The following is a 57671-nucleotide window of genomic DNA, read 5'->3' as shown; positions in this document are numbered from 1 at the left end:
GAAGACGGCAGCCTGGGCGAGCGCAATGGTGTTTCGGTCGGCAAGATCGAAGAAAAGATGGGCATCCACGGCAACTCGACCTGCGTAATGAACTATGACGGCGCAACCGGTTACCTGCTGGGTCAGGAACACAAGGGCATGCGCGCCATGTTCACCATGATGAACGAAGCGCGTCTGGGTGTCGGCATGCAAGGTCTGGCTCAAGCCGAGGCCGCCTATCAGAACGCGCTGGAATACGCCAAGGACCGTCTGCAAGGCCGCGACGTGACCGGCGTCAAGAATCCCGACGGCCCGGCCGATCCGCTGATCGTACACCCCGACATCCGCCGCAGCCTGATGGACCAGAAAAGCTTTGTGGAAGGCGCGCGGGCCTTCATCCTGTGGGGCGCGACCCTGATCGACAAGGCGCACCGTTCGGGTGACAAGGATGCCGACGGGCTGATCTCGCTGATGACCCCGGTCATCAAGGGCTTCCTGACCGACGAAGGTTACGACATGACCGTTCAGGCCCAGCAGGTCTATGGCGGCCATGGCTACATCGAGGAATGGGGCATGTCGCAATACACCCGCGACGCCCGCATCGCCATGATCTACGAAGGCGCCAACGGCGTTCAGGCGCTGGACCTGGTCGGCCGCAAGCTGGCGCAGGACGGCGGCAAGCATGTCATGGCCTTCTTCGACATGGTCAAAACCTTCTGCAAGGAAAACAGCGGCAAGGACGAAGCCTATGACAAGGCCTTCATCGAACCGCTGAAGGCCGCCTCGAAAGACCTGCAGGCCGCCGGCATGTATTTCATGCAGAACGGCATGACCAACCCGAACAACGCTCTGTCGGGCTCGTATGACTTCATGCACATGTTCGGTCATGTCTGCCTGGGCCTGATGTGGGCGCAGATGGCCAAGGCCGCGCAGGAAGCACTGGATGCCGGTGCGTCCGACAAGGACTTCTACGAGACCAAGATCGCCACCGGCCGCTACTACATGGCGCGCCGTCTGCCGGCCACGGGCATGCACCTGGCGCGGATCCAGACCGGCGCCGACACGGTGATGGCACTGGACGCGGCGAACTTCTGATCCCAGTCTGGTTCCGGGCGACCCCGCCCGGAACCAGCGCTCATGGAGGAGATGACATGCCCAAACGCTTTCGCCTGACCCGCCGCTTTCCCGTCGCCATGACTGAGGACGGGTATCGAAAACTCAAGGGGTTTGCCCGCGAGGCCGGGCTGGACGAAGGAGAGGCGCTGTCATTCCTGTTCGAGAACTTCAACAGCGTGATCGACGAGGAGAACCTGACCCACCGGCTGCGCATCTTCAATTCCGAGCTTGAGGCGCGCAAACGCTAGACGACCCCAATGCCTGGCCCAGGCCCGGCGTGTTTTCAGCAAGACAAGTCCGAACGCAGCTGCGGCCCGCGGTCAGGTCTTTCTCGAAACACGTGCGTGACGAAACCGTACAAACCGCCTTGGGAGGGGTGAGTGCATGACGATAAAACTGCATTGCTTCGGAGAAAGCGGAAACTCGTACAAGGCCGCCCTTGCGCTCGAGATGTCGGGGTTGGAATGGGAGCCGGTCTTTGTCGATTTCTTCAACGGCCAGACCCGAACCCCCGAATACCGCGCCGAAGTCAACGAAATGGGCGAAGCGCCGGTGCTGATCGACGGAGATTTCCGGACCAGCCAGTCGGGCGCGATTCAGGCCTATGTCACCGAAAAATCAGGGAAATTCGGCGGCAAGACGCGGGAAGAGAACTATAACATCCTGCGCTGGGTGCTGTGGGACAACCACAAACTCAGTTCGATGGCGGGCCTGACCCGGTTCCTGATCAACTTTCTGCCTGAACAGCACCGCAACCCGGATGTGATCGCCTTCAACCAGGGCCGACTGAAAGCCGCCTATCAGGTGCTGAACGCGCATCTTGAGGGCCGCGACTGGATCGTCGGCGACGGCGTGACCAACGCCGATCTCAGCTGCTGCGGCTACCTCTATTACCCCGAACCGTTCGGCTTTGACCGTGCCGAATGGCCCCATATCGACGCCTGGCTGACCCGCCTGTCCGAGCAGCCCAGCTGGAAACACCCCTATGACCTGATGCCCGGCAACCCGTCGGATCGAGCTTGAGGAGAGAAGTATGACCGAAGCTTACATTTATGATGCCCTGCGCACCCCGCGCGGCAAGGGCCGCAAGGACGGCAGCCTGCACGAGGTGACCTCGGTGCGCCTGTCGGCGGTGGCCCTGAACGCCATCAAGGAACGCAACAACTTGGAAGGCCACGCCGTCGAGGACGTGATCTGGGGCAACGTCACCCAGGTGATGGAACAGGGTGGCTGCCTGGCGCGGTCCGCGGTTCTGGCCTCGGACTTGGATGAATCGATCCCCGGTCTAGCCATCAACCGGTTCTGCGCATCCGGCATGGAGGCCGTGAACCTGGCCGCCAACCAGGTCAAGGGCGGCGCGGGCGAGGCCTATATCGCCGGTGGCGTCGAGATGATGGGCCGCGTGCCCATGGGCAGCGACGGCGCCGCCATCGCCGTCGATCCGTCGCTGGCGATGGAGACCTATTTCGTCCCGCAGGGCATCTCGGCCGACATCATCGCCACCGAATACGGTTTCAGCCGCGACGATGCCGACGCGCTGGCCGTCGAGTCTCAGAAACGCGCGGCCAAGGCGTGGGAAGAGAACCGCTTTGCCAAGTCAGTGATCTCGGTGAAGGACCGCAACGGCCTGACAATCCTGGACCGCGACGAATACATGCGCCCCGGCACCGACATGCAGAGCCTCGGCGCGCTGAACCCGTCCTTCCAGATGATGGGCGAGCAGATGCCCGGTTTTGACAAGGTGGCGATGCTGAAATACCCGCATCTGGAAAAGATCAACCACATCCACCACGCTGGCAACAGCTCGGGCATCGTGGATGGCGCGGCGGCCGTTCTGATCGGCAACAAGGAATTCGGCGAGAAATACGGTCTGAAGCCGCGCGCCCGCATCAAGGCCACCGCCAAGATCGGCACCGACCCGACCATCATGCTGACCGGCCCGGTTCCGGTGACCGAAAAGATCCTGGCCGAAACCGGCATGAAGATCAGCGATCTGGACCTGTTCGAGGTCAACGAGGCCTTTGCCTCGGTCGTGCTGCGGTTCCAGCAGGCGTTTGACGTCGATCCGTCGCTGGTCAACGTCAATGGCGGTTCGATCGCCATGGGCCACCCGCTGGGCGCCACAGGCGCGATCATCATCGGCACCCTGCTGGACGAGTTGGAGCGCCAGGACAAGGAAACCGGTCTGGCCACCTTGTGCATCGCATCCGGCATGGGCGCGGCAACCATCATCGAACGTGTGTAACGGCGGGGATCAGGAGAAGAAAAATGGCTGATTTTATACTGACCAAAGACGCCGACGGCGTTGGCATCATCACCTGGGACGTCCCCGGCAAGACCATGAACGTGATGTCGTTCGACGGTCTGTCCGAACTGAACGACTGCATCGATCAGGCCCTGGCCGATGACGAGATCAAGGGAATCGTGATCACCAGCGGCAAGGAAGGCTCGTTCGCTGGCGGCATGGACCTGAACCTGCTGGCGGTGATGAAGGAACAGGCGGGTGACGACCCGGCCAAGGGCCTGTTCGAAGGCACGATGAAAATGCACGCCCTGCTGCGCAAGATCGAGCTGGCCGGCATGGACCCCAAGACCAAGAAAGGTGGCAAACCGATCGCGGCCGCCCTGCCCGGCACCGCCGCCGGCATCGGCATGGAGCTGCCGCTGGCGACCCATCGCATCTTTGCCGCCGAAAACCCCAAGGCCAAATACGGCCTGCCGGAAATCATGGTCGGCATCTTCCCCGGCGCGGGCGGCACCACCCGGATGGTCCGCAAGGTGGGCGCCATCGCGGCGGCTCCGCTGCTGCTGGAAGGCAAGATGCTGGACGTGAAAAAGGCCAAGGGCGCAGGCTACATCGACGAGATCGCAGCCGATCCGCTGGCAGCGGCCAAGGAATGGGTGCTGAACGCCAAGGATGCCGATCTGGTCAAGCCGTGGGACGCCAAGGGCTACAAGATGCCCGGCGGCGCGCCCTATCACCCGGCGGGCTTCATGAACTTCGTGGGTGCCTCGGCAATGGTGAACGGCAAGACCCAGGGCGCCTTCCCGGCGGCCAAGGCCCTTCTTAGCGCGGTCTATGAGGGCGCACTGGTCGATTTCGACACCGCGCTGAAGATCGAGGCGCGCTGGTTCACCTCGGTGCTGATGAACCCGTCCTCGGGCGCGATGATCCGTTCGCTGTTCCTGAACAAGGAAGCGCTGGAAAAAGGCGCCGTTCGTCCGCAAGGCATTCCGGATCAGTCGGTCAAGAAGATCGGCGTTCTGGGTGCAGGCATGATGGGCGCGGGCATCGCGCTGGTCTCGGCGCAGGCCGGGATGGAGGTCGTGCTGATCGACCGCGATCAAGCTGCTGCCGACAAAGGCAAGGCCTATACCGAAGCCTATCTGGACAAGGGCATGAAGCGTGGCAAGGTCACGGCCGAGAAGAAAGAGGCCATGCTGGCCCGCATCACTGCCACGCCGGACCTCGAAAAGCTGGCGGGCTGCGATCTGATCATCGAAGCCGTGTTCGAAGACCCCAAGGTCAAGGCCGAGATGACCCAGAAGGTCGAGGCGATCATCCCCGAGGACTGCATCTTTGCCTCGAACACCTCGACCCTGCCGATCACCGAACTGGCCAAGGCCAGCAAGCGGCCCGATCAGTTCATCGGTATCCACTTCTTCTCGCCGGTCGAGAAGATGTTCCTGGTCGAGATCATCAAGGGCAAGGAAACCGGTGACCGGGCCGTGGCCAAGGCGCTGGACTATGTCCGCCAGATCCGCAAGACACCGATCGTGGTCAATGACGCGCGGTTCTTCTACTGCAACCGCTGCATCATCCCCTACATCAACGAAGGGGCGCGGATGATCACCGAAGGCGTCAGCCCGGTTCTGGTCGACAACGCCGCCCGTCAACTGGGCTTCCCGGTGGGTCCGGTTCAGCTAACCGACGAAACTTCGATCGACCTGGGCGCCAAGATTGCCCGGGCGACCAAGGCGGCAATGGGCGACGCCTACCCGGAAAGCCCGGCGGACGATCTGATCTTCTGGATGGAAGAACAGGGTCGCCTGGGCCGCAAGTCCAAGGCCGGGTTCTTCGATTATGACGAAAACGGCAAGCGCATCGGCTACTGGAAAGGTCTGCAGGACAAGTATCCGCTGGCCGAGCAGCAGCCCGACTTGATCGAGGTGCAGGAGCGCCTGATGTTCGCACAGGTTCTTGAAGCCGTGCGCGCGCTTGAAGAAGGTGTTCTGGAAGACATCCGCGAAGGCGATGTCGGCGCCATCCTGGCCTGGGGCTTTGCGCCGTGGTCGGGTGGTCCGTTCAGCTGGCTTGATATCATCGGTGCGCCCTACGCGGCCGAGCGTTGTGACCAGTTGTCGGAAAAGTACGGTGACCGCTTCGCCTGCCCGCCGCTGCTGCGCGAGATGGCCGAAAAAGGTCAGACCTTCTACGGCCGCTTCGACCCCGAAGCCAAGGCTGCCTGAACAAGTGATGCTGGCGCATAATCCCATGCGCCAGCATCTTTCTTAGAGTGTTTGGTCAGGTCTGCCATTCAGGCCGCAGAAACAAGGCCGGCACGTTGGGCCGCCCCGGACGTCCCGGACGCCGCACCCCCGATGGGGGACGTATCGGAAAGATCGGTTCCTGCGGGATGGGTGCAGGCAGTGCACCCAACGGGTTTGCAAGGGCCGACAGTTCGCCGGCCTCTGCGATAGATGTGACGAGGCTCCGCGCCTCGGATTCTTCCAGCACCGCGTAGGATCGTCGGGACGGGCCAGACAGCGAACGGATGCGGCACGAGGAACAGAAGGCTTGAAAGCCACCCTCGATGAAGACCACTTCGTCCTGCTCAAAAAACAGCGATGTGACCTGGAATTCCTCTGCCGGTGACTGAGAGGAAAAGCTGAAGTGCCCGCTCAGCAGACGCGCCGGAATGATCGCCAGCCCCTCGTCTATGTTTCCATCAGAAGACAAGGCTACGGCCATTCCCTGCTCGGGCATCAGCCAGACCGCACGACCGTTGTATGCCGCGCGGGACGGCACGCGCACAGGCAGAAAATCAGGTCGAACCTCGCCAGCCGGTACGGCTATTCTGTCGTGGGACACGCGCTTCACTTCCTGGAACCCGTTGTCCATCGTTCTGACCAGATCCCCGGCGATCAATGCCTCGGCCAGCTTCCAGCCATTGGTGGTGGCAACCTTCGTTCCATGCAGCAATCCGCCACGCCTGACCGAAACGGCGTCACCCGGTACGGTCTGGATATTATTTTCGGAAAACCCCGAAACACTCACTACTTCCAACACGTGCCTACCCCCTTTTGGCACTTTCAAACTATCCCATTGGGCTAGCACGAAGTTTTCGGGAGTGACTTAGTTTTGCCATATTTGGGGCCAATTTGGGCCTTTTTCGCCCCATTAGTCGCGTTTCTTATAAACAAAAGCCTACATTTGTCAGCGTTTTGCACAATTTGGGAAATAATCGACCAGCCTTATTCGAACTGATATTCGAATCTTTCTGTGTCTTCGCGACAAACGTCAAACACCGCTTTTTTTGCCTGAACCGAGTAGTAGTTGGCGTATTCCGCCCGCCTGGCTGACCGGTTCTCGTGAGGAAGGTCCAAACGAAACCCCAGATGATCGAACAGTGGGGCCGCATCCCGCTGAAAGCTTTCGATCCGAATGTATGCGCGACAAAGATCGGTTCCGTTGGCGTCACTGACATAGGATGGGAACGGGTTTTCCCGAAAGGAGTGCTGGATTTCCGGGTGCAGAACAAAGGCCTCGAAATCTAGCCGCCCGGCCAGATGAACTGCTGGGTGATCAAAGGACTGATCCCTCAGCCAGTGGTAATAGCTGACCATCCGGTCCCACGGGTTCCGGATCAGCGTGAACACGAACATCTCTTGCATCTGCTGGTCGGGCAAAAGCCCCCGCAAGTCGGTCAGACGGGAGTGTTTCCACAGCCGGCCCGCCGTCTTCAGTGACCTGTTGCGTTTGTTTCTGCGCTGCGCCTTGGGGGTGTCGCCCACCAGGATATCATCCTTCATGGCCCGCTGCTCGAGCGCCAGCGCCAACGATGTTCCCCCGGTCTTGGGAATATGTATGAAGATGTAGGACCGCCCTGTTGACAGGATCATCGCACCGGTTCCCGTTGGGGAACCACGCTTGCCCGCCACGCCAGTACCGCACCGGCCGCGGCGATCAGGGCGATGCCCGCAATCTGCAGCGGCCCGATCCCCTGCCCCATCACCACCCAGGCAAAAAGCGGTCCGAAGATCATTACCGAATACTCGAACACCGCGACATATGACGGCTCGCCCAGTTGGTAGGCCTTGATCAACATGAATACCGCAGCCGTGGACCCAACCGCCTGCAATGCGATCCACGGCAGAGCGGCCTTCATCGGCCAGACCCAGCCCCGGGTCACAAAACCGGCTGGGCCGTCAGACTCGACCACCGGCAAAACCGAAAAAACGGCGAGACCAAGAGCGCCGGCCAGCCCAAGCGTGAAAATCATCGCGGCCAGCAAAGCGACGGTGCTTTCGTTTGCACAATGCGTTCGGGTCAGGATCGCACTGAGCGCATAGAAAAACCCGCCAGCCACCGGCAATAAGCTGGTCGCATCAAAGGCATTGGGGTCAGGCTGCAAAACACAGAGGATTCCGACAAACCCCATAAGCACAGCCAGGACCCGCCAGGGGCCGATCTTCTGATCCAGCAACAGCGCGGAAATCAACAGAACGAAGATCGGTGATGTGAACAGCCCTGCAAGGGCCTGGGCAATTGGCATCAAAGCCAGTGAGCTGAAATAGAACAACATCGCCAGGGTGATCAGGACACTGCGCAGCAGGACCGCCCAAAACCTCTGAGGTCGCAGCCCTCCAAACCCCAGAAACGACAGTCCAACGATAAGAGGCAGCATCATCACGGCCCGGCTAAGGTGGAATTGCCACAAACCAATTGTTTCGGCCAGCCGAATGACGAAATTGTCCACGACGCCGATGATTGCCATGGCCGAGACCATCAGAACCGATGCAAGAACCGGTGAAGAAGGATGTGCTGTCTGCATGTGGCCTTGGCCTCCGGGCCCTTTGGCCGAAACTGCGCGTCCCGGTTATCGAGCACATTTCCAAATCACCACGCAACAGGTTTGCGCGGATTAATCTCTCCGTGTTAGAAATCGACGAAAGATAAAACGAGCAGACCTCATCGAAATGACGGCACTGAAACAATACCAGCGGATCGAGGCTACCGGTCTGTGGCGCCCGTCGCCCGACGAGCAGCGCCGCGAAGTTGTTGTTTCGATCGGCGAGGCGACGTTGACCATCACCGATTTCAACGATCGCGCGCTGACGCACTGGTCGCTTGCCGCACTTGAAAGGCAGAACCCGGGCAAGTTCCCCGCGATATTCAATCCAGACGGCGACCCGGACGAGACACTGGAACTGGAGCAGTCCGAAACCACCATGATCGAGGCAATTGACCGCTTGCAACGCGCCATCGAACGGGCGCGCCCGCATCCCGGACGCCTGCGGTGGGCCAGCGTCGGCGGAGTGGTTGCGGCTGTCGCGGCGGTCTTGCTGTTCTGGCTGCCCGGCGCCCTGCAAAGCCATGTCGAAAAGGTCGTGCCTGAGATCAAACGGCAGGACATCGGGAACACGATCCTGCAACGGATTGAACGGGTCTCGGGCCGGGCCTGCGCCTCGGCGGACGCGCAGCCGGCGCTGCAGAAGCTGGCCCAGCGAACAGGTGTGCGACGGATCGTTGTGTTGCCGGCCGGGGTGCAGGAAAGCCTGTCACTTCCCGGAGGGATCGTGCTGCTGAACCGGGCGCTGGTTGAAGACAGTGAAGATCCCGCGGTTGCCGCCGGTTACGTGATAGCTGAACGCACGCGGGCCAGGCTGCATGATCCGTTGGACGATCTCCTGGACAAAACTGGGCCCACTGCAGCGTTTCGCCTGCTGACGACGGGCGAACTGACACCCCAGATCGTGGACACCTATACCGAACAGGTTCTGGCCGAACCCCGCCCCGCAGTTCCGGAAGACGACCTGCTGGAGGCGTTTGCGTCCGCCAATTTGCCCTCAACCCCATATGCCTATGCGGTTGACATAACCGGCGAAACGGTTCTGGGTTTGATCGAGGCCGACCCGATGGCGGGTCAGCCTTTGGATCAGGTTATGCCCGACCGGGACTGGGTACGGCTGCAGAACATCTGCAGCGACTAGGCGCGCCTATTTGGTGCCGAACATCCGGTCTCCAGCATCGCCCAGACCGGGCATGATGTAGCCTTTGGAATTCAGCTCGCGGTCCAGTGCGGCAGTAACGATCTTGACGTCGGGATGCGCCTCTTTCATGCGCGCCACACCTTCGGGGGCGGCCAGCAGGCACAGGAACCGGATGTCGGTGGCACCGGCCTGTTTCAGAAGGTCGATCGCAGCGGCCGAGCTGTTGCCGGTGGCCAGCATCGGGTCAACCGCAATAACCAGCCGATCTTTAAGGCCTTCGGGGGCCTTGAAGTAGTACTGCACCGGCTGCAGCGTTTCTTCATCGCGATACAGGCCCACGAATCCGACCCGGGCGGAGGGCACCAATTCCAGAACGCCGTCCAGCATCCCGTTGCCCGCGCGCAGGATCGACACCAGCGCCAATTTCTTGCCCGCCAGGATCGGCGCATCCATCTCCTCCATAGGGGTTTCGATGTGGCGCGTGGTCAGGGGCATCTCGCGCGTCACTTCATAGGCCAGCAGCAGCGTGATCTCGCGCAGCAATTGCCGGAACGAGGCGGTCGAGGTGCCCTTGTCCCGCATGAGCGTCAGTTTGTGCTGAACCAGCGGGTGGTCGACGACGGTCAGATGTTCGCTCATGTGTTCTCCAGTCTTTTTCTGGCCCTTGCGCGGGTCTCTTCATCGCAGAATGCGGCGTTCAGGGCGGTGTCGTTCAGCGCGGCGAAATCCTCGGCGTCCCAGCCGAAGGCCTGGGCCAGCATCTCATATTCGCGGCGCATGGTGGTATGAAAAAACGGCGGGTCATCGGTGGAAACCGTGACCTTCACGCCCGCCGCGCGCAGCCGCGCGATCGGGTGGGACGCGAAATCGGGGTACAGGCCCAGCACCACGTTCGAGCCCGGACAGACCTCGAGCGTGATACCCCGATCGGCCAGTTCATGCACCAGATCGGGGTCTTCGATGGCCCGCACGCCATGGCCCACCCGTTCGACCCCCAGCGCGCGCACCGCATCGCGCACGCTTTCGGGGCCGCCGAATTCGCCGGCATGGGTGGTCAGGCGCAATCCGGCCTCGCGCGCGCAGTCGAAGGCCCATTTGAAATCGGCCTGCTGGCCCATGGCCTCGTTCCCGCCCATGCCGAACCCAGTGATCCAGTCACCGGCGGTTTCGGCGGCGCACAGCGCGCTGCGTTTGGCCTTGTCGGGCCCGAAATGGCGCACGCAGGTCACCACCCCGCGCAGGGTGATTTCGAACTTGCCCTCGGCCTCGTCCGCGGCGTCCTGAATGGCGGCCAGATAGTCGCGCCAGGCATGCAGATCGCCCCCGCCGCAGAAATCGGGGCTGAGGAAGGTTTCGGAATAGACCACCCCGTTCGCAGCACTTTCTTCCAGAATCGCCAGCGTCAGGCGGCGGAAATCCTCGGGCGTTTTCAAGACTTCGCAGGCGGCCTCATAGACACTGAGGAAATGCGCGAAATCGCGGAAGTCATAGCTGCCGTCGGGCTTGAAGATGCCGCTCAGGTCAACCTTCTTTTCATGCGCCAGTTGGCGAATGAAGGCGGGCGGGGCCGCGCCTTCGTGATGCAGGTGCAGTTCGATCTTGGGCAGGTCTGCGACGGTCATAGAAAGGTCCTTCCCGGCCCTTGCGCCGGAATGCTCAGGTGATGGGCGATACTGGCGGCCACGTCGGCGAAATTGACCTGCCCGATCTGTCCGGCCCCCAGGCCGGCGATCAGCACCGGCACCTGTTCGCGAGTGTGGTCGGTGCCGACCCAGCTGGGGTCGTTGCCGTGATCGGCGGTCAGCAGAAACAGGTCGCCCGGGCGCAGCCGGGGCAGGATACGGCCGATCTCGGTGTCGAACCATTCCAACGCGCGGGCATAGCCCGAGATGTCGCGCCGGTGGCCGTACTGGCTGTCAAACTCGACGAAGTTGGCGAATGTCAGACTGCCGTCCTCGGCGCTGTCGACAAGGCGCGAGAGGTGACCCATCAGATCGGCGTCCGAGCCCTTGTCCAGCGTGTCGATCCCCTGCATCGAGAAGATGTCGCCGATCTTGCCCACGCCATGCACCGTGCGCCCGGCATCCTGCGCCCAGTTGGTCAGCACCGGCGCGGGCGGCGTGATGGCGAAATCCTTGCGGTTGGTGGTGCGGACAAACCCCTGTTCGGGCGAGCCGACGAAGGGGCGCGCGATCACCCGGCCCACCTTCATCTCGTGCAGCATCGGGGCGAGGGTCCGGCACATCTGGTACAGGCGCTCCAGGCCGAACGTCTCCTCGTGCGCGGCAATCTGGAACACGCTGTCGGCCGAGGTATAGCAGATCGGCCAACCGGTGCGCATATGTTCAGCACCCAGTTCGGCGATGATCGTGGTGCCCGAGGCGTGGCAATTGCCCAGAATGTCCTCGGTGCCGGCGGCCTGCGCGGCGGCGCGGGTCACATCATCAGGGAAGGCGGGGACCGTGTCGGGGAAATAGTGCCAGTCCCACGGCACCGGCAGACCGGCCAGCTCCCAATGGCCTGAAGGTGTGTCCTTGCCCGGCGAATGCTCGCGCGCGCAGCCCCACAGACCGGTCGGCTCGGCCTCCAATCCCGGCACATCCGCGCCCGAGGCCAGCCGCACCGCCGCCCCAAGCCCCAGCGCGTCGAGGTTGGGCAGGTGCAGCGGCCCGGACCGGCCATCCTCGGCCCGCCCTGCAGCGCAGGCCTGCGCGATATGGGCCACCGTGTTGGCGCCCGTGTCCGGCACCTCGCCGTTGAAAAACCGGTCGGCATCCGGCGCGCCGCCGATACCCACTGAATCCATCACCACAAGAAACGCGCGGCTCATGCGAGGATCCTTTCCTGTACCAGCTTCGGCACCGGAACGGGCGCCGGGCCGACGGTGATTGCGGCACGCACGGCTTGCGCGGCCCGCTGCGCGGCGTCCTCGCGCGCGGCATGAACCACGGCCAGCGGCGTTCCGGCCGAGACCTTGTCGCCCAGCCGCACCAGCCCCGACAGGCCCACCGCCGGGTCGATCACGTCGCTTTCCACCTGCCGGCCACCGCCCAGCGCCACGACGGCAAGGCCCAGCGCCTCGCCGTCCATCGCGGAGACATAGCCTTCGTCCTGCGCCGTCACCTCGAGGATCACGCTGGCCTCGGGCAGATAGCGCGCCCAGTCCTCGACCAGCCCCAGCGGTCCGCCCACCGCGGCCATCATCCGGCCGAACCTCTCGGCCGCGCGGCCATCGCGGATCACCTCGGCGATCATGTCCCGCCCGGCCTGCGCATCGCCGACCATACCGGCGTCAGACAGCAGAACGCCGCCCAGCTCGGCCGAAATCTCGGCCAGGGGCGAAGGCTGCCCACCGGTCAGCACCTTCGTCACTTCGGCGATTTCCAGGGCGTTGCCCAAGGCGGGCACCAACGGCTGATTCATGTCTGTGATCAGGGCCGAGGTCCGGCACCCTGCCGTATTGGCCGTTTCGGTCAAGGCCTGCGCCAGCTTGCGCGCCTCGTCCAGCGTTTTCATGAAGGCCCCGCTGCCCATCTTGACGTCCAGCACCAGCGCATCCGGGCTGGCCGCCAGTTTCTTGGACAGGATCGAGGCGGTGATCAGATCGAGGCTTTCGACCGTGGCGGTCACGTCGCGGATCGCATAGAGCCGCTTGTCCGCCGGGGCGATCTGTGCCGTTGCGCCAACGATTGCGGCGCCGGTCTCGGCCAGGATCTGGGCCAACCGGTCCTGGCTGATCTGGGTCGACACGCCGGGGATCGCCTCGAGCTTGTCGAGCGTCCCGCCGGTATGGCCCAGACCGCGGCCCGAGATCATCGGTACATAGGCCCCGCATTCCGCCAGCGCCGGGGCCAGCACAAGGCTGACGCAATCCCCCACCCCGCCGGTCGAATGCTTGTCGATCACCGGACCGTCCAGATCCCATGTCAGAACTTCGCCGCTGTCGCGCATCGCCAGCGTCAGCGCGGCGCGCCCCTCGGGACCCAGCCCGCCCATGCAGACGGCCATGGCAAAGGCGCCGGCCTGGGCGTCGCTGACGCCGCCATCGGCCAGGCCCTGGGCGAACCACGCCAGCTCGCCGGCATCCGGCACTTCGCGGCGGCGCAGTTTCGCGATGATCGAACGGGCGTCCATGGGCGCGGCCCTTACATGAACGAGGCGTCGAAGGCGCCAGGCAGCAGCTCGCCGATGGTCGTGCGGGTCTCAATCCCGTTCACCGTCGCCATGGTGACCACCACGTCCTTGTCCCCGAACTCGGCCAGTTTCTGCCGGCATCCGCCGCAGGGTGGCACCGGTTGCGGGCTGGAGGCCACCACATAGACCTCGGCCAGCTTGTTTTCTCCGGCAGCGACCATCGCGGCGATCGCCCCGGCCTCGGCGCATGTGCCTTCGGGATAGGCAACGTTTTCCACGTTGCAGCCCGCGAACACTTCGCCCGACGGGGTGCGGACCGCGGCGCCCACCTTGAAATTCGAATAGGGCGCATGGGCGTTTTCACGCACCTTGAGGGCTGCTTCTTTCAACGACATGGCGATTCCCCGATTTTTGATCATCTGGTCAGAATACCATACCCTACTGGAAATCCGCGGGGGAATTGAAGCCCCCTCGGCACGGGAATCTCGGCGCGCCCGCGCGTCAGCCCAGATCGGTCTTGAAATACCCCGGCAGAGTGACCTCGAGCAGTTCGACATCGTCGCTGGGGTCGGCCAGGCGCGTACGCATTCCGGGTGGGATGACAAAGGCGTCGCCCTGCTCCAGGCGAAACGGATCACGTCCTTCACCTTCCAGGGTGACTGCCCCGTTCATCACGAAGGTAAAGTGGATATCGGCATCATGGCTGGCCCAGACCGGATCGCCCTGCCCCCGGCGCACCACCTGAACGCCGGCCACGCCTTTGGTGTTTTCGGCAATCGTCGTGTCACGGCATTGATAGCCCGGCAGGCGGAACGGCTGCCACTCTGCCCCTTCAGCCCGGTTGTAGACGAACCGCTGGCCCTGCCATTCCCGCTCGGGGCGGTGATGCGGCGTGGGCAGCTGCATTTCGTGGTCGATCTCGGTGACATGTTCGGCCGGAACGCCGATTTCGATCACCTGCACGTTGTCCGACGCTTCGAGCACGCGGTGCCGGATTTCGGGCGGCTGAATGAAACAGTCGCCAGCGGTCAGGCGCATCTTGTCGCCCTGATCCTCATAGACCACATCCACCCAGCCGTGGATGCAGAAGATCAGCTGGAACCCGACCTTGTGGAAATGCACCATGTCCGGGACCGGGCCGCCGTCGGGAATGCGGATATGGCTGGCGATGATCGAACCGCCCAACCGGTCCGGCACCAGATCGCGGTAGTGCATGCCCGCGCGCCCGATGATCCAGGGCGCCTGATCCTTGAGCCTGCGGACGACGAAGGAATGAACCGTCTCGGGCATCACCAGGGGCGGGTTGCGCTCTTCGATCTCGATGCGGGTGCCGTTCGGGGCGACTAGGTTGCGCTGACCGCCGGCAAACCCGTCCGGGTCGTCGGTGAGGATACGCAAGGTGCCCGGCGCCTCGGGCGCGTCCTTTTCCACCCGCAGGCGCAGTCCATGCCCGGAAAACACCGCGACCCGAGGGTCATCCGCCGGATAGATCATGTCCATCCGCATGCCCAGAACCTTGGTGTAGAACGGAATGTCGTCTCGCAGTTCTTGGGTCGGAATGCGGAATTCGGCTATGGTGTCGGTCATGCTGGTCTCCTCTGCGCGGGACTGTGGGGGGGCGTTGGGGGATTTGCAAGTCGGGGTCGGATCCGCCTTCATGCGATTTCGAGGTTTCCCCTGCGTCAGAAATAGTTTAGCACTAAACTAAATTCCAAACGGGAAGTTTTGACATGTCCGACACACCCAGCCTGCGCCAGGCCGCACTTGATTACCACGCGCATCCGAAGCCTGGGAAACTGGAGATCAAGGCGACCAAACCCATGGCCAACGGGCGCGACCTTGCGCGCGCCTATTCGCCCGGCGTGGCCGAGGCGAGCCTTGAGATCAAGGCCGACCCGGCGACCGCCGAGATGTATACCGCGCGCGGCAATCTGGTGGCGGTGGTTTCGAATGGCACCGCGGTGCTGGGGTTGGGCAATATCGGCGCGCTGGCCTCCAAGCCGGTAATGGAGGGCAAGGCCGTTCTGTTCAAGAAATTCGCTGGCATCGACTGTTTCGACATCGAGCTGAACGAACCCGACCCCGAGAAGCTGGCCGATATCGTCTGCGCGCTGGAGCCCACCTTCGGCGCGATCAACCTCGAAGACATCAAAGCGCCCGACTGCTTTGTCGTCGAGAAACTATGCCGTGAGCGGATGAATATTCCGGTTTTCCACGACGACCAGCACGGCACCGCCATCGTGGTGGGGGCTGCTGCGCGTAACGCGCTGCACGTAGCCGGCAAGCGGTTCGAGGACATCAAGGTCGTGTCCACCGGCGGCGGCGCGGCTGGGATCGCCTGCCTGAACATGCTGGTCAAGCTGGGCGTCAAGCGCGAGAACATCTGGCTTTGCGACATTCACGGGCTGGTCTATGAGGGTCGCGTCGAAGACATGAACCCGCACAAGGACCAATTCGCCCAGAAAACCGACCTGCGCACGCTGGATCAGGTGATCGACGGGGCCGACCTGTTTCTGGGCCTCAGCGGGCCGAACGTGCTCAAGCCCGAGATGGTCGCGCGCATGGCCAAACAGCCGATCATCTTTGCGCTTGCGAACCCGACCCCGGAGATCCTGCCCGACGCCGCGCGTGAAGTGGCCCCCGACGCCATCATCGCCACCGGGCGCAGCGACTTTCCGAACCAGGTGAACAACGTCCTGTGTTTCCCGTTCATCTTCCGCGGTGCGCTGGACGTGGGTGCGACCGAGATCAACGATGCCATGCAGATCGCCTGCGTTGAAGGCATCGCCGAAATGGCCCGCGCCACCACCAGCGCCGAGGCCGCGGCCGCCTACAAGGGCGAACAGCTGACCTTCGGCCCAGACTACCTGATCCCCAAGCCGTTCGATCCGCGGCTGGTGGGTGTGGTATCCTCGGCCGTGGCCCGGGCCGCGATGGAAAGCGGCGTGGCCAGGCGCCCCATCGAGGACATCGAAGCCTACAAGGAAAAGCTGAACCAGACGGTCTTCAAGTCCGCCCTTCTGATGCGACCCGTCTTCGAGGCCGCCGCCGCCGCCTCGCGCCGCATCGTCTTTGCCGAGGGCGAAGACGAACGCGTACTGCGCGCCGCTCAGGCGATTCTTGAGGAAACCACCGAAACCCCGATCCTGATCGGCCGTCCCGAGGTGATCGAGGCGCGCTGCGAACGTCTGGGCCTGTCGGTCCGCCCCGGGCAGGACTTCCAGATCGTGAACCCGGAAAACGACCCGCGCTATTATGACTATTGGAACTCGTACCACCAAATCATGCAGCGCCGGGGGGTGACGCCTGATCTGGCCAAAGCGATCATGCGGACCAATTCCACCGCGATCGGCGCAATCATGGTTCACAGGGGTGAAGCCGACAGCATGATCTGCGGCACCTTCGGCGAGTATCGTTGGCACCTGAACTATGTTGAGCAGGTGCTGAATGACGGCGACCTTCGCCCCCATGGTGCATTGTCCCTCATGATCCTTGAAGACGGCCCGCTGTTCATCGCCGACACTCATGTCCGGCAATTGCCCAGCCCGGAAGAACTGGCTGAGATTACTGTGGGCGCCGCGCGCCATGTCCGGCGTTTCGGGCTGGCGCCAAAGATCGCGTTCTGCTCGCAATCGCAGTTCGGCAATCAGGCCGAGGGCTCGGGCAAGCGCCTGCGCGAAGCGATTGCCATTTTGGACAGCAAGCCCCGAGATTTTATCTATGAAGGCGAAATGAACTTGGATGTGGCCCTCGACCCCGAACTGCGCGAGCGGATTTTCCCCAATTCGCGCCTGGAGGGGGCGGCCAACGTGCTGATCTTTGCCCATGCGGACGCGGCCAGCGGTGTGCGCAACATACTGAAGATGAAGGCCGACGGCATCGAGGTCGGCCCCATCCTGATGGGCATGGGCAACAAGGCGCATATCGTGACACCCTCGATCACGGCGCGCGGGCTGCTGAATATGGCGGCAATTGCCGGAACGCCTGTCGCGCATTACGGTTGACCACGGCGGCCCGACCGGTCTGGCCGCCCTGCCGAGGGAGGTCATCATGAAAGGTCACTGCCACTGCGGCGCCGTGCGATGGGCCAGCGATGCCGAGATCGCCTGGAGCTGTTACTGCCACTGCGCGGATTGCAGGCGCAATTGCGCCGCCCCAGTCACGGCGTTCATCGGGCTGCCGCACGGCTCGGTGACATGGTCAGGGGATGCGCCACGCGTGTACAACTCGTCTAAGGATGTCGAACGCCTGTTCTGCGGAACCTGCGGCACGCCGATGGCATACCGCAATGCCCGCGACCGGGTGAACATTCACCTCTATACCGCCACGTTGGACAACCCCGAGGATGCCGCGCCCCGGTTTCACGTTTTTCACGCCGAGCATCTGCATTGGCTGAACATCGAGGACAGTCTGCCCCGATATGCGGGAACAACGACCTGATCCGAATCTGGCAACGCCACCTTTGCACCAGACGCTTCGCAAGTTTGCAAATTCCGCAAAAATTTCCCTCCCAGGCGCGAAAACAAGGATCATTTGCAAAACTTTGCAAGGCAAATGGGGCAGTTCTGCAAATATTTCGCGATAAACTGACGCGCCGTCACGCGCGCCGCTTGCTCGGTCAGCCGTCCGCGCCTAACACAATGCGAGCAATTTTTGGGAGGAGGACCCATGGCATACCAGGACGTTTACGAGAGCTGGCAAAAAGACCCAGAGGCTTTCTGGATGGACGCGGCCAAGGGGATCGACTGGTTCCAACCGCCAAGCAAGGCCCTGTTTGAGGACAACGCCCCTCTCTATGAATGGTTCTGTGATGCCAAGGTGAACACTTGCTGGAACGCGGTGGACCGCCACGTTGAAAACGGCCGAGGCGAGCAAACCGCCATCATCTATGACAGCCCGATCACCCACACCAAGCGCGAAATCTCGTATATGGAGCTGCGCAATCGCGTGGCGACCTTGGCCGGCGCGCTGCGCGCCAAGGGCATCGAAAAGGGCGACCGCGTCATTATCTACATGCCGATGATCCCAGAGGCTCTTGAGGCGATGCTGGCCTGCGCGCGGCTGGGTGCGGTGCATTCGGTGGTCTTTGGCGGGTTTGCCAGCAACGAATTGGCGGTGCGGATCGACGACGCCAAACCCAAGGCGATCATCGCCGCTTCCTGCGGGTTGGAGCCCGGCCGTGTGGTGCATTACAAGCCGCTGCTGGACGGTGCCATCGACATGGCCCAGCACAAGCCCGATTTCTGCGTGATCTTCCAGCGCGAACAGGAAGTGGCCAAGCTGGTCGAGGGGCGCGACTACAACTGGCACGGCTTCCAGTACGGCGTTGAGCCGGCCGAGTGTGTCCCGGTCGAAGGCAACGATCCGGCCTATATCCTCTACACCTCGGGCACCACGGGCGCGCCCAAGGGCGTCGTACGGCCCACGGCGGGGCACCTTGTGGCTCTGAACTGGACGATGAAGAACATCTACAACGTCGATCCCGGCGACGTGTTCTGGGCGGCCTCGGATGTGGGCTGGGTCGTGGGGCATTCCTACATCTGCTATGGTCCGCTGATCCACGGCAACACCACCCTCGTGTTCGAGGGCAAACCCGTCGGCACCCCCGACGCGGGCACCTTTTGGCGGGTGATATCCGAGCACAAGGTCAAAAGCTTTTTCACCGCCCCAACGGCGATCCGCGCGGTCAAGCGCGAGGACCCCAAGGGCGAAATGCTGGCGAAATACGACCTGTCCTGCCTCAAGGCCCTGTTCCTGGCCGGTGAACGCGCCGACCCGGACACGATCACTTGGGCACAGGACGCGCTGAAGGTTCCGGTCGTCGACCACTGGTGGCAGACCGAAACCGGCTGGACCATCGCTGGAAACCCGCTGGGGATCGAGGAACTGCCGATCAAGCTGGGCTCGCCCGCCAAGCCGATGCCCGGATATGACGTGCAGATCCTGGACGAAGGCGGTCACCCGATGAAACCGGGCGAACTGGGCGCGATCGCGGTCAAGCTGCCACTGCCCCCGGGAACGCTGCCGACCCTGTGGAATGCCGAGGAGCGGTTCAAGAAATCCTATCTCGAGCATTTCCCGGGCTACTATGAAACTGGCGATGCCGGGATGATCGACGAGGACGGGTACCTCTACATCATGGCCCGCACCGATGACGTGATCAACGTGGCCGGCCACCGCCTGTCCACCGGCGCGATGGAAGAGGTTCTGGCCGCCCACCCCGATGTGGCCGAATGCGCAGTCATCGGTGTATCGGACCAGTTGAAGGGTCAGGCCCCGGTTGGCTTCCTGTGCCTGAACGCGGGTTGCAATCGTGGCCATGCCGAGATCGCGAAAGAGGTCGTGCAGATGGTGCGCGACAAAATCGGGCCCGTTGCAGCATTCAAGCTGGCCGTCGTAGTGGATCGTCTGCCAAAGACACGGTCCGGCAAGATCCTGCGTGGAACGATGGTGTCGATCGCCGATGGCAAAGATTACAAAATGCCCGCCACGATCGACGATCCGGCCATTCTGGACGAGATTACCGAAGCCCTGAAATCAATCGGTTACGCCCAGTAACCGGGCATCGGGCGGCCCCGGGCCGCCCGCCCTGCCCTGCGGGGTTGCAACCATTGGCAGACCGCCTACTGTGCCCTTGACGGAGGGCACATGGCAAATGACGACATCTGGCGCCTGAGCGCCGCAGAACTCGCAAAACTGACCCGCTCCGGCGAATTGAGCGCGACCGAAGCCGTCCAAAGCGCAATCGACCGGATGCACGCGCTGAACCCGGCGCTGAATGCCGTCGTCGAAGACCTCAGCACCGAGGCGCAGGAGCGCGCCCGGACGCTGGACGCCGCGCGGGCGCGCGGCGAACCGACCGGCCCCCTGCACGGCGTTCCCGTCACAATCAAAGTCAATGTCGACCAGAAGGGCCATGCCACGACCAACGGTGTGACCGCTCTGAAAGACGTGATTGCCCCCGACGATGCGCCCGTCGTGTCGAACCTGCTGAAGGCTGGGGCGGTGGTGATTGGCCGGACCAACACGCCCGAGTTCTCATTCCGTGCCGACACTGACAACCCGCTGTATGGACGCACCCACAACCCTTGGGGCCGACATATTTCTCCCGGGGGCTCCTCGGGCGGGGCCGGTGTGGCGGTGATGACGGGCATGGGGGCGCTGGCGCATGGCAACGACATCGGCGGCAGCCTGCGGTTTCCGGCCGCGGCCCTTGGCGCGGTGACCGTGAAGCCGGGCTTGGGGCGCGTTCCCGCATGGAACCCCAGCCAAACCGCCGAACGTGGACTGCTTGCGCAATCCATGTCGGTGCAAGGCCTGATCACCCGCAGCGCGGCTGACCTGCACCTGGCCATGCCCAGCCTGATCGCGCCGGATCCGCGCGATCCGTTTCACGTTCCGCTGCCCTGGCGCGTGGCCGAGCCTGACCAGCAGCCGCGGGCGGCTTTCACCAAGAACACTTTCGGTTACGATCTCCACCCCGAAGTCGACAAGGCGCTGGACACAGCCCGTGATGCACTGGTTGATGCCGGGTACACCGTTGACGAGATCGACCCTCCGAACGTTTTTGAATGTGGACGGCTTGGTTATCGCGCATTGATGGGCGAGGTTCTGACCCTGATGAAAGCCGATGTCGAGGCGGCCGGGTCCGAGACAATCCAGCGCATCTTTGCCACTTACTTCCAGGAATTTCCCCCGATCACCGGGCCGGACCTGATCCGAGCACTGGCGCAGCGCAGCCACTATGCGCGGGAATGGTCCCTGTTCTTGGAGGACTACCCGTTGGTGCTGTCGCCTTTCCTGCCGCAGCCCTTTTTCAGACCCGACCGTGATACAGACGGCTCGGAAGGCGTACACGAAGTGCTGGGCTGCGCGGTCTATTCCTATGCGATGAACTTTCTGGGCCTGCCCGCCGCCTGCGTTCCGGCGCGTTTGGCCGAATTGCCGAGTGGGCGCCAGCCAATCAACGTTCAGATCGCAGCGCAGCGCTGGCGCGAGGACCTGGCGTTGGACGCCGCCATCGCGATTGAAGCCCGGGTTGGTCGTATGGCTGATCACCTGTGGGCCGATCTGGCACGCACGGGCTGAAACACCAACCGCTTTCAACTGCCCAAAATAATTGACCCCGGGACTGAGAGCCCGGGGTCCACGTGCTAAAATATGCCCGGATTGTGATGACGAGCGTAGCACCACCCACCCTCGCCAGCGCGAAAACTGCGCAATCATCCGAAAACACCATTTGGTGGCCACTCACTCCCACCGCGGCGTGTTCTCCGGGCAAGATCAGCATAGCTGAGAGGTGGTCAGCTTCCTGTGAACTGCTTCACATAAGTCCGAGAATCTCGGGAATTTATGTAAATTGTTCAATCGTTAGACGCTCTTCCAGGCCATGCCCGGGGTCAAACAGGATCCTGTGACGGATCTTGGGTTCCGACCGAATCTCGACCCAATCGATATCCGGAAAGGATATGGAATCAGCGTCCGCCATCACCGGGCGCTTGTCGGCCTCAAGCACGTCAAAGCGCACGTGCGCAGTGCTGGGCAGCAACGCACCGCGCCACCGCCGAGGACGAAAAGCCGCAATGGCCGTCAGCGCCAGAACGTCCGACCCAATGGGCAGAATCGGGCCATGTGCCGAATAGTTGTAGGCGGTCGACCCGGCGGGCGTGGACAACAGCGCCCCGTCACAGACCAGTTCAGCCAACCGCACGCGGCCATTCACGCTGATCTTCAGACGCGCGGCTTGCGGACCGGCGCGCAGCAACGAGACCTCGTTAATCGCAAGGGCTTCGTGCACCTGTCCCGATTGGTCCATGGCCTTCATCGTCAAAGGGTTGATGACCTCTTCCTCGGCGGCTTTCAAACGCTCCATCAGATCGGCTTCGTGGAACTCGTTCATCAGAAACCCGATGGTTCCGCGATTCATGCCGTAGACCGGCACATCCAGATGCTGCGTGTTGTGCAGCGTCCGCAACATGAACCCGTCGCCGCCCAGCGCCACGATGACATCCGCATCTCGGGGGGCCGCATTGCCATAGCGTGCAACCAGTTTGTTGCGGGCCGACTGCGCGACATCCACGTCGCTGGCGAGAAAAGCGATTCTCTTTGTCATGTTTTCCGGTTTCCGGTGCTACGCATTTGGTTCCGAAACAAACATACCTTTCCCCATTAGGCCAGACGTGACGCCGCAGCGGGCCATTTCGTCGCTTTACAGACTTTCTCACCCGAGCCGTTTCCTATAGGAAATCCGCCAAACCAACCTCAGCCATGCGGAGCGCCCATGAACGCCAACCTTCGTGATACCGGTTTCTTCACCCAGTCCCTCGCGGATCGTGACCCTGAACTTTTCGGGGCAATCACGTCCGAACTGGGACGTCAGCGCGACGAGATCGAGCTGATCGCTTCGGAAAACATCGTCAGCGCAGCCGTCATGGAGGCGCAGGGCTCGGTCATGACCAACAAATACGCCGAAGGTTATCCCGGGCGGCGTTACTATGGCGGTTGCCAGTTCGTCGACATCGCCGAGAACCTGGCCATCGACCGCGCCAAGCAACTGTTCGGTTGCGAATTCGCCAACGTGCAGCCGAATTCGGGATCACAAGCCAACCAGGGCGTGTTCCAGGCGCTGATCCAGCCGGGCGACACCATTCTGGGCATGAGCCTGGATGCCGGCGGCCACCTGACCCATGGCGCCAAGCCCAACCAGTCGGGCAAGTGGTTCAACGCGGTTCAGTATGGCGTGCGCAAGCAGGACAACATGCTGGACTACGATCAGGTCGAGGCGCTGGCCAAAGAACACCAGCCCAAGCTGATCATCGCCGGCGGCTCTGCCATTCCGCGTCAGATCGACTTTGCCCGCATGCGCGAGATCGCCGACATGGTGGGCGCCTATCTGCACGTGGACATGGCGCATTTTGCCGGTCTGGTCGCGGCGGGCGAGCATCCCAGCCCCTTCCCGCACGCGCATGTAGCCACGACCACCACGCACAAAACCCTGCGCGGCCCGCGTGGCGGCATGATCCTGACCAATGACGAGACGATCGCCAAAAAAGTGAATTCGGCCATCTTCCCCGGCATTCAGGGCGGCCCACTGATGCATGTGATCGCGGCAAAGGCCGTGGCATTTGGCGAGGCGCTGCAGCCTTCGTTCAAAGATTACATCAAACAGGTCGTCGTCAACGCTCAGGCGTTGTCGGATCAGCTGATCAAGGGCGGCCTGGACACGGTGACCCACGGCACCGACACCCATGTTGTTCTGGTCGACCTGCGCCCCAAGGGCGTCAAGGGCAACGCGACCGAAAAGGCGCTGGGCCGTGCGCACATCACCTGCAACAAGAACGGCGTGCCGTTCGATCCAGAAAAGCCGACCGTGACCAGCGGCATCCGTCTGGGTTCGCCCGCCGGCACGACCCGAGGCTTTGGAGAGCCCGAGTTCCGCCAGATTGCGGATTGGATCATCGAGGTGGTCGATGGACTGGCCGCCAATGGTGAAGACAACAACGGTGAGGTCGAGGCGCGGGTCAAAGCGCAGGTCGCGGATCTGTGCGCAAAGTTCCCGATCTACCCGAACCTCTGACGCCACAAGTTTAGAAACAACAAGATGGCGCCTTTTTCGGGCGCCATTTTTCCTTGCCGGCAGATGCCCTGATCAGATCAGACCGCGCCACCAAAGCACGACAAGGAACAGTGCGGCCAAGGCCAGAATGTTGAAGGCCAGCCCCCCGAGCATGCCCAGGAACCAACCCCAGCGGCGATCCGCCAAATTAATGGCGCGCAGATGCGACTGAACATCCTTCGCCGCCTTTTCCAGGGTCGGCGAGTCCAGGGTCAGCCGGAGCTTGGGATGCTCGACCAACGGCTCGGCACGGGCGAGTTCCATTGCCTGTTTGTAGACCTTGCGCGGCAAGCGACGCTTGGCACGGCGCACCGACTCGGCCAGGGTCTTGCCCTTTGCGCCCAGTTTTTTGCGCAACAGGATTATCGTCTGCGCGATCTGGGTCTGAATTTCTGTTTCCTGAGCCATGCGCCCCTCCTGATGGGGCAATCTAACGGTCTGCGCAGGCGGTCACAATGGGGCTGGTTGTCCGGGGCGCCGGAGGCTATCAGAAATACATGCTGAACACGATCACACATGGCGAACCGACGTCCCGCACACCGCTGTTGATTGTCCATGGGCTATACGGATCGGCCCGAAACTGGGGGGTGATCGCGCGTAGGCTGTCAGATGAACGTCAGGTGGTGGCGGTCGACATGCGCAACCACGCCCACAGCTTCTGGGACGACCGGCACGATTATCCGGCATTGGCGGACGATTTGGCTGAGGTCATCGAAAGCATGGGCGGCGCGGCTGACGTGATCGGGCATTCGATGGGTGGCAAGTCGGCAATGACATTGGCGCTCGAGCATGGCGAAATGGTCCACAGGCTGGTCGTGGCGGACATTGCTCCGGTTCGGTACAGTCACACGCAAATGCCATATATCGAGGCCATGCGCGCCGTGGACATGACACAGGTCGCGCGCCGCTCGGACGTGGAACAGCAACTGGCCGATCTTGGAGTCGAGAAGGCGTTGCAGAGCTTCTTCACTCAGTCGCTCGACGTTCCCGGCAAACGCTGGCGGCTGAACCTGGACGTATTGGCCAAAGAGATGCCGAATATCATGGGTTTTCCGAACTTTACCTCACACTGGGACGGCCCGGCGCTGTTTCTCGCCGGTGCGGAGTCGGACTATGTTCAGGCAAGTCACCGCGAAATCATCAAATCCCTGTTCCCGAACGCCCGTTTCGCCAAGATTCCGGGCGCAGGCCATTGGCTGCACGCCGAAAAACCGCGTGAGTTCGAAGCTGCCGTCCGGACATTTCTGAACGCCGCCTAAGCTCTCTATTGGTACAGGCGCCGGGCGACCAGCCAGGATGCGGGCAAAGCCGTGACCGCTCCGACGGCTGCGGCACCCACGATGGCCAGGGTCGAAACCATCCCTGCGGTCAGCACGGCGATAACGGCCGTCCCCGCGAAGGCGGTCGCGATCAGGGAATACAGTAGCGCTGCAAGTCTCATCATGGCCAGTCGTCCTTGTTGATGGCGTCTGACGCTCAGATTGCCGAAGCTGAATACAATCGGCTTTGATGCAGATCAGGCTGGGTCCCTACATCCCGGAGTCAACCGGGCCGACATAGTCGCCCCCGCCGTTTACCCAGTCCGAGAACCCACCCAGGTTGTAGACATGCTGATACCCCATGTCCTTGAGCAACTTGCCCGCAAGTGCCGCCCGTCCGCCCGAAGCGCAATGCAGAATGATCGGGCGATCCTTCCGCAGCTCGGGGTCATGCGACTGCAGCGCAGGATCGGCACGAAACTCGAGCATGCCGCGTGAGATATGGTGAGATCCGACGGCGCGACCGGTCTTTTCCAGTTCAGGCGCATCGCGAATATCCAGCAGCAGCGCACCCTGCTGCAATAGCTCCCTGGCTTGCGCGGCGCTGATACGTTGAACAACGGAATTCGCGGCCTCAAGCATCTCTTGAACGGTCAATGGCATTCGTGCGGTCCCTCCCGGATTTTCACGAATGCTAGCACGGGGCCCTTTGAATTTGTAAGCGATATGGTGAGCGCCTATTGCTCGCGAAAGGCCCGAGACATGCTGTCGACGATCGGCTTGGCGATATAGGCGGCAAAGGTGCGTTCCTCGGTCTGGATCATGATCTCGGCCGGCATGCCAGGGGTCGGAATGAAGCCCCGTACCCGGTCCATCTCGTCAGGCTCCAACGACACCCGGGCCAGATAGACCTCTTGAGGTATTCCGCTGGCTTCTTCCAGAACCGCGTCCGCCGAGACGTAAAAGACTTCGCCCGTCAGAACCGGTGTCGTGCGCTGATTCAAAGCTACCAACCGCACGGTCGCGGTCTGGCCGGTCACAACGCTGTCGATATCGGTGCGCGGGATCTGGGCCTCGATGATCAGCGGGGCATCAGCTGGCAGGATTTCGGCAATCGGCTTGCCGGTCTCGATGACGCCGCCCGGCGTGTAATAGTGCAGTCGCACAACCGTGCCATCGACCGGGGCGCGAACCACCGCGCGGGCAAGAACACTGCTGGCCTGGCGCGATTTTTCCCGCACGCTTTCCAGATCCGCCTCGATTACACCCAGTTCGTCCAGCGCTGCTTCGCGATAGGCAGACCGGGTCCGGGTGATCTGCTCTTCGTATTTCAGCAGCATCTGGCTGGTTTCCGAAGCCTCGGCCGCCAGTCGGGCCAACTGCCCGTCCGCTTCGGCCTGGACCCGCCGGATGGTGTTCAACTCACCCTTTCGGACAAGCCCTTTTTCGAACAACGCGTTCTTGGTTTCGTATTCTTCCTGAAGGATCGCCTTGCGGCGCTCCATGCTTTCCAATTGCGCCTCGAAGCCGCTGGCCCTGATCTTCAGCGCCTCGATATTACGTTCGAGAAGAGCAATGTCATTCAGCAGTGTCTTGCGCGAGACTTCGAAACTGAGCCGCTGGTTGTCGAGAATGGTCATCACTTCAACGTCGTCGGACGCCTCGATCAGGGCGGGTGAAAACTCCAAAGTGTCCTTTTCGGCGTATTCCGCCAGCAAGCGCTCGACCATCGCCTGAAGGCGGATCTTGCGGATGAACAATTCACGCTCATTTGCCTCGGCCGAGGTCTGGTCGAGTGTCATCAAGACCTGCCCCTCCTGCACGGTCTGACCTTCGGTGACCAGAATCTGTTCGATGATCCCTCCTTCAAGATGCTGGACGATCTTGTTGCGCCCAGTGGCTACAAAGCTGCCTTGCGCAATCACTGCGGCCGCGAGCGGCGCCTGAAACGACCACAGGCCGAACCCGCCGAAACAGGCGACCAGCAGCACGGTGCCCACGACTATGAATTTGGTTATCGATCTCGGAACCTCGGCGTACCAAAGGGCGGGATCGTCTACTTGGACCAATTCGTTCATCTTTACCCCCGTCTACCCTTTCAACTCGGGCTGCTGGCGCGGCCCGTTCAGTTGCTGCAGCACCTGCTCACGCTGACCGAACAGGGCGACCCGCCCGTCCGTCAGCAGCATGATCTTGTCCACCACGTTCAAAAGCGTCGGTTTCTGGGTGATCACGACCACGGTAATCTTGTTTTCCCTCGCCTGCTCGATTGCCCGGGCAAGCGCCTTGTCGCCCGCGACATCCAGGTTCGAGTTCGGCTCGTCCAGAACCACCATCCGCGGATTGCCAAAGAAGGCGCGCGCCAGCGCGATCCGCTGTTTCTGACCGCCAGACAGGGGCGAGCCATCGGCAGCGACCACGGTCTCATACCCCTGTGGCAAGGTGGCGATCATGTTGTGCACGTCGGCCAGAACTGCAGCATCATGAATTTGCTCATCGGTGGCATCGGCGCGCATTCGGCCGATATTGTCCTTGATCGTGCCCGGAAACAGCTGAACGTCCTGCGGCAGGTACCCGATGCTTTCGCCAAACTGGCGCGGATCCCAGTTTCGAATATCCATCAGGTCGAGCCGCACGCTGCCCGAGGTCGGCAGAATCGATCCTACCAGCGTTTTGCCCAGTGTGGTCTTACCCGCGCCCGAGTTTCCGATGATCGCCAGCGTCTCGCCCGGGTTGAGCGAAAAACTGATGCCATTGAGAACCACGCGTTTGGTACCCCCGGGTACAAACAGAAGGCGTTCAACATCCACTCGTCCCTCGGGGTGGGGCAAGCGCAGCTTCTCATACTGAAGCGCCGAATTGGACAGCAATGCCTTGATGCGGCTGTAGGCACCGCGGGTCAGCAGGAATGTATTCCAGCCCTCGATTGACCCTTCGATCGGCGCAAAAGCCCGCCCAGCGATGATCGAGGCCGCGATCACCATGCCGCCCGTGATTTCGCCTTGCAGGGCCAGATAGGCCCCCCATCCCAGAATGCCGACCTGCGTCAGCAGGCGCACGGTGCGTGAGATCGCCGCGAACACCACGTTTCTGTCCTGCGCCCGGACCTGCCAAGTCAGGGAGTTGGCGGTGTCGCGTCCCCAGATCCGAACCGCCTCGGGGATCATTGCAAGTGCGTTGATGATCTGGCTGTTCCGCGACATCGAATCCAGATGCTGGTTGGCCAGAGACTGGGCCATGTTGGCCTCGGCAAACGGTTTGGCCGTCATCCGCTGGTTGATCAGCGCGATAACCATCAGGATCACGGCCGTCACCACCACGATCATGCCCAACTCGGGGTGGACCAGGAAAATCATAAGGATGAACAACGGCGCAAACGGAACATCCAAAAAGGAGAGAAGGGTGCTTGAAACGAGAAAGCCGCGGATCTGCTGCAGATCTCCCAGCGTCTGATACTCGCGTCCCGTCCCGTGCAACGATGCATGCGCCGCGGCACTGAGGGTCGGAGCGCCCAGTCGCGCCGCCACTTCGACTCCGGTGCGCATCAACATGAAGCGCCGCACCGCATCGAAAGCCGATTGAAAGATGATTGCCCCGGCCACGATCGCCGTCAGCATGATCAGCGTGTCCAACGAGCGGCTGGTCAGCACCCGGTCACTGATCTGGAACAGATAGATCGGGATCGCCAGGATCAGCAGATTGGTCGCGCAGGTCAGAACCAGAACAAACGCAAGGTTCCGCCATATCGCTCGCATCGAGGTCCGAAGGGTGCGTTGAAAGTCTTCGGGCGGCGTGCGTTTGTGAAAAGTTTGGGGTGGCCCTTTGCCGCCGCCATCGCCTGAACCAGTGCGCAGCAGCGGCTTGTTCGCTTCGGCCTCGATAGTGGTGCCCATGCGATCCGTCCCACCCGACCGGGACGAGGGGGTCATGCGCGCGGTCGGGCTTTCGACGGTTTGCGGTTCCGAGTCCTCGGCATTGGCCACCCCTTCGCCGTCACCCGCACGCCCTTCCACGGCGACGGTCTCCGGCGTTTCGCGCCGTCGGGGAGAAGCGGCGCTGAATGTTGTTTCCAGTGTATTGTCGTCTGTTATTTTCTGATCGGTTTCGTCCCGGGCTTCCGGTGTCGGAGCCGCAGCATTGCGAGCAACCTCATGCTCTGTCTGCGCCGTGGCCGGGCCCTCCTGCGATGCCTTGTTCTGACTCTGCTCGGTCACGGGCACGCGCATCTCCTTGGTCAGCCTTAGCCGTGCGGTCAGCCGTTCCGTTGCAAATGACGAGCCAGACACCATGTCGCTGGGTCGCAAAGTCAGAGGCTGTCCGCTTCCCGACCGGTCCAGCGGGCTGGCATATCGGGTGCGGCGCGACGAAAAAACGATCGACATAAACAAACCTTCCGGTCACTCGTAAAAAAGGGAAAATCAGGTCAGGATGGATTGCATTCCTACATTGGCGTCCAAGTCTTCGGGGGTCAGGACAGGAGCGGTCGGGCCGCTGACTGTTTGCCCGGCGGTCATTGCCTCCTCCATCAGGATTGCGATGGCTTCGTTGGCAAATTCCGGGCTGATCTCATTCTCGGGCAAGTCGATGAGACTGGCCTGGTGCAGCAAAAGCTCGGAATATGCGCCCTGCCCGGCCATGACCACGGAGTCCACGCCCAGCTTGTTGATGTTGGCCGCATTCAGCATCGCGTTGCTGCCGGACACGACTTCAGTACTGGCCCCATGCGGACCGGACAGGAAAATGTCATCCTGATCGGCGAGCATCGTGACCTGCTCAAGAATATTCACCTGCAGCAGGTTTCCGTCGATTTTCAGAACACGCATCTGCTCCATACCCGCGAACATCGGATTGTTCAGCAATGCGTCCTCGAGCGCGGCCATGTTCATTTCATTCAGAGCCATGGCCTCGGCCATGTTCTCCTCAAGCGCCTCCTGCAGGTCCAAGCCGTTGGTCATCACCGAAGCCTGGTTCATCAGAAGGTTTTCGTTCGCACCTCCGGCAGGTCCGGCTAGGCCGCCTGACACCACGTCGTCATCCATCAGGACGAGCGTCTGGAACAACATGTCGACCGAGATCATGTCGCCGCCGATCATGATCAAGTCATAGTAACTGCCGAGTTGAACAATATTGGCCACGTTGACCATCTGGTTGCCACCCATCGCATACATGGTCGAAGATGCGGAAATCTCGGTCTGGATATGGTCGATATCGGTGGCGTTGATGACCTGCTTGAGGAAGTTGGCAACCACCAGATCGCCATGGATCCAATCGACGGTCAAAAAGGACGGCTGCCCGGCCCCACCAGCGACAGCCGAGGTTCCGGCAAGCCACGGCGCAGGATTCGCCTCGGTTTCAATCTGGGCGGATTGGACGACGTTGGTGCCCGCGCCGCTGCCGGTTTTTCCGACATCAACATCTGATACCAGCGCGACCTGGCTGATCATCGTCAGGCTGATCGCTTGTCCACCCACGGCGATGAAGGGGGCATCCACCCAACCGACGTTCAGCGCGACTTCGTTGATCGCAAGATTGCCGCCGGTGACAACGGTATGACCCTCGTGTGACTCCGGCCCCTCGGACTGGTTCCACTCGGCCGGATAGGACTGTGACACCAGATTTTCCTCAGCCTCCTCGGGCTGGTGGTAGGCCGGCAGAAGATCGCTCCAGACCGGAGCCTCCGACACGTGTTGACCGTTGACGATGATGCCTTCCGCGTCTTCACCTTGGAATTGGTGAACCGTGACACCTTGGACCGATCCGTTCATCGGTGTCGTTATCTGTTCGACCAGCGTATCCAGGTATTCTGGCGTCATGTAGTCCGGTATCGCCAGTGAAGGCACCGCCATCGCATGAAGCGAGTGCGCCACGTCCAACGCGGCTTCGGCCTGCGCTGTCAGCATCGCCGCATCGCGGAAGTCGCCCGCGCCCACGGTATCATTGTCGCGCAGGACCAATGTCTCGAATGTGTAAGTGACGGCAGACCCTATCAGGTCGCTGACGACCTGAGGCTGCAACATCAAGAATTGCGGCCCGACCGAGATGGGCAATTCGGACTGCGGAACGAATCCGCCCGGCGCCAACGGGTCACCGATCTGGATGTTCGACTCGAGCATTGGGCCGGCTGGTGGCAGCGGCAACTGCGGGTCCGCGGGCGGTTCGGGGAAACGGTAGGGAAGCGGGTCGTAGTCCTTGGGCTTCAGATCCAGATCGGCCTTGACGACAATCCTGATCGGATCCTCCAGGCCTTCAACTTCGGCCAGCCGTCGGAGCGCGGTAAACTCCTCGTATTGCTGCCGCAGGATGGCCTGTTCCATCGTGAGCTGAAAAGTACCGATAAAATGGGCGATCGTTTCCGTAATGCTGTCAAGTGACATCTGGACTATCCCTGTCACCCTTTCCGGCAGAAAATTTCCGGGTCTGGGTTAAGTTGGACCGAGGCCATGAAGCACGGCCCCGGTGTTTTCATCAAAGACCGGAGGCCGAAATCGTGGCCTCCGGGGTCAGGCATTATGCCTCGGTGTCGTCGCTCGCGTAGGTCGAGCTCATCGAACCGCCAACCATCGTGGTATCGACCGAGTTGCCAAGCACGTTGGCGCCCATGACGATTGTCTGGTTGAAGGCCGAGGTATCGACCACTGCTGCTGCCGACGCGTAGGATTCACCGGTGACGATACCGTCGCCACCATTGTTGGAACCCCAAGTGCCGCCATTGCCGCCGGCTCCGCCGTCACCTGAATAGGCGCCGGCCGCGCTGCCACCGGTGACTGCGCCACCCGTGGTATCGCCGGACATGGCGCTACCCATGGCGTAGCCGCTGGTACCACCATTGGCCGCAGACGCACCGCCTGCACCACCGGCTCCCGAGCTGGCCGCGCCAGTCGCGCTACCGGATCCGGTCGAGGTGGCATCGTTGTCGGTGTACGACGCGCCGCCGTATCCCGCGATGGCTTCGGCCAGACTGTCGGCGGAACCGTTTGTGTCAGCGTCAGCAAAGACTTCTGCCGCACCACCGGTACCGGCCGTGTTGACCGCATCCGCAGAACCCGCACCGTTACCGGACGAGGTGGACGTTGGCGTCGTGGTCCCACCGGCTCCGCCAGCGCCTTCTGCACTGGACGAACCCGAACCGGTTCCGTTTGCCGCGCCATTGGCCGCGTTCGAACCGCCGGCTCCGCCGGTTCCGGTCGACGTCTGCGGGTTGCTGGCTGCACCGTTCACGTCACCAGGCGACTGGCTGATATTCGGACCGCTTGCGGCCAGATCGCCGACGCCCTGTGCGCCAGAGTTGGCTGCCGAGCTGCCGCCCGTGCCGGCTCCGCCGGACCCTGGGCCACCGGTTCCGGCACCGCCGGTTCCTGCGCCGCCGGTTCCAGCACCACCGGTGCCCGCTCCGCCGGCACCCGGGTTGTTGCCCGTGGTTCCGCCGCCACCGGTCGCAGCGTCGGTATCAGCCGCATTCAAGGCCGGACCACCATCCGCGATTTCCTGGTTCAGCGCTGCAATGGCTGCTTCGACCATGGCCGAGAATCCGCCGGATCCCTCGCCACCAGAGCCTTCGCCACCAGCACCTTCACCACCCGAGCCCGAGCCGCCGGAACCCGTGCCACCGGAACCAGACCCGCCGGTGCCATTGGCGCCACTTTGCGCGCCGCTGCCAGCCATGCCCGCACCCGTGTTGCTTCCGGCCGTCGCTTCATTCGCTTCGGTCGTACCGGTGCTATTGTTCGATGCAGAACCCGAGTTCGATGACTCGCCGTTGCCGCCATTGGCGCCGTTCGCACCCGACTCGTTTCCGGCCAGGCCAAGGCCCGCGCCGATCGAACCGGTCGCGTTTTCACCACCGTTGGCATTGCCTTCCGAGTTGGCGCCGGACAGTCCCAGACCAAGGCCAAGACCGATCGAGCCGGCATTACCGCCTTCACCGCCAGTTCCCTGGCCGTTGGCATTCGAACTGCCGGTGTTGTTGGCGCTGGAGGTGCTGTTGGCGTTGCCGCCATTGCCAGCCGTGCTTTCGCCACTGGCTTCGGCGCCCGACAGACCAAGACCCAGGCTCGTGTTGTTGGCGCCGCCCGAAGCCGCACCGTTGCCGCCTTGCGAAGCCGCGCCGGCATTGCCGGTGTGGCCGCCCAGCGCGAATGCGTGGCTGCCATTGGTCTCGCCGCTTGCTGCACCGCCGTAGCTGGTTCCGCCGGAACCCGAGTTACCGCCGCCGGAGGAGGAACCGATGCCTTCTTCGGCATAGGCCGAACCGCCCGTCGCGCTGCCGTTCTGATAGAACGAGCCGTCATTCGACAGGCTGGGCGAATCCAGCGTGTCATCGTCACTCAGGCTGGCCAACTGGTTGTTGATCGACGACATGTCATTGCCGTCACCATTCATCGAGATGGACAGGTTCAGATCATCGCCGGGATCATAATTCACGTCGTTTCCAGCCGTGATGACATCACCGATAGATGCCGAGTCACCGATATCCAGATCGACCTGGTCATCGTCGCGCGGGATCCACTCACCTTCACCGAAATCGATGTTGATCGAGTTTGCGATACTGTTGCTGTCATCGCCGCCATTCACGTTCGATTGCTGCTGACCTTGCTGTTGGCCCTGCTGCTGTGCCTGGCCCTGATCCTGACCCTGGGCCTGTTCGTTTGCGACCTCGGTCGCCTGAGCCTGAGCCTGGTTCTGTTCGTCTTCGTTATTTGCAGCGTTTTGAACTTCCTGACCCTGCTGCTGTTGCTGCGCGGTCAGTTCGGCCTCGATATTTGCTTCTTCGACGGGAATTTCCACCGAGATCGGAGCTTCGAGATTTTCAACATTAACTTCGTCAACGGTCGTGACATTGGTATTGTTCACATTGCGTCGCATAACAATCTTCCATTTTTGAAGCGCCAGACCGCCATTCATCTACAAAGCGATATTCGGCGCGGTTGAAAAATATTATTGAGCATCCATTCGCGAAACTGCGCATGTCTGCGGCCTTGTCTTTCGAATGATGTGTTGTCACCCCCCTTTTCTCGGCCAAGCCGATTCCGTGACTGCTCAAAATCACGCGAAAATACGCGGGCCGCAGACACGCCAGGTACAAGTACACTTCGCAAATTGAAGCACGACACAGGGTACAGATGCCGTTCGGCCTGCCTAGCTGGCAGAAAGTATTAACATCACTAAAAGGCTGATTTGCTTGATGTATTACTCGAACACGCATTTCATGGCCGAGTTCGGAGCCGAATTGGCCAGCGACAAAGGTTGGTGAATTAAAGTTCTTTGTATCCAGATATTTAAGCGGTCCGACCGTCAAACGGCCTTAATCGAAAGTTCTAAACTCTGGTGATTCTCAAAGCCGTACAGTTGTCGAAAACTGAACTTTCTGGTATACTCAATACATAATTTTAATTGTTTTTATTCAGTTTCACCTCGGCCAATAACGGCCAATTCAGGACGTAATCCGGGGTATTTAGGGGGGCACAAGAATGAGCATTTCCGAATTAAGTAACAGTTCCTGCACGATCGACGAAAACGAAGATTTTATGATTGTTTTTATTGGGAAAGAGCTCTTCTACTCCAACCAAACCCTGCGAAGCGTTCAGCACGAATTCGGTGTGGCAGCCCATCGGTTTGAATCTCTCGCGGCATTCTTGTCCCAAGCCAGCAATGCTGAGGGTTCCGGCAAGATTGTTGTCGTGGATCAGATCATGATGGAGGATCTGCTGGCCCGTCCCTCCGATTATGTCCGATCGTCCATGCCGGGATGCCTTGCCTTCGCATACCGCAAAGAGGACGCAGCCCGTTTCGTTTTCGAGCGATGGGACCGATCCCGGTACGGATCAATCGGGTTTCTTCCGATGAACGTCGCTCCGGACGCATGGCGCGCGATCCTGCGGCTGCTGATGCATGAAGAGTTGTACCTGCCGGGATTTGTGGCCAATTGCGTTGCATCGAAGCCGTGCGCGACAGGTGCGACTACGGCCCGAGAAACTCCGAAATCCCCTGCGGCTGGCCCCCTGTTGTCAAAACTGACCCGGCGCGAGAAGCAGGTTCTGCAACTTGTCTCCGAAGGCAAAAGCAACAAGGCGATCGCTGCCCAGTTGGGTATCACCGAACACACGGTCAAGCTGCACATGCACAACGTGTCGGGCAAGATCGGTGTCAGCAACAGAACGGCAGCGGCGCATTTCTTCTTTGAGGCGGCGGCGCAGGACGCGCACCGAACCTCGGTTGACTGACGACTTCGAAGCCAGGTTCGATCGGTTGATCCTTTTGGTCGGCCGCCTGAACTATGTCTGGACGAACACCGAAAGCCTGCTGATTCATCTGATTGCCGGCCTCTCGGGGACCAGCAAAGACGTAGCCGTCATCATTTTCCTGACCCTGAACACAACCCGCGCCCGAATTGATCTGGTCGAGCGTCTGGCAAAGATGGACGGAAGGCCGGCCTCGGTTCGTGATCCGATCCTAGAGCACACGCAGCGGCTCAGCCGTCTGTCTGGCATCCGCAACAAGTTCAACCACTGCATCTATTCCTTCGACCAGGAAACCGGGAACCCCAAAACGATCCTGATGCGCATTGCCGATCGAAAAACCGACATCAAGCTGGGACGCGAAGATACGGTCGACGAACAGGCGATGCAGGAAATCGAGGATGTCGTCGCGCAGCTGTCGGCGGCGAACCAGGACATCTGGCGGCTGATCTCCAAGCTGGGTTATCCGGTCTGACGATCGCCCTCGGCCAAGTCGACCAGTGTGTTTGGTGCGGGCGGTGGGACTCGAACCCACACGGCGCTAGGGCCTTCGGATTTTAAGTCCGATATGTCTACCATTCCATCACGCCCGCATCCGGCCGGTCTGATGCACCGGCGCCGGATCACGTGCCGAACACTTACACGCACCCATACCGATTGCAAAGACCGCAAGCGGTCAATTCGCCAGCCAGATCAACGCCGTTTGGTTCAGGGCAGGTAGCCACTTTTCCCAGGGAACAGGAAGTGTGCATTTCTCGCATTTCACCCCTATGCCTTGACAGATTGACTGCATTTCTATGACGTCTGCCGGATCGTTGAGGGAGGCCGCGATGAAGTCCGTCACCAACCCGTATCGAGGCGAAGGCAAACTGTTTTCACAGGCCCCCTTCCCTTCAACCAATTCCAGCCGGTTGGCGCAGCTTTTGTCGCTGTGCCCTGCCTCCGGCGTGACACCACTGGCCGAAGCGCAGGGTTTGGCGCCCGTTTCCCGCCTTTGGATCAAAGATGAACGGACGCGGATGAATCTCGGGTCGTTCAAGGCATTGGGCGCGGCCTATGTCATCGCCTGCCAAGCGAGCGAAGCCACCGAGACACCCGACAACACATCCCTTTCCGGCCGTACTTATGTAACGGCCAGCGCCGGGAACCACGGCCTAAGCATGGCTGCGGGTGCGCGCGTTTTTGGTGCGAATGCCGTAGTGTTCATTTCTGAAACCGTGCCCGAGAGCTTTGCTCAGCGCCTTTCGGCGCAAGGTGCGCGAGTGGTGCGCGAAGGCGTCGATTACGCCGCAAGCATGAGCGCCGCAAGCCGCGCGGCGAACGACAACGACTGGACGCTTCTGTCAGACAGCTCTTGGGAAGGGTATTATGACCTGCCCCATCTCTTGATGGAGGGGTACGTTCAAATGGCTGTCGAGGCGGTTGATCAATGTCCCGAACCTCCGACATTGATCCTGCTGCAGGCCGGAGTGGGAGGCATGGCGGGCGCCGTTGCCGCATGTTTCCGAAAGGCTTGGGGAGACGACCCCAGGATCATCGTGGTCGAACCGGCCGCAGCCCCGGCGCTGATGGCCAGCATCCAAGCCGGCGCGCCGGTATTTGCAGACGGTCCGGACAGCATCATGGGACGGCTGGATTGCAAGGAGCCATCGCTGATTGCACTGAATGGGCTGGCGCGGGATGCCGATCAGTTTCTGACGCTGGAGGATGACACCGTGGCCGCTCAGCTTCCGGTCATGGCAGGGGCCGGGTTCGAAACGACTGCGTCAGGCGGGGCCGGACTGGCTGCGGTTCTGGATACCGATAGCCGCAACTTGCTCAATATCGGACCACAGGACCGCGTTTTGTGCATCGTGACCGAGCAAGCCTCGTGAGAGGGTTCGAACAAGCCGAGTTCGCGGACAGAACTGCGCGTGCACAGGATCTCATGCGAGAGCATGGGCTGGACGCCCTGCTGCTGACGACCGAGCCCGACGTCCGGTATTTCAGCGGCTTTCTGACCCGGTTCTGGGAAAGCCCGACGCGCCCCTGGTTCCTTGTCGTTCCTGCGACCGGCAAACCTGTCGCGGTGATCCCGTCGATTGGCGCGGCTTTGATGGCGCAGACCTGGATCGAAGACATCCGCACTTGGACCGCCCCGGATCTGGCAGACGACGGAGTATCGTTGCTGGCCGAAACCCTGCGCGAACTTGTTCCGGACGGCGGTTTGATCGGATGCCCCGACGGGCATGAAACGCACCTGCGGATGCCGCTTGCGGATTTCGGGCGTCTGAAATCCGAAATCGACCGCCGCAGGATCACCGGCGACCTTGGCATTCTGCGCGACCTGCGCATGGTCAAATCTCAAGCCGAAATCAAAAAGATCGAAACCGCCTGCCTGATCGCGGGACAGGCTTTTGAGCGGGTTCCTGAGATTGCATCGGCCGGTGTTCCTCTGGATCAGGTCTTTCGGCGATTCCAGATGTTGTGTCTCGACGCAGGCGCCGATTGGGTGCCTTATCTTGCCGGCGCGGCCGACCAGGGCGGATATGGCGACGTAATCTCACCGGCAACCCAACAACCGTTGAAGCCGGGCGACGTGCTTATGTTGGATACCGGGCTGGTTTGGGATGGGTATTTTTGCGATTTCGACCGCAACTGGTCCGTCGGCCCGGCCAGTCCGGCCGTGCGCGCGGCTCACCACGCGCTGATCGATGCCACCGAGGCTGCGTTCGAGCAGGCCAGACCGGGTGCGACGGCCTCGGACCTGTATCACGCGATGAACTCGGTCCTGTCCTATGGCGGCGGCGGGACCGAAGCCGGGCGCCTGGGCCACGGGTTGGGCATGTCATTGACCGAGTGGCCTTCGCTCATCCCAACGGATCACACGGTTCTGAAACCCGGAATGGTTTTGACGCTGGAGCCAGGTATTGAGGTCGGTGGCAAAATACTTGTCCACGAGGAAAACGTGCTGATCACCGAAGGCGCGCCCCGGTTCCTGAGCCCCAAGGCAGGACGGGAGATTCCTGAGTTATGACAACACTGCCATTTTCTCTGGACACGGATGACCCGGACATATCTCCGCTTGGCCTGATCGTTCTGCAGACAGACGAGACGATCGAAGGCGATTTCCGCAGGCTTTTTTCCGGCGACCCTGCACCCATTTATGTCTCGCGCATAACCAGCGACCCGCAGGTCACAACCAAGACTTTGACCCGCATGAAACATGCGCTTCCGGCGGCGGCAGATTTACTGCCCAAGGCGCGCCCCTTCCGGGTTGTGGGTTACGCCTGCACCTCGGCAAGCTCGGTCATCGGGTCGGAAAAGGTCGAAGAACTGGTAAAGCAGACTTGTGACGTGCAAACGGTGACCAACCCGCTGCGCGCCGCGGTTGCGCAGGCGCGCGAACTGGGTGTGTCACGCTTTGCACTGCTGTCGCCGTATGTGGAGCAGGTCAACACGACGCTTCGCGCGGCGTTCGCCGATCAAGGGGTCCTGATGGATGTGTTTGGGACCTTCGGTATTTCCGAAGAATCAAAGGTCGTCCGGATTTCGACGCAATCCATCGTTGACGCCGCGGTAAGACTGGGTTCGGACAGTGCGGTCGAAGCTGTTTTTCTCAGCTGCACCAACCTTCGCACGTTGGATGCCATCCCGCAGATCCATGAACAGATCGGCAAACCGGTCCTGTCCAGCAATCAGGCCCTTGCGTGGCACATGCGGCGCCTCAACACTGCGCAAAATCCCTGAATCCCACCCAATGAGGATTGGTTTTTGTCATTGAGTCTTGCCAGCCGGACATTGCTGCGTCTTTAATGTGCTCAGGGATCAATGAAATCCGGACCAACCGGATCAAGAATTGACGCAACAGGGGGTCTTGTGACCGGCACTTCTAGCGACGCCGCGTTTGTCGAATTTCAACGCGTTCAAAAATCGTATGACGGCGAAAATCTTGTCGTCAAAGACCTTAACCTCGCGATGCCAAAGGGCGAGTTTCTGACAATGTTGGGCCCATCGGGATCTGGCAAGACCACTTGCCTGATGATGTTGGCCGGGTTCGAAACTGCGACGCATGGCGAAATTCTGTTGGACGGGCGACCGATCAACAACATTCCGCCGCACAAGCGTGGCATCGGGATGGTGTTTCAGAACTATGCCCTGTTCCCGCACATGACTGTGGCTGAGAACCTCGCCTTTCCACTGGAAGTCCGAAAAATCGGCAAGTCCGAGCGCGAAAAAAAGGTCCAGCGCGCCCTCGACATGGTGCAGATGGGCGCCTTCGGCAGCCGCAGACCCGCGCAACTGTCGGGCGGACAACAACAGCGTATCGCCTTGGCCCGCGCGTTGGTCTTCGAACCCGAGTTGGTTCTTATGGATGAACCGCTGGGCGCATTGGACAAACAGCTGCGCGAGCACATGCAGTTTGAAATCACGCGTCTGGCCCATGAATTGGGGATCACGACCGTCTATGTGACCCACGACCAGACCGAAGCGCTGACCATGTCAGATCGCGTAGCGGTATTTGACGATGGTCGGATCCAGCAGCTTGCACCGCCAGACCAGCTTTATGAAGAGCCGGAGAACAGTTTCGTTGCGCAGTTCATCGGCGAAAACAACACGCTGGAAGGCGTTCTGAAATCCGTCGATGGCGGGAAATGCGTCGTAGCGCTGGACGATGGGTCCGAGATTGATGCGGTTCCGATCAACGTCAGCCAACCGGGGGAACGGACCAAGGTCTCGATCCGGCCCGAGCGCGTGGAATTCAACAAGGATCGCCTCAGCCCCGAAGCGCATACGCTCAAGGCTGTGGTCAAGGAATTCATCTACATGGGCGATGTATTCAGGTTCCGCATGTCGGTGGCCGGCAATGATGAATTCATCGTCAAGACCCGGAATGCTCCTGACGCCGTCAGGCTGACACCGGGTCAGGAGATCGAGATCGGATGGCTGGCGCAGGATTGCCGCGCTCTGGACGCCTAGGCGCGCCCGGCTTCGCAGTCCGCCCCCAAGCCGAAAGAACCGACCGACGAAAACCCGTGCGTTGGTCGACCAAGCATAAAACGGGAAAAACTGGGAGCTACATATGAAACGTACCACCACAATGCTGACAGCTGTTGCTCTGGCAACTGCAGCAGGCGGAGTTTCCGCCGAAGAAATGACGATCGTGTCCTGGGGCGGCGCCTATTCCAAGTCGCAGCTCAAGGCCTATCACGAGCCCTATTCGGAAAAGACCGGCGTCACCATCCTGAACGATGACAGCTCGGCCGAGGCCGTGGCCAAATTGCGCGCCATGAACGAGGCGGGCAACATCACATGGGATGTGGTCGACGTGGTTGCCGCGGACGCGATCCGTCTGTGTGACGAAGGTCTGGCGATGGAAATCGACCCGGATACGCAGCTGGCGCCCGCGCCGGATGGCACTCCGGCTTCGGAAGACTTCGGCGATCTGCTGGTCAGCGAATGCTTCATCCCTCAGATCGTGTATTCGACCACCTTTGGGTATCGGACCGACATGGTCGGGGACAACCCGCCAACCGACATCTGCGCGGTCTTCGACCTGGAAACCTATCCCGGCAAGCGGTCGCTGGAAAAGCGCCCGATCAACAACATGGAATGGGCCCTGCTGTGCGACGGCGTCCCGAAGGACGAAGTGTATGACGTTCTGGCAACCGACGAAGGCCAGGATCGTGCTCTGAAGAAGCTGGACACCATCAAGGACAGTGTCGTCTGGTGGTCCGCCGGTGCCGATACGCCTCAGCTGCTGGCTGACGGCGAAGTCGTCATGGGCTCGACCTACAATGGCCGCCTGTTCAGCGTCATCGAAGAGCAGAAGCAGCCCGTCGCCATGCTGTGGGACGCGCAGGTCTTCGATCTGGACGGCTGGATCATTCCCGCCGGTCTGAGCGAAGAGCGCAAGCAGCGCGCGCTGGACTACATCATGTTCGCGACCGACACCCAGCGGCTGGCGGATCAGGCCAAGTACATCTCGTACGGCCCGGCTCGCGCTTCGTCGGCTCCGCTGGTCGGCAAGCATGCCGAACTGGGAATCGACATGGCTCCGCACATGCCGACCGATCCGGAAAACGCCAAGAACACGTTCCTCTACAACTACGAGTTCTGGGCTGACTACCGCGACGACATCGACGCCAAATTCCAGGCGTGGTTGGCGCAATAAGCGCTTGAAACTCTGAAGAAACGTCAGGTGGCGGTGCGCCGCCATCTGACCCGGGCACAACCAAGAGGCACTGATGACTGACGCAAGCCAAACCGCAGGACCCATGCTGGCAGCGGACGGAACGCCGCTCAAGCAATCGCTGGCGCGTTCATTGCGACGTCAGAAACTGCGCGCGCTTATGCTGATCGCGCCTTTGCTTCTGTTCGTGCTGTTTTCCTTCCTGGTACCGATCGCATCGATGCTGTTTCGGTCGGTCGAAAACGGGATTGTCTCGGAAACCCTGCCCTTGACGGTCGAAGCGCTGGACAACTGGGATGAAACCAGCGGCGAATTACCGGGCGAGGACGTTTATGATGCCTTCGTTCGTGACATGGTGGTCGCGATCGAAAATAAGGAACACACCCGGCTTGGCACGCGCCTGAACTACGAAGAAACCGGCATGTCTTCGCTGTTCCGCCAGTCAGGCCGCAAGATCAAACGGTTGGATCCTGAAACCGACGGTCCGTTCAAGGAAAAGCTGATCGAGATCCACGACGGCTGGGGGGACCCGCAGACGTGGCGCGTGATCAAGACCCATGCGGTTCCGATCACCAACGGTTACTTCCTGAACGCAATCGACATGCGGCGCACCCCGGAAGGTGCCCAGGCACAGCCGGAAGACAAACAGATTCTCATCAAGCTGTTCGGGCGCACGTTGTTCATGTCGCTGGTAATCACCGGGGCCTGCATCCTGCTGGCCTATCCGGTCAGCTACCTGCTGGCGACCCTGCCAATGCGCGTGTCGAACCTGCTGATGATTCTGGTTCTGCTGCCCTTCTGGACATCGCTTCTGGTGCGGACATCCGCGTGGAAGGTCATGCTGCAGCAGCAGGGCGTCATAAACGATACCCTCGTCTGGCTCGGGCTGGTCGCAGATGACGCCCGGCTGATCATCATCAACAACCAGATCGGCACGATCATTGCCATGACGCATATCCTGCTGCCGTTCATGATCCTGCCGATGTATTCGGTGATGCAGACGATTCCGCCATCCTACACTCGCGCGGCCAAATCCATGGGCGCCACGAACTGGACCACGTTCTGGCGGATCTACTTCCCGCAATCCATCCCGGGCATCGGAGCAGGATCGATCCTCGTGTTCATTCTGGCCATCGGCTACTACATCACGCCCGAAATCGTGGGCGGCACCAAGGGTGTCTTCATCTCGAACCGGATTGCCTATCACATATCGTCGTCGTTGAACTGGGGCCTGGCTGCAGCATTGGGGACGATCCTGCTGGCGGTGGTTCTGATCCTCTACTGGGTCTACGACAAGATCGTGGGCATCGATAACGTGAAGCTGGGGTAACCGACATGGCCGCACTGACACCAATTTCGCGCAAGCCCCTATCCATGGTCCTGCCCAGCGTCGCACTGGCCGGCGCGTTTGCCGGCATGTTTGTCGGCGCAGGAAACGGCTCGGTCCCCCTAGGAATGATCGGCGGCGCGGCGCTGACGGCCCTTTTGGCCTGGATCTACATCTCGTTCCTCAAGAACGAGAGACTTGCCTACTGGATCAACATCATCGGCTTTGCGGCCGTCGGCTTCGCGGTTTCCGGGCCGATGGGCGGTGTGCTCGGCTTCTTGGGCGGCTGGTTTTTCGCATGGTTCACATTCTGGCTGTACGAGGGCCGATACCGCCGCAAACTGCTGCCTTATCTGACGGCGCAGCAGGTGTTCTATCACTACCTGTTCCGGGTGATCTGCGGCGCGATCTTCGTTTTCCTGATCACGCCAATTCTGGTGGTTCTTCCGCTGTCTTTCAACGCGCAGGACTTCTTTACCTTTACACCCGAGATGCTGCGGCTGGACCCCGAAGGGTATTCGCTGAAGCATTACCAGGATTTCTTCACCAACAACGAATGGCAGCGCAGCTTCAAGAACTCGCTGATCATTGCGCCCATCGCCACGATCATATCGGTAACGCTGGGAACGCTGGCGGCCATCGGTCTCAGCCAATCGCATGTGCCGGGGCGGCGCGCCATCATGGGGATCCTGATTTCTCCGATGATCGTGCCGCTGATCATCTCGGCGACGGGCATGTTCTTCTTCTACAGCGACATCGGGCGCTTCCTTGAAGGCACTTTGGGCATGAACAAGACCTTTGTGGGCTACCTCAAGGTAATCCTGGCCCACGCCGTTCTGGGCATTCCCTTCGTCATCATCACCGTGACCGCCACGCTGGTCGGCTTTGACCGCTCGCTGACGCGGGCCGCTGCGAATATGGGCGCTGGTCCGGTTCGGACCTTCTTCAAGATCCAGATGCCCCTGATCCTGCCCGGCGTGATCTCGGGCGGGCTGTTCGCCTTCATCACCTCGTTCGATGAGGTGGTCGTGGTGCTTTTCGTCGGATCGGCCAGCCAAAAGACGCTGCCGTGGCAGATGTTCACCGGCTTGCGCGAGCAGATCAGCCCGACCATCCTGGCCGTGGCCACGATCCTCGTCGTCATCTCGATCGCGCTGCTCACCACGGTCGAGCTGCTGCGGCGGCGGTCGGAACGTCTGCGCGGGCTGACGCCGGCTTGACCGGCGGCGTGGCCTGATCTAACGATTTCCTTGTTCGCCCCCTGCTGCGATGGCGTCGCAGCACCCAAGGGGGTGATCGGCTCTCGGACCCCGAGACCGCCTGTCCTGTACGCCGGGACATGTGGCCGGGCTTTGCACGTCCGGCAAAGAAACGAGAGAGCACATGACAGACCTTTCAAATCGCCCTGAATTCTTCACTTGTCACAACGGCGACAAGGCGCCTCTGCCCTTCAGCCGTGCCGAGTACGACCGCCGGCTGACCAAACTGCGCGCTATTATGGCGCAGCGGGACATCCCGGTCGTCCTCCTGACCTCGATGCAGAACATCGCCTACTACTCGGGCTTTTTGTACTGCGCCTTCGGCCGGCCTTATGGCTGCGTGGTGACGCAAGACACTTGCACCACCGTGTCGGCCAATATCGACGCGGGCCAGCCTTGGCGCCGGTCGGTCGAAGACAACGTGATCTATACCGACTGGAAGCGCGACAACTACTGGCGCGCCGTAGCCAGCCTGATCGGGACTGCCCGCCGGATCGGCATTGAAAGCGACCACATGACGCTGGCTGCGCGCGACACGGCCCTGACCATGCTGAACCAGCCCGAGCTTCTGGACATCGCCCCCGACACGATGGCCGCGCGGATGGTGAAATCGGCCGAGGAGATCGAACTGATCAAAGGCGGCGCCCGCACGGCGGATGTGGGCGGCGCAGCCATCCATGCCGCGATTCGTGAAGGCGCCACCGAGATCGAGATCGCCATGGCCGGCCGCGATGCGATGGAGATCGAGATCGCCCGCGCCTATCCCGACGCCGAGTACCGCGACACCTGGGTCTGGTTCCAGTCGGGCCTGAACACCGACGGCGCACACAACCCGGTCACCAAACGGGCGTTGCAGAAAGGCGATATCCTGTCACTCAACACATTCCCGATGATCTCGGGCTATTACACCGCGCTGGAACGCACCCTGTTCCTGGGCGAGCCCGACGCCGACAGCCTACGCCTGTGGCAGGCCAATGTCGCCGCCCACGAACTGGGGCTGAGCCTGATCAAGCCCGGCGCGACCTGTTCTGGCATCACCGCCGAGATCAACCGGTTCTTCGCCGATCAGGACCTGCTGCAATACCGCTCGTTCGGATACGGCCATTCCTTCGGCATCCTCAGCCACTATTACGGCCGTGAGGCCGGTCTTGAACTACGCGAGGACATCGACACTGTGCTCGAGCCGGGCATGGTGGTGTCCATCGAGCCGATGCTGTGGATTCCCGAAGGTCAGCCCGGCGCGGGCGGCTACCGCGAGCACGACATTCTGGTCGTAGGCGAGGACGGGGCCGAGAATATCACCGGCTTTCCGTACGGACCGGAACACAACATCATAAAGGCGTGATGCAAGGGGGCGAGGCATCAGCCTTGCCCCTGTTTCCGCTGGAAACGGGTGTCAGGCCAGGATGGCGTGGATTTTGTCCAGCGTCGCGACGCTGACACCAACCCCGTCCTTGTTGGCCTTAAGGCGCTTGGCGCGCCGACCATCGCCGGGCAGACGCGCTCCTTCCTGATACCGGATCGCCTCGACCAGTTCCGCGATATTGGCGGCAAACCCCGACCCGGCCGTAGCGCCGGGGTCGATGGCAATGAAGAACTGGCCGGTTTTTGGCGGGCCGCCCACAGTTCCGGAAAAGGGTGAAGCATGGATGCCCAAAGTGGCCCCGGTCAATGCGGCGGCCATTACCTCGGTCAGGAGTGCGACGCCCACGCCCTTGTAGCCGCCAGAAGGCGCCATCGAGCCCTTGAGGCCCACGGCCGGATCAGTTGTCGGGTTGCCATCAGGGTCCAGCGCCCAACCGACCGGAATCGGTTTTCCCTCGCGGGCGTGCTTCATGACCTCGCTTTTTGCGATCGTGCTGGCACTTTGGTCGATCAAGACGGCAGGCTGCCCGTCAGCACCCGGAACGGCTAGCGAAAAAGGGTTTGTGCCTACGACGGGCCGAGAACCACCCGACGGTGCAATGGATGCAGGTGCATTGGTGAACCCCAGACCAACAAGGCCCGCCTGAGCCAAGCGATAGGTGTGATACCCCAGCACACCACAATTGTAACTGTTGCGGATGGCCAGCGCAGCTATCCCCTGCTCGCGTGCGGCCGGGATCAACGCGTCGAACCCCAAGTCGATCGCCGGGTGAGCGAAACCGGTTGCCGCATCAACCACCACCACGCCCGGTTTGGGGGCGGACATCACCGGCTGTGCCCGCCCGTCCACCTTGCCGCATTGTACGTGCTCGCAATAGATCGGGATGTAGGCCAGCCCATGGCTGGCCACTCCATCCGCCTCGGTCGCGGCGGTCGCAACCGCCAACGGCCGGGCATTGTCCTCGGACGTGCCGGCCGCCATCAGAGCGCGCAGCGACAGGTCCTCGATTTCAGCAAGGGACAGCGTTCGGGTTTCTGGCATCTCGGCCTCCTCAGTCATTATCGGACAAACCAGCACCTGCACCCAACCGGCGAGACTCCTCGGTTGCCGGGGCATAGGTGCGTTGAGCCAGAGTGTTCAAAAAAGCCAGAGCCGCAGACGCCGGCAGGGCGCGCGTCCGCTTGGCGCGCAGTTTTTTTGGTGTACCACCGATCCTTACGATGACCTTGGAGGCGCTTTCCGGCCAAAGATCCGGAGCATCAACGACCTCCCCATCCGTGGTGGCACTGAGTTCAGCGCAGACGACGGTCACAGTGGTCTGCAATCGGCGTGCAGCGTTGCCAGCGAACGGCACGAGAAACAGCGGAACCGCCACGTCATGCAGAACGATCGGCCCGCGGCCCAGATGTTCCGAACAATCTGACAGCAGCATCCCCGCCCCCAACGGGCACATCTGCCCATGCGCCCGCCAATTCACCCCGAGGTCCCGCGGCGTGTGCGCATCAATCCCAACGGCAAACTCCTGGCGCAGGACAGCTGACAAGGCGGCTGCACCGTCAAAACCTTGCAGACATAGCCAGCGGGTCGCTTTGGCGGCATCCTCGGCCGCCCCCCAGTGATGACCCGCCCCACGTGCCGCGCGTTTTGCCAATCCTTCGACCTCGTTCAGCGACAGGTTCATACCGGCACCTCCGGATAAACCCAGAAATCGGCATTCTCGGGCGAAAGATCCTCTGGGTAAGGCGCGCCTGAATACATGCAGATACGGACCCAACGGTCCGAGCGGGGATCGAAATGCGTCGCGCCAAAAAAGGACAGTTTGGCGCGGAGCATGTCGATCGGCAGGACCGATGCACCAATCGTGTTGTCTCGGATCTCGCTGTAGGGGGCCTTGCGGCTGATCTGCGCCCGGCGGATCGTGTGGCGATGTTCAGGATGACGCAGAAGAAATTCCGCTGTGGTCGCGGCTGTGTCCCAATCGGCCATTGCCGAATATGCCGCTGCCGCATCCCGTGCCGGGGCAAGCGGTTGTTCGTACTCGGCTACCGGCTCGTCAAAGCGCTCACCCAGTCTGGGTTCCAGCTTTTCTTCCGACACATACCAGACCCGTGCGCAGGCTTCCCGGGCGCCCCAGTCCAGATCCAACGCCCAGCCGAAACTGTCGCGGATCGCCTGCTGCACATCGGCCAGCGGCATGGCGCCGTCAATCTCGTACAGATGCGGGCTTGAATCTGCCATGCATCCTGACAAACCGTCCACCAAGTCTGAATAGGGTTCGAGGATCAGGGAAAGAAGCAACTCCTGCCCCTCCTCGCTCAGAACAGTTTCCGACCACTCCACCAGACGGTTCCACGGTCTTCGGCCAGTAAGCTCGTCATGGCTAAGAAAGTCCGCAATCGCCCCGAGGTCCGATTTCAGAGCAGACAGTTTCCGCTCTTGTATCGGATGTTCCGAATGCCATTGGTCGACCGACAATTGGCTGCGATCAAACACCGACCGGAATACACTGACTTCTTCTTTGGTCGCGGTTTCCACGGCCCGAACCCGAGCAATTGCCTCCTCGCGCGCCATGATCCAGTTGTTCAGTAGGACCGGATGATTGATCAGGAAGGGCGCCATGCCCAGCCCCGTGGAGTTCCCGATGCCAAGGCGGCGCGCGATATCAGGGGCCATCTTGACGGCCTTGCTTCCCCCTTTGGCGCGCGCCATGTGTTCGACCAGGTCCCGCACGAAGGCGCGGGTGAGGAAGACCGACAGCATCTCGGCCTGAAACGGCCCCTCGGTTTCCGTGCGGTTTGCAAGGTTTTCCCGGTCCGCGGCCCCAAATTTTCCCGATCCGTAAACAGCCGTGGTTCGCATCAGGTAGCCAACCTCTTGGATCTGCTCCAGATCCGGCTGTCGACCGTCAGCCAGGGCTTCGACGACATGCGTCCACAATCGGACCGAACGATTGGCCCGGGATAGCGACAGTTCGGTTTCGCTGATCCGGCCGGCCTCCTGCAGCGGAACATTGCGGGAAAGCCGGTCAAGGTCGGCTTCGGAAGGGATTCCGTCAAATAGGGTGAAGGTCGCGTCCCAAGCATCCGCGATCACCCGGTCCGACCGTTTATCCGGTGGAAGATCATGGGCGAAGGCCACCAGAGAATACGCGCGCTCGGGTCCTTGGGCGACATAGACGGCCCGTCCGACACCCGCCTCGTCAATCTCGAACACCGGCGTGGAAAACCGCCAGTTGTCGCGTGCCAGGCGGCGGGTCAGAACGCGCATGAAGCTGAGCCTGCACTGGTGCAAAGACCCGAGCCGGCTGAGCCGCATAACGGTTGCCGGATCCCGGCGCGCGATATGCGGCCCCGGTCCGGTCAATTCTGGACAGGTCCGAAGTTGTCCGCAAAGAAACGGTACCAGTTCTGCCCCATGATCCCGGCGACTTCGGTCGGGGTCATCCCAACCGCGAGAAGGCCGGCCTCGATCTTGTCAAAGTCACGATTGTCCTGGAACCACTTTGGCATCGGCGGAAAGCCCGGGTTCGCAGACGATCCTTCGCCGTAATCTATTTCCTTGGTCCAGCGACCCACACGCATCCACTCAACAACGCTGTCGGGTTGGTCCTGGCACAGGTCGGTTCCGATCCCGAGATGCTGTGTTCCGTATTTTTCAGCCGTTCGGGCAATCATGGTGCAAAAGCTTTCAAGCGTGCAGTCGGACTTGTCCTTCAGGTGATGAGGGTAGACCGAAAACCCAAGCATCCCACCTCTTTCCGTCACGGCGCGGATGACGGGGTCACGCTTGTTGCGCAGGGCGGGCGCCCATTCATGCGGATTGGCGTGGGTGATGGCGATCGGACGCGCGGAAAGGTCGGCCGCCTCGATCGTCGAGCGGTCGGCCGAATGGCTCATGTCGATGACCAATCCCACGCGGTTCATCTCCTTGATCACCTGCCGCCCCATCCGGGTGATACCGGTGTCTTCAGCCTCGTAGCAGCCGGTCGCCAGCAGGGATTGGTTATTGTAGGTCAACTGCATGAAACGGGCACCAAGGTCGTACAGTATTTCGATCAGCCCAATGTCATCTTCCATGGGTGATGGGTTCTGGAAACCAAAGAAAACAGCCGTACGCCCGGTGTCACGCGCGGTGTCGATGTCACTGGCCGATCGTCCCTTCATGATCAGGTCCGGGAACAACTCGAACCAGCGGTTCCATTTCTCGAGGTTCTGAACCGTTTCACGAAAATTCTCGTGGTAGGCGACGGTGACGTGAATGGCATCCACGCCCCCTTCCCGCAATTGCCGGAAGATCTTTTCCGACCAGTTGGCATATTGCAGGCCGTCAATCCGCATCAGATCGGTGTCCCGGCGCTGATATAGGCGGTTTTGACGGTGGTGTAGAACTCGGCGGCCGCTTTGCCTTGTTCGCGCGGTCCATACGAACTGTCGCCCCGGCCACCGAAAGGAACGTGATAATCAGTGCCTGCCGTGGGCAAATTGACGGTCACGACACCGGTTCTTGCATGACGCCGGAAATGCGTCGCGCGCGCAAGATTCTGGGTCACGATGCCCGATGTCAGGCCGAAATTCGTGTCATTCACGATCGTCAAAGCCTCATCATAGCTGTCGACCTTGAGCACGCTGGTCAGCGGGGCAAACATCTCTTCCCTGTTGATCCGCATGGTGTTGTTCGTATTCACGAACACGCCGGGCGACATGTAATACCCGTCATGCTGCAGCTCCAGCCTTTGCCCGCCGCACGCCAGCTCGGCGCCTTCGGATTGGCCAAGTTCGACATAGGCCAGGTTCTCTTGCAGTTGCTGCTCGCTGACGACCGGCCCCATCTGCGTGCCTTCCTCTAGGGCATGCCCGACCTTCAGTGCCTTGGCGCCGGCGACAAGCTTCTCGACAAACGCGTCGTGGATCGCGACATGGACCACCAATCGGGAAGAGGCGGTGCATTTCTGCCCGGTGCCGCCAAAAGCTCCGCCCAGTGCAACTGACACCGCCAGATCCAGATCCGCGTCATCCATCACGGCCAACGCGTTTTTGGAGCCCATCTCCATCTGTACCCTGGTCAGGTTCTGGATGGCTGCTGCGGCAATGCCCTTGCCGACGGGCACCGACCCGGTGAACGAGATCGCATCCACCTGAGGGCTCTCAACCAGTCTTTGGCCGATTGCGCCGCCTGATCCCATGACCAAACTGAAAAGACCCTTGGGAATGTCCTGACGCTCAATGATCTCGGTCAGGGCCACGGCTGACGCAGGGGTCAGGTTGGCCGGCTTCCACACAACGGCGTTCCCATAACACAAAGCGGGCGCGATCTTCCACGCGGCCGTAGCTGTCGGGAAATTCCAAGGAGAGATTACCGCGACAACCCCGACCGGTTCGCGGCGCACGTCGAGTTCGACGCCCTCACGTACGCTGTCCGCGTTTTCACCAATCTGGCGAAGGCATTCCGCCGCGTAATACGTAAAGAACTGCCCCGCGCGGTAAACCTCGCCCTTGCCCTCGGCAAACGGCTTCCCCTCTTCTCGCGACAACAACCGCCCCAACTCTTCGGCGCGGGACATCAACTCGGTCCCGATACTCATCAGAACCGCCTGCTTGCGTTCCAACCCATAGGCCGCCCATTCCAACTGCGCGTTACGTGCCCGATCAAGGGTCGCGGACAGCTGATCGGCGCTTGCCTGGGCGAACAGGCCAATCACATCCGTCAGATCAGAGGGGTTGCGGTTCTCGATCGCGGTGTCGCCGGCCATCCACTCGCCGGCAATCAGGTTCAATTGTGTCACAGGGGGCCTCGGGTCCGGTACGTTTCACGAACAGAATAGACCTCTGCCCGGACATCAGGCAAACTCAAACAAATTTAATGAACTTCAGGAAAACTGAAATTTGTCTTTGAAACTGGAAATGCTCCGCTGCTTTTGCACAGTCGCCCAATCCGGAAATCTTGCCGAAGCCGCAAGCCGTCTGGGTCGCACTCAGTCTGCGGTCTCGATGACCCTGAAACAGTTTGAAGAGCATCTCGGCAAACGCTTGTTCCTGGGTGAGCGAAAGAACCAGCTGTCGCCTCTGGGGGCGGAAGTCTTTGCCCTCGCCCAAAATCAGGTGCGCCAATTTGACGACACGGTCCAAAGTATCGAAGCCCTGGCCAAAGCGTCCCAAGGGCTGATCCGGATCGTTTCCGTCCCTTCGGTGGCAGCACTGCTGTTTCCATCGCTGCTTGACCACCTGTCCGGCACCTTTCCCGGCCTGAAGATCGAGTTGAGGGACACCGACACCCGACAGGTTTTGGACAGCCTCGCCGAGGGGCGGGCGGATGTGGGGATTGCCTCGGGTCATCACCCGTTGAACGGAATACAGGCCGAGCCGCTGTTTCAGGACAGGTTCGGGCTTGTGGCCGCCGCTGATCACGCCCTGATCACCGCGCACGAGCCACCAACGCTGAGCCAGGTCGCGGCCAAGGGATTCGTGCACAACTCGCTGTGCCAACTCATTGAAAATCCCGGTTTCGAAGACGTAATCGCAGAGTCTGCGATCACGGTGCACAACACTCACTCGTTGATCGCCATGGTCGCAACCGGGCGGTGGGTGACCATACTGCCCGAAACGGTCGCACGGTTTTTGCCGGAAAACACTGCCTTCCGTCCGATCGAGGATTTGTCGGACGTTCGTGATGTCTATCTGTACACCCGCGAGCGAACACAGTTCCCAGAAGTGGCAGAAGAGTGTCGCAGCCATATCCTGAATTGGCCTCGCAATCGAGACCCCAGAGAACAACCCTGCCAAGCGCACCCAAACGAGCGGGGTAGGTAAAATAAATACGATGGATAGAAAACAACGTACCGCACCGCCGGAAAGCCGCTCAGACAAGGACAAGCTTTTTTGCGTTTTCGGAGAAGATGGTGCCCCTACACGCATTCAAATCAAACTTGGCGCAGGAGTTACCTATTTACTTTCAATGACTTACAGGGATACGTATAGCGGAGGTGTCCCGAAATGTGCCCTGAATGTGTCCCGCCCAGCGCAGGAATGCAAGCGGGGATTGCCGTGGCGGAGTAGAGACCGCCCGTCACCCCCGCAAGAAGAGGGCATTCGGGAAGCCGGGTGCCTTCACATTCAGAACCTCAAATGAATTGGTGCAAAAATTCGCGCGCCTGAGATCATATAAGAGGCCGCGCGAATTTCCTCCGGTGGGGTGGGCAGCATGTCCAGCTTCCTGGATGGCTCAAGCGCCCGAGGCGTGGGCAACCCTGCCACCTGGGCCAAGGGCGCTCTACATCGAAATCAAACGCCGCTACAACGGATCGAACAACGGCGATATCTATCTAAGCCATCGTAACGCGGCAGCGGCTTTGAACGTCCATCGCAACACGGTTGGCCCTTGGTTTTGGGAGCTTCAGGAGCGCGGCTTTGTCACGATGTCCCAAGCCCCGCACCTCGGCTCGTCTGGCATCGGCAAAGCGTCTGTCTGGGCTTTGGATGAACTGCCAACTCGCAACGGCAAACCTGCAACGAAGCAGTTCATGTCTTGGCGGGCAAATCCAAGATACAAGAAGTATAGTCCGGAACGATAGTTGAAATGACCCCGATTCATTACCTAGGCTTCACGCAATTTCAGCCGACAGCAACCGCAAAAAACTTTTGGAACCCCGCTACCGGGTGTGCAACCAATTGATTCGTATCCGATACATTAACCCGACACGTGACAACCGATAAATATTTAATTTCGTTATAAAAAAACTAGGCGCACAATAGTTTTGACGAGAGGGCTCAGTCGCCGCAATGCTGGGGTAATCGTTGAAATCCTGGTGTGAAATATGCCGACTTATACCTACCAACTGACACCTGGTGAGACCTCAAACTCTGTCAATCAGGCGCACTTTGGCGCGAACTTCCGCGCGATGTTTCCAAAGATTGATGCGGCATTTGATATGCTAGGCGTCACGCATCTACGTTATCCGGCTGGTCAGGCGCAGCAAGAAAACATCACTCAAATGGTGAACGGTGGGCTTAACTCAAAGCTGGCAGAATTCTTGGACTGGACTGTGAAACATGAGATGCCTTTTTCATTAAGCATCCCAGTCGGGGAATCTCTCGCGACGCAATCGCAAATGAACCAGTTTGTGAGCGCGGTATATGGAGCACTGGGTCCCAACAGTCATCTTCTCACCTCTTTTGAAGTAGGAAACGAATACTGGTCTTTCCAAAGCGCGGACAGCTACGGTGAAGATGCGTCCAAGGCCGTGACATATCTCAAACATGCCATCGACGAGTTCAACGAAACTCACGTTGGCGTTCAAGTTGATCCGAAGTTCTTGGTTCAGACGGCACCCCCGTGGCATGTGGGGTCCAGCACAATGGACGAAAAAAACAAAGAGATTATTCAACATTTCGACGCGAATAACGATCTGTCGGACGGCCTTCAGGCAACAGTTGCAAGTGAGGCTTTGGACGGCATCGTGTCTCACTACTACTACAATAACGACCACGGCGACGACAACACATTCTCCCATGGATACCATGAGCTTCGGCAGATTGGGCCTCGAGCAGATATGTGGAATGAGTACTTTGTCCAAGAACTCGATTACAACATTACCGAGTGGAACGTCCAAAATACCCGGTTCGATCAGCAGGGACTGAAAGCAGCATCGGTCGTCTTGGAGCAGTTTGAGAATATGCTGATAGCGGGGGTCGATGCGGCAGACGTTTGGTCGGTAAGAAACAAGAACTACAACTCACTGGCCGGAGGAATAATGGAAGAGAATCCCATTCATCCTTCTCCGGCGGGTCAAGCCTTCATTTGGATGCGCGAAAGCCTTGTCGGGGAGGATGGAAGAGGTTTGTGCTTGATGGGTCTGGAAGGGCTTCCTGCCGAAAATCGACCTGTCGAGGTGAATGCATTTTCTGGGGATGAAAAAACCGTACTTTACGTTTCTACACGTACTAACGATTTTGACGTACAAGCTAACTTCGACCTATCGGGCTTGGTCAATTACCCTGCTCACATCTCAGTTAGGAAGATGGGAATCCTTGAAGGATCTGCTGACGGGTTGAGTGACCGCGCCGCCTTCTTGGAGGACGGTACCTTTGTCACCGGCTCCCGCAACGCCCTGAGAACCATTGATGAAGCCGAGAAGTTGGCGATTGAGGATAAGTTTAGCAATATTCTTGAAAACGGGCTTTTTGATCGGTTTTACATCGGAGACAACGGAGATGGGACCTACCGCACATATGTCCCCGACCCTTCGACCATCTTGCTGAAACCAGGGAAGACGCCGGAGACCGCTACGAGCCTCGACGACTATTACTTTGCAACCGAAGTTGATGTTGAGGTTGAGGTAACGCAGTACTTCTTCGAATACTTGTCCGATGTGAGACTGGAGTTTGACCCTTACGAAGTCGCTGAAATAGTGATTCAACCGTTGTCAAATGTTGGCACCAGCCTTCCTGGGGTGAAAGGGGATTTTACCATATCCCCTGATTTTGAGAATCCTGGTTTGAGCTATGCTACCATCGACGTAACTCGGGAGAACGGAGATCAATACTCAATTCAAGCTGACAAATATGGAAGATTTGAATTGCAGCCGACCGAGCAGAGCGAGAGTATTGATCTGGAAATTAGCCTTTCCTACAAAACGGATAGCAACCGAATTGACGCGCGAGATGCTTTGGAAGTTCTGCGCGCTTCGATTGGTCTAGACCCCACATTGGGCGAGCCAAATCCTGAGTTCTATATTGCCGCTGATATTAACAGAGATGGCGCTGTTACCGCTCACGATGCACTGCAGATTCTGAATCTGGCCGTTGCGCCTCCAGAAGACAAGGAGTTCGAATGGCTGTTTATCAAGGCGGGTCAAGACCTCTCCGGCCTAGATAGAAACAATGTCACCTACGAAACTAGTAGCACCGTTCAAGTACACGATAATACACTTGAAATGGATATGACTTCCATTCTTCTCGGGGATACTTCTAATTATTTTTGACATCTATCGCCCAATAACATGCACCATATAGTGGCTGTTGGTGTTATATCGGTTCGACTTTCGTAGCTTCGATTACTCTGGCCATGGCTGAAAATACTGACAAAAATATTTTTTGTTGCACTTGATGCGGCATCTTTGAATCAATGCACCTTTCTTGAAATCTGAGGAACTGAATCACGTCGTTGAGAATTATGTGTTGGCAACCCGAACCGGATATGTCGTCCACATTCAATTCTTCTACGCTAAGCGAAGTTTCCTCCGCAACTCCGATTGCCAATTCGATTGCCTGTTGAGCCTCGAAGTCTGCTTCCAGAAGGGTGGCAAGTACGCTAATCGCTACGACGTCGAAAAAATTTGCTAGGGCTTCCAACCTTCCACATCCATAGGCGATCTGCACGCCAAAGTGGGGCCTAAGTAATTGCCAAGACTTCGCAACTAGCTCCGTTGGCTTACAGACGACCGTCGTAATGTCTTCAAGCTGAAACGGTGTAGTAGTCGTGCAGATCATTTCAAAACTCCACTTAAGGTTGTTCGAAGATGGGATGTGACAACTAAAAAATTACTTAACCTAAAGAGCTCTGCTGGCCGAAGCGCCGCTTTTTTCTCGCAACAAGCTGTCTGAAAAAACTAACAACTAGTTACTGCTCTCCAGCCTGGAAAACGGACAATTAACCACAATCCCACACTCTGCCCATCCACACTAAGTCTGAGGGGAATGGATGTGCTGAGATATGTATTTGCAGATGAGCTTCACAGGTTTCCAAAGCTAGCAGAGGGGATGTTTCGGGACCGGGCCGATCAGTTCAAGACCCGTCTTGGGTGGGATGTCTCTGTTGACGAGAACGGGGAAGAGCGAGACCTATACGATGAACTAAACCCGCTCTATGTCATCTGGGAGGAGGCGGACGGCAGTCACGGTGGCTCTATGCGTATTCTGCCGACCACAGGTCCAGTAATGGTCAACGACGTGTTTGGACACCTCACTAGTGGGCGCTTGATCCAAAGCCCTCTTATTTGGGAGGTTACGCGCTTCTGCCTTGCTCGAAACTCCACGCCGCACATCGCAGGCGCCATCATGCTGAGCGGGGGCGAAGTAATGGAAGGCTTTGGTTTGACTCATATTGCTGGCGTATTCGACGCACGCATGATTCGAATTTATCGCCTTATCGGATCTTCGCCAATCGTACTTGGATCGGACGGAACAGGTCGCAACCAGATTTCAGTGGGATTGTGGCCATACTCCCCTGAAGACTGTAACCGAGTCGCTTATCGAGCAGGCATCAGTCGCGATCTTTCAAGGCTTTGGTTCAGATCTGCATTTGGATCGAAGCATCGTGAACGAAACCTAAGGTTTACAGCCTAGAAAGAGTTTTCAGGGCGAGTTGACCGACTCATTTCTGTCAGTCGCCCTGGCCCCACAACACTGTGTGCGAACCTCCAGTTGGTGCTCGAAGAGTGATGAACTCTTTGGACACTCTAGTTGGCTTCAAACGCACAAAGGAAAGCAAAACCCCTGCACATAACTCCGGACAACACGTCACTGGGTTTGTGACACTGGAGCGATATTGGAGCCTTTTTTCTTCGAGCTGTCATAAATTCTGTGACGTCAAACTGAAAGTTTGCCCAAGTGGCGTCAACGAAACCCGGACACATATATATCTTGCCATAGGCTCAGCTGACATGCGAAGGGGCCGGCTGACGTACGCGCTTTAAAAGACCCCACCCCACCGGGGGAAACTTGCGCGGCCTAATAAGTGATTTCAAGCGCACGAATTTTCGCACCTAATCTATTGAGGTTCTGAATGTGAAGGCACCTGGATTCCCGGATGCCCTCTTTTTGTGGGAATGACGGGCGGTCTCTACTCCGCCACGGCGACCCTTCCTTGATCTGTTCTGTCCGTCGTCAGTGATTTTGGGCCAGTTGGCAGCCTGAGCTAAGAGAGGGTCTGGCTCATCTGGTTAGTTTGATTATGCGGCGGATTTGCGGTGAAGCAAGCGCCGGGTTTCGATGGTCTTCTG

Annotated in this window: 48 protein-coding genes and 1 tRNA gene (1 of these 49 running past the window's edge); 25 read left to right on the top strand and 24 right to left on the bottom strand. The window is 60.3% G+C overall.

Going from position 1 to position 57671, the window contains the following annotated elements:
* The 5 genes from ACR0BA_RS00245 to ACR0BA_RS00225 all read left to right on the top strand — a co-directional run.
* Positions 1 to 1074, top strand: partial view of an acyl-CoA dehydrogenase C-terminal domain-containing protein gene (locus ACR0BA_RS00245; RefSeq protein ID WP_170438609.1) — the 3' portion only. It extends 708 nt beyond the left edge of the window; 1074 of the gene's 1782 nt are visible here — the last part of the coding sequence; its start codon lies beyond the left edge, outside the window; its stop codon occupies positions 1072 to 1074.
* A 56-nt stretch (positions 1075 to 1130) separates the two neighbouring features.
* Complete coding sequence (locus tag ACR0BA_RS00240; RefSeq protein ID WP_005981899.1) at positions 1131 to 1343, top strand: hypothetical protein; 213 nt, start codon at positions 1131 to 1133, stop codon at positions 1341 to 1343.
* Positions 1344 to 1479: 136 nt separating this feature from the next.
* Positions 1480 to 2118 (top strand): glutathione S-transferase family protein, encoded by a 639-nt coding sequence (locus ACR0BA_RS00235; RefSeq protein WP_480725927.1) that lies wholly within the window; start codon positions 1480 to 1482, stop codon positions 2116 to 2118.
* A gap of 10 nt (positions 2119 to 2128) precedes the next feature.
* Positions 2129 to 3340 carry an acetyl-CoA C-acetyltransferase gene (locus ACR0BA_RS00230; protein ID WP_170581292.1) on the top strand — a complete coding sequence of 404 codons (1212 nt, stop codon included), beginning with the start codon at positions 2129 to 2131 and terminating at the stop codon, positions 3338 to 3340.
* Positions 3341 to 3363: 23 nt separating this feature from the next.
* A complete protein-coding gene (locus tag ACR0BA_RS00225; protein ID WP_480725925.1) occupies positions 3364 to 5565 on the top strand; it encodes a 3-hydroxyacyl-CoA dehydrogenase NAD-binding domain-containing protein in 2202 nt (733 codons plus the stop codon).
* A gap of 55 nt (positions 5566 to 5620) precedes the next feature.
* Here the strand turns inward: ACR0BA_RS00225 and ACR0BA_RS00220 are convergent, their stop codons facing one another.
* The 3 genes from ACR0BA_RS00220 to ACR0BA_RS00210 form a co-directional block, all read right to left on the bottom strand.
* The gene (locus ACR0BA_RS00220; protein WP_367646539.1) at positions 5621 to 6385 is read right to left on the bottom strand and encodes a Hint domain-containing protein; all 765 of its coding nucleotides are present in this window, start codon (positions 6383 to 6385) and stop codon (positions 5621 to 5623) included.
* 185 nt (positions 6386 to 6570) lie between these two features.
* Positions 6571 to 7218, bottom strand: coding sequence for a sulfotransferase family 2 domain-containing protein (locus tag ACR0BA_RS00215; RefSeq protein ID WP_480725923.1), 648 nt, complete (start codon positions 7216 to 7218; stop codon positions 6571 to 6573).
* Positions 7215 to 8150, bottom strand: coding sequence for a DMT family transporter (locus ACR0BA_RS00210; RefSeq protein WP_480725921.1), 936 nt, complete (start codon positions 8148 to 8150; stop codon positions 7215 to 7217). Before ACR0BA_RS00210 ends, ACR0BA_RS00215 begins: the two co-directional genes overlap by 4 nt.
* A gap of 145 nt (positions 8151 to 8295) precedes the next feature.
* Between ACR0BA_RS00210 and ACR0BA_RS00205 the strand changes: the two genes are divergently transcribed.
* Positions 8296 to 9309, top strand: coding sequence for a hypothetical protein (locus ACR0BA_RS00205; RefSeq protein ID WP_170438117.1), 1014 nt, complete (start codon positions 8296 to 8298; stop codon positions 9307 to 9309).
* Between the two features lie 6 nt (positions 9310 to 9315).
* Here ACR0BA_RS00205 and upp read toward each other — a convergent pair whose 3' ends face one another.
* The 6 genes from upp to ACR0BA_RS00175 form a co-directional block, all read right to left on the bottom strand.
* A complete protein-coding gene (gene upp / locus ACR0BA_RS00200; protein ID WP_093962638.1) occupies positions 9316 to 9948 on the bottom strand; it encodes a uracil phosphoribosyltransferase in 633 nt (210 codons plus the stop codon).
* Entirely contained in the window at positions 9945 to 10931 is a 987-nt protein-coding gene (locus ACR0BA_RS00195; protein ID WP_480725919.1) for an adenosine deaminase, read from the bottom strand. The genes upp and ACR0BA_RS00195 overlap by 4 nt, the downstream gene beginning before the upstream one ends.
* Positions 10928 to 12139, bottom strand: coding sequence for a phosphopentomutase (locus ACR0BA_RS00190; protein ID WP_480725917.1), 1212 nt, complete (start codon positions 12137 to 12139; stop codon positions 10928 to 10930). Before ACR0BA_RS00190 ends, ACR0BA_RS00195 begins: the two co-directional genes overlap by 4 nt.
* Positions 12136 to 13443 carry a thymidine phosphorylase gene (locus ACR0BA_RS00185; protein WP_480725916.1) on the bottom strand — a complete coding sequence of 436 codons (1308 nt, stop codon included), beginning with the start codon at positions 13441 to 13443 and terminating at the stop codon, positions 12136 to 12138. The genes ACR0BA_RS00190 and ACR0BA_RS00185 overlap by 4 nt, the downstream gene beginning before the upstream one ends.
* 11 nt (positions 13444 to 13454) lie before the next feature.
* Positions 13455 to 13838, bottom strand: coding sequence for a cytidine deaminase (locus ACR0BA_RS00180; RefSeq protein WP_480725914.1), 384 nt, complete (start codon positions 13836 to 13838; stop codon positions 13455 to 13457).
* Positions 13839 to 13944: 106 nt separating this feature from the next.
* Positions 13945 to 15030 (bottom strand): cupin domain-containing protein, encoded by a 1086-nt coding sequence (locus ACR0BA_RS00175; RefSeq protein ID WP_480725913.1) that lies wholly within the window; start codon positions 15028 to 15030, stop codon positions 13945 to 13947.
* Between the two features lie 143 nt (positions 15031 to 15173).
* Between ACR0BA_RS00175 and ACR0BA_RS00170 the strand changes: the two genes are divergently transcribed.
* From ACR0BA_RS00170 to ACR0BA_RS00155, 4 genes are all read left to right on the top strand, one after another.
* Positions 15174 to 17447 (top strand): NADP-dependent malic enzyme, encoded by a 2274-nt coding sequence (locus tag ACR0BA_RS00170; RefSeq protein ID WP_170368773.1) that lies wholly within the window; start codon positions 15174 to 15176, stop codon positions 17445 to 17447.
* A 46-nt stretch (positions 17448 to 17493) separates the two neighbouring features.
* Positions 17494 to 17883 carry a GFA family protein gene (locus ACR0BA_RS00165; RefSeq protein WP_480725912.1) on the top strand — a complete coding sequence of 130 codons (390 nt, stop codon included), beginning with the start codon at positions 17494 to 17496 and terminating at the stop codon, positions 17881 to 17883.
* Positions 17884 to 18111: 228 nt separating this feature from the next.
* Positions 18112 to 20001 carry a propionate-CoA ligase PrpE gene (gene prpE, locus ACR0BA_RS00160; protein ID WP_480725911.1) on the top strand — a complete coding sequence of 630 codons (1890 nt, stop codon included), beginning with the start codon at positions 18112 to 18114 and terminating at the stop codon, positions 19999 to 20001.
* A gap of 90 nt (positions 20002 to 20091) precedes the next feature.
* The gene (locus ACR0BA_RS00155; protein WP_480725909.1) at positions 20092 to 21531 is read left to right on the top strand and encodes an amidase family protein; all 1440 of its coding nucleotides are present in this window, start codon (positions 20092 to 20094) and stop codon (positions 21529 to 21531) included.
* 262 nt (positions 21532 to 21793) lie between these two features.
* Here the strand turns inward: ACR0BA_RS00155 and ACR0BA_RS00150 are convergent, their stop codons facing one another.
* Complete coding sequence (locus tag ACR0BA_RS00150) at positions 21794 to 22555, bottom strand: NAD kinase (protein ID WP_170363030.1); 762 nt, start codon at positions 22553 to 22555, stop codon at positions 21794 to 21796.
* A 168-nt stretch (positions 22556 to 22723) separates the two neighbouring features.
* Here ACR0BA_RS00150 and glyA point away from each other — a divergent pair, with 168 nt between their 5' ends.
* Positions 22724 to 24019 (top strand): serine hydroxymethyltransferase, encoded by a 1296-nt coding sequence (gene glyA / locus ACR0BA_RS00145; RefSeq protein ID WP_170337640.1) that lies wholly within the window; start codon positions 22724 to 22726, stop codon positions 24017 to 24019.
* Positions 24020 to 24091: 72 nt separating this feature from the next.
* On the opposite strand, the gene ACR0BA_RS00140 is transcribed toward glyA, so the two are convergent.
* Positions 24092 to 24466, bottom strand: coding sequence for a hypothetical protein (locus ACR0BA_RS00140; RefSeq protein WP_170337639.1), 375 nt, complete (start codon positions 24464 to 24466; stop codon positions 24092 to 24094).
* Between the two features lie 47 nt (positions 24467 to 24513).
* On the opposite strand from ACR0BA_RS00140, the gene ACR0BA_RS00135 reads away from it, so the two are divergent.
* Entirely contained in the window at positions 24514 to 25317 is an 804-nt protein-coding gene (locus ACR0BA_RS00135) for an alpha/beta fold hydrolase (protein ID WP_480725907.1), read from the top strand.
* A 5-nt stretch (positions 25318 to 25322) separates the two neighbouring features.
* Here ACR0BA_RS00135 and ACR0BA_RS00130 read toward each other — a convergent pair whose 3' ends face one another.
* The 6 genes from ACR0BA_RS00130 to ACR0BA_RS00105 form a co-directional block, all read right to left on the bottom strand.
* Complete coding sequence (locus ACR0BA_RS00130) at positions 25323 to 25502, bottom strand: hypothetical protein (protein WP_480725905.1); 180 nt, start codon at positions 25500 to 25502, stop codon at positions 25323 to 25325.
* Between the two features lie 85 nt (positions 25503 to 25587).
* Positions 25588 to 25980, bottom strand: coding sequence for a rhodanese-like domain-containing protein (locus tag ACR0BA_RS00125; RefSeq protein WP_093962649.1), 393 nt, complete (start codon positions 25978 to 25980; stop codon positions 25588 to 25590).
* A gap of 74 nt (positions 25981 to 26054) precedes the next feature.
* A complete protein-coding gene (locus ACR0BA_RS00120) occupies positions 26055 to 27395 on the bottom strand; it encodes an HlyD family type I secretion periplasmic adaptor subunit (protein ID WP_170358354.1) in 1341 nt (446 codons plus the stop codon).
* A gap of 12 nt (positions 27396 to 27407) precedes the next feature.
* Positions 27408 to 29699: a type I secretion system permease/ATPase gene (locus ACR0BA_RS00115; protein ID WP_480725903.1), complete on the bottom strand. Its 2292-nt coding sequence runs from the start codon at positions 29697 to 29699 to the stop codon at positions 27408 to 27410.
* Between the two features lie 36 nt (positions 29700 to 29735).
* The gene (locus ACR0BA_RS00110; RefSeq protein WP_480725901.1) at positions 29736 to 31691 is read right to left on the bottom strand and encodes a type I secretion protein; all 1956 of its coding nucleotides are present in this window, start codon (positions 31689 to 31691) and stop codon (positions 29736 to 29738) included.
* 133 nt (positions 31692 to 31824) lie between these two features.
* Positions 31825 to 34179 carry a hypothetical protein gene (locus ACR0BA_RS00105; RefSeq protein ID WP_170363022.1) on the bottom strand — a complete coding sequence of 785 codons (2355 nt, stop codon included), beginning with the start codon at positions 34177 to 34179 and terminating at the stop codon, positions 31825 to 31827.
* A gap of 815 nt (positions 34180 to 34994) precedes the next feature.
* Between ACR0BA_RS00105 and ACR0BA_RS00100 the strand changes: the two genes are divergently transcribed.
* Together ACR0BA_RS00100 and ACR0BA_RS00095 are read left to right on the top strand one after the other, a co-directional pair.
* A complete protein-coding gene (locus tag ACR0BA_RS00100) occupies positions 34995 to 35537 on the top strand; it encodes a helix-turn-helix transcriptional regulator (protein ID WP_367646301.1) in 543 nt (180 codons plus the stop codon).
* Positions 35530 to 36027, top strand: coding sequence for a hypothetical protein (locus ACR0BA_RS00095; RefSeq protein WP_093962654.1), 498 nt, complete (start codon positions 35530 to 35532; stop codon positions 36025 to 36027). Before ACR0BA_RS00100 ends, ACR0BA_RS00095 begins: the two co-directional genes overlap by 8 nt.
* A 32-nt stretch (positions 36028 to 36059) precedes the next feature.
* On the opposite strand, the gene ACR0BA_RS00090 is transcribed toward ACR0BA_RS00095, so the two are convergent.
* Positions 36060 to 36145, bottom strand: a tRNA-Leu gene (locus tag ACR0BA_RS00090).
* A 237-nt stretch (positions 36146 to 36382) separates the two neighbouring features.
* On the opposite strand from ACR0BA_RS00090, the gene ACR0BA_RS00085 reads away from it, so the two are divergent.
* The 8 genes from ACR0BA_RS00085 (at position 36383) to ACR0BA_RS00050 (ending at position 45655) form a co-directional block, all read left to right on the top strand.
* On the top strand, positions 36383 to 37426 hold the full coding sequence (locus ACR0BA_RS00085; RefSeq protein WP_480725899.1) for a pyridoxal-phosphate dependent enzyme: 1044 nt from the start codon (positions 36383 to 36385) through the stop codon (positions 37424 to 37426).
* Positions 37423 to 38568: a M24 family metallopeptidase gene (locus ACR0BA_RS00080; RefSeq protein WP_480725897.1), complete on the top strand. Its 1146-nt coding sequence runs from the start codon at positions 37423 to 37425 to the stop codon at positions 38566 to 38568. The genes ACR0BA_RS00085 and ACR0BA_RS00080 overlap by 4 nt, the downstream gene beginning before the upstream one ends.
* Complete coding sequence (locus ACR0BA_RS00075) at positions 38565 to 39281, top strand: maleate cis-trans isomerase family protein (RefSeq protein ID WP_480725895.1); 717 nt, start codon at positions 38565 to 38567, stop codon at positions 39279 to 39281. The genes ACR0BA_RS00080 and ACR0BA_RS00075 overlap by 4 nt, the downstream gene beginning before the upstream one ends.
* 81 nt (positions 39282 to 39362) lie before the next feature.
* Positions 39363 to 40511: an ABC transporter ATP-binding protein gene (locus ACR0BA_RS00070; RefSeq protein ID WP_480725894.1), complete on the top strand. Its 1149-nt coding sequence runs from the start codon at positions 39363 to 39365 to the stop codon at positions 40509 to 40511.
* A 103-nt stretch (positions 40512 to 40614) separates the two neighbouring features.
* A complete protein-coding gene (locus ACR0BA_RS00065) occupies positions 40615 to 41706 on the top strand; it encodes an extracellular solute-binding protein (protein ID WP_093962659.1) in 1092 nt (363 codons plus the stop codon).
* Positions 41707 to 41779: 73 nt separating this feature from the next.
* On the top strand, positions 41780 to 43054 hold the full coding sequence (locus ACR0BA_RS00060) for an ABC transporter permease (protein ID WP_170337618.1): 1275 nt from the start codon (positions 41780 to 41782) through the stop codon (positions 43052 to 43054).
* Positions 43055 to 43059: 5 nt separating this feature from the next.
* Positions 43060 to 44271 (top strand): ABC transporter permease, encoded by a 1212-nt coding sequence (locus ACR0BA_RS00055; RefSeq protein ID WP_170599260.1) that lies wholly within the window; start codon positions 43060 to 43062, stop codon positions 44269 to 44271.
* Between the two features lie 163 nt (positions 44272 to 44434).
* Positions 44435 to 45655 carry an aminopeptidase P family protein gene (locus ACR0BA_RS00050; RefSeq protein WP_480725891.1) on the top strand — a complete coding sequence of 407 codons (1221 nt, stop codon included), beginning with the start codon at positions 44435 to 44437 and terminating at the stop codon, positions 45653 to 45655.
* A 51-nt stretch (positions 45656 to 45706) separates the two neighbouring features.
* On the opposite strand, the gene ACR0BA_RS00045 is transcribed toward ACR0BA_RS00050, so the two are convergent.
* Genes ACR0BA_RS00045 through ACR0BA_RS00025 form a run of 5 tightly spaced genes read right to left on the bottom strand, consistent with a single transcriptional unit; the run spans position 45707 to position 51425 of the window.
* Entirely contained in the window at positions 45707 to 46717 is a 1011-nt protein-coding gene (locus tag ACR0BA_RS00045; protein ID WP_480725890.1) for an Ldh family oxidoreductase, read from the bottom strand.
* A 10-nt stretch (positions 46718 to 46727) separates the two neighbouring features.
* Complete coding sequence (locus ACR0BA_RS00040) at positions 46728 to 47357, bottom strand: DUF3726 domain-containing protein (RefSeq protein ID WP_480725888.1); 630 nt, start codon at positions 47355 to 47357, stop codon at positions 46728 to 46730.
* Complete coding sequence (locus tag ACR0BA_RS00035; protein ID WP_480727426.1) at positions 47354 to 48991, bottom strand: hypothetical protein; 1638 nt, start codon at positions 48989 to 48991, stop codon at positions 47354 to 47356. Before ACR0BA_RS00035 ends, ACR0BA_RS00040 begins: the two co-directional genes overlap by 4 nt.
* Positions 48992 to 49035: 44 nt before the next feature.
* Positions 49036 to 50013, bottom strand: coding sequence for a membrane dipeptidase (locus ACR0BA_RS00030; protein ID WP_480725887.1), 978 nt, complete (start codon positions 50011 to 50013; stop codon positions 49036 to 49038).
* Positions 50013 to 51425: an aldehyde dehydrogenase family protein gene (locus ACR0BA_RS00025; protein ID WP_480727425.1), complete on the bottom strand. Its 1413-nt coding sequence runs from the start codon at positions 51423 to 51425 to the stop codon at positions 50013 to 50015. The genes ACR0BA_RS00030 and ACR0BA_RS00025 overlap by 1 nt, the downstream gene beginning before the upstream one ends.
* A 151-nt stretch (positions 51426 to 51576) precedes the next feature.
* Here ACR0BA_RS00025 and ACR0BA_RS00020 point away from each other — a divergent pair, with 151 nt between their 5' ends.
* Both ACR0BA_RS00020 and ACR0BA_RS00015 read left to right on the top strand, forming a co-directional pair.
* The gene (locus ACR0BA_RS00020) at positions 51577 to 52482 is read left to right on the top strand and encodes a LysR family transcriptional regulator (protein ID WP_480725886.1); all 906 of its coding nucleotides are present in this window, start codon (positions 51577 to 51579) and stop codon (positions 52480 to 52482) included.
* A gap of 1004 nt (positions 52483 to 53486) precedes the next feature.
* Entirely contained in the window at positions 53487 to 55652 is a 2166-nt protein-coding gene (locus ACR0BA_RS00015; protein WP_480725884.1) for a dockerin type I domain-containing protein, read from the top strand.
* A 43-nt stretch (positions 55653 to 55695) separates the two neighbouring features.
* Here the strand turns inward: ACR0BA_RS00015 and ACR0BA_RS00010 are convergent, their stop codons facing one another.
* The gene (locus ACR0BA_RS00010) at positions 55696 to 56160 is read right to left on the bottom strand and encodes a hypothetical protein (RefSeq protein WP_480725882.1); all 465 of its coding nucleotides are present in this window, start codon (positions 56158 to 56160) and stop codon (positions 55696 to 55698) included.
* Between the two features lie 213 nt (positions 56161 to 56373).
* Here ACR0BA_RS00010 and ACR0BA_RS00005 point away from each other — a divergent pair, with 213 nt between their 5' ends.
* Positions 56374 to 57015, top strand: coding sequence for an acyl-homoserine-lactone synthase (locus tag ACR0BA_RS00005; protein ID WP_480727423.1), 642 nt, complete (start codon positions 56374 to 56376; stop codon positions 57013 to 57015).
* The last annotated feature ends 656 nt before the right edge of the window (positions 57016 to 57671 follow it).

The sequence above is a fragment of the Ruegeria sp. CI5 genome, assembly GCF_056536885.1.
Note: the sequence above shows the minus strand (reverse complement) of the source record. Positions and strands in the feature narration are given on the sequence as shown.

What these genes read in the sequence shown, in the direction of transcription:
- ACR0BA_RS00240 (WP_005981899.1), top strand. Translation starts at nt 1,131, where the DNA reads ATGCCCAAACGCTTTCGCCTGACCCGCCGCTTTCCCGTCGCCATGACT.
- ACR0BA_RS00235 (WP_480725927.1), top strand. Translation starts at nt 1,480, where the DNA reads ATGACGATAAAACTGCATTGCTTCGGAGAAAGCGGAAACTCGTACAAG.
- ACR0BA_RS00230 (WP_170581292.1), top strand. Translation starts at nt 2,129, where the DNA reads ATGACCGAAGCTTACATTTATGATGCCCTGCGCACCCCGCGCGGCAAG.
- ACR0BA_RS00225 (WP_480725925.1), top strand. Translation starts at nt 3,364, where the DNA reads ATGGCTGATTTTATACTGACCAAAGACGCCGACGGCGTTGGCATCATC.
- ACR0BA_RS00215 (WP_480725923.1), bottom strand. Translation starts at nt 7,218, where the DNA reads ATGATCCTGTCAACAGGGCGGTCCTACATCTTCATACATATTCCCAAG.
- ACR0BA_RS00210 (WP_480725921.1), bottom strand. Translation starts at nt 8,150, where the DNA reads ATGCAGACAGCACATCCTTCTTCACCGGTTCTTGCATCGGTTCTGATG.
- ACR0BA_RS00205 (WP_170438117.1), top strand. Translation starts at nt 8,296, where the DNA reads ATGACGGCACTGAAACAATACCAGCGGATCGAGGCTACCGGTCTGTGG.
- upp (WP_093962638.1), bottom strand. Translation starts at nt 9,948, where the DNA reads ATGAGCGAACATCTGACCGTCGTCGACCACCCGCTGGTTCAGCACAAA.
- ACR0BA_RS00195 (WP_480725919.1), bottom strand. Translation starts at nt 10,931, where the DNA reads ATGACCGTCGCAGACCTGCCCAAGATCGAACTGCACCTGCATCACGAA.
- ACR0BA_RS00190 (WP_480725917.1), bottom strand. Translation starts at nt 12,139, where the DNA reads ATGAGCCGCGCGTTTCTTGTGGTGATGGATTCAGTGGGTATCGGCGGC.
- ACR0BA_RS00185 (WP_480725916.1), bottom strand. Translation starts at nt 13,443, where the DNA reads ATGGACGCCCGTTCGATCATCGCGAAACTGCGCCGCCGCGAAGTGCCG.
- ACR0BA_RS00180 (WP_480725914.1), bottom strand. Translation starts at nt 13,838, where the DNA reads ATGTCGTTGAAAGAAGCAGCCCTCAAGGTGCGTGAAAACGCCCATGCG.
- ACR0BA_RS00175 (WP_480725913.1), bottom strand. Translation starts at nt 15,030, where the DNA reads ATGACCGACACCATAGCCGAATTCCGCATTCCGACCCAAGAACTGCGA.
- ACR0BA_RS00170 (WP_170368773.1), top strand. Translation starts at nt 15,174, where the DNA reads ATGTCCGACACACCCAGCCTGCGCCAGGCCGCACTTGATTACCACGCG.
- ACR0BA_RS00165 (WP_480725912.1), top strand. Translation starts at nt 17,494, where the DNA reads ATGAAAGGTCACTGCCACTGCGGCGCCGTGCGATGGGCCAGCGATGCC.
- prpE (WP_480725911.1), top strand. Translation starts at nt 18,112, where the DNA reads ATGGCATACCAGGACGTTTACGAGAGCTGGCAAAAAGACCCAGAGGCT.
- ACR0BA_RS00155 (WP_480725909.1), top strand. Translation starts at nt 20,092, where the DNA reads ATGGCAAATGACGACATCTGGCGCCTGAGCGCCGCAGAACTCGCAAAA.
- ACR0BA_RS00150 (WP_170363030.1), bottom strand. Translation starts at nt 22,555, where the DNA reads ATGACAAAGAGAATCGCTTTTCTCGCCAGCGACGTGGATGTCGCGCAG.
- glyA (WP_170337640.1), top strand. Translation starts at nt 22,724, where the DNA reads ATGAACGCCAACCTTCGTGATACCGGTTTCTTCACCCAGTCCCTCGCG.
- ACR0BA_RS00140 (WP_170337639.1), bottom strand. Translation starts at nt 24,466, where the DNA reads ATGGCTCAGGAAACAGAAATTCAGACCCAGATCGCGCAGACGATAATC.
- ACR0BA_RS00135 (WP_480725907.1), top strand. Translation starts at nt 24,514, where the DNA reads ATGGGGCTGGTTGTCCGGGGCGCCGGAGGCTATCAGAAATACATGCTG.
- ACR0BA_RS00130 (WP_480725905.1), bottom strand. Translation starts at nt 25,502, where the DNA reads ATGATGAGACTTGCAGCGCTACTGTATTCCCTGATCGCGACCGCCTTC.
- ACR0BA_RS00125 (WP_093962649.1), bottom strand. Translation starts at nt 25,980, where the DNA reads ATGCCATTGACCGTTCAAGAGATGCTTGAGGCCGCGAATTCCGTTGTT.
- ACR0BA_RS00120 (WP_170358354.1), bottom strand. Translation starts at nt 27,395, where the DNA reads ATGAACGAATTGGTCCAAGTAGACGATCCCGCCCTTTGGTACGCCGAG.
- ACR0BA_RS00115 (WP_480725903.1), bottom strand. Translation starts at nt 29,699, where the DNA reads ATGTCGATCGTTTTTTCGTCGCGCCGCACCCGATATGCCAGCCCGCTG.
- ACR0BA_RS00110 (WP_480725901.1), bottom strand. Translation starts at nt 31,691, where the DNA reads ATGTCACTTGACAGCATTACGGAAACGATCGCCCATTTTATCGGTACT.
- ACR0BA_RS00105 (WP_170363022.1), bottom strand. Translation starts at nt 34,179, where the DNA reads ATGCGACGCAATGTGAACAATACCAATGTCACGACCGTTGACGAAGTT.
- ACR0BA_RS00085 (WP_480725899.1), top strand. Translation starts at nt 36,383, where the DNA reads ATGAAGTCCGTCACCAACCCGTATCGAGGCGAAGGCAAACTGTTTTCA.
- ACR0BA_RS00075 (WP_480725895.1), top strand. Translation starts at nt 38,565, where the DNA reads ATGACAACACTGCCATTTTCTCTGGACACGGATGACCCGGACATATCT.
- ACR0BA_RS00070 (WP_480725894.1), top strand. Translation starts at nt 39,363, where the DNA reads ATGAAATCCGGACCAACCGGATCAAGAATTGACGCAACAGGGGGTCTT.
- ACR0BA_RS00065 (WP_093962659.1), top strand. Translation starts at nt 40,615, where the DNA reads ATGAAACGTACCACCACAATGCTGACAGCTGTTGCTCTGGCAACTGCA.
- ACR0BA_RS00060 (WP_170337618.1), top strand. Translation starts at nt 41,780, where the DNA reads ATGACTGACGCAAGCCAAACCGCAGGACCCATGCTGGCAGCGGACGGA.
- ACR0BA_RS00055 (WP_170599260.1), top strand. Translation starts at nt 43,060, where the DNA reads ATGGCCGCACTGACACCAATTTCGCGCAAGCCCCTATCCATGGTCCTG.
- ACR0BA_RS00050 (WP_480725891.1), top strand. Translation starts at nt 44,435, where the DNA reads ATGACAGACCTTTCAAATCGCCCTGAATTCTTCACTTGTCACAACGGC.
- ACR0BA_RS00045 (WP_480725890.1), bottom strand. Translation starts at nt 46,717, where the DNA reads ATGCCAGAAACCCGAACGCTGTCCCTTGCTGAAATCGAGGACCTGTCG.
- ACR0BA_RS00040 (WP_480725888.1), bottom strand. Translation starts at nt 47,357, where the DNA reads ATGAACCTGTCGCTGAACGAGGTCGAAGGATTGGCAAAACGCGCGGCA.
- ACR0BA_RS00035 (WP_480727426.1), bottom strand. Translation starts at nt 48,991, where the DNA reads ATGCGGCTCAGCCGGCTCGGGTCTTTGCACCAGTGCAGGCTCAGCTTC.
- ACR0BA_RS00030 (WP_480725887.1), bottom strand. Translation starts at nt 50,013, where the DNA reads ATGCGGATTGACGGCCTGCAATATGCCAACTGGTCGGAAAAGATCTTC.
- ACR0BA_RS00025 (WP_480727425.1), bottom strand. Translation starts at nt 51,425, where the DNA reads ATGGCCGGCGACACCGCGATCGAGAACCGCAACCCCTCTGATCTGACG.
- ACR0BA_RS00020 (WP_480725886.1), top strand. Translation starts at nt 51,577, where the DNA reads ATGCTCCGCTGCTTTTGCACAGTCGCCCAATCCGGAAATCTTGCCGAA.
- ACR0BA_RS00015 (WP_480725884.1), top strand. Translation starts at nt 53,487, where the DNA reads ATGCCGACTTATACCTACCAACTGACACCTGGTGAGACCTCAAACTCT.
- ACR0BA_RS00010 (WP_480725882.1), bottom strand. Translation starts at nt 56,160, where the DNA reads ATGATCTGCACGACTACTACACCGTTTCAGCTTGAAGACATTACGACG.